The organism is Paracoccus sp. SSK6 (genome assembly GCF_039770665.1).
Classification (GTDB): domain Bacteria; phylum Pseudomonadota; class Alphaproteobacteria; order Rhodobacterales; family Rhodobacteraceae; genus Paracoccus.
The window spans coordinates 1-53,950 of the sequence record NZ_JBDPNJ010000015.1 but is presented as its reverse complement, the minus strand read 5'-3'; the positions used below and the strand labels follow the sequence as shown (position 1 = coordinate 53,950).

The 53,950-nt window shown below is 65.6% G+C and carries 57 protein-coding genes and 1 pseudogene (1 of these 58 cut by a window edge); 29 read left to right on the top strand and 29 right to left on the bottom strand.

What is annotated here, in order from left to right:
- Positions 1-78, bottom strand: the start of a protein-coding gene (pth, locus tag AAIL68_RS11540) for an aminoacyl-tRNA hydrolase (RefSeq protein WP_347139922.1). The gene continues 621 nt to the left of window position 1, outside the view; the window shows 78 of its 699 coding nt (coding positions 1-78); its start codon is at positions 76-78; its stop codon lies off the left edge, out of view.
- 154 nt (positions 79-232) lie between these two features.
- On the opposite strand from pth, the gene AAIL68_RS11535 reads away from it, so the two are divergent.
- The 5 genes from AAIL68_RS11535 (at position 233) to AAIL68_RS11515 (ending at position 3,575) form a co-directional block, all read left to right on the top strand.
- Positions 233-865, top strand: a complete 633-nt coding sequence (locus AAIL68_RS11535) for an ATP-dependent Clp protease proteolytic subunit (RefSeq protein WP_347139921.1) — start codon at positions 233-235, stop codon at positions 863-865.
- Between the two features lie 152 nt (positions 866-1,017).
- Complete coding sequence (clpX, locus tag AAIL68_RS11530; protein ID WP_347139920.1) at positions 1,018-2,283, top strand: ATP-dependent Clp protease ATP-binding subunit ClpX; 1,266 nt, start codon at positions 1,018-1,020, stop codon at positions 2,281-2,283.
- A gap of 102 nt (positions 2,284-2,385) precedes the next feature.
- Entirely contained in the window at positions 2,386-2,760 is a 375-nt protein-coding gene (locus AAIL68_RS11525; protein WP_347139919.1) for an NADH:ubiquinone oxidoreductase subunit NDUFA12, read from the top strand.
- Positions 2,761-3,228, top strand: coding sequence for an outer membrane lipid asymmetry maintenance protein MlaD (gene mlaD / locus AAIL68_RS11520; RefSeq protein ID WP_347139918.1), 468 nt, complete (start codon positions 2,761-2,763; stop codon positions 3,226-3,228).
- Complete coding sequence (locus tag AAIL68_RS11515) at positions 3,225-3,575, top strand: DUF2155 domain-containing protein (RefSeq protein WP_347139917.1); 351 nt, start codon at positions 3,225-3,227, stop codon at positions 3,573-3,575. Before mlaD ends, AAIL68_RS11515 begins: the two co-directional genes overlap by 4 nt.
- Here AAIL68_RS11515 and aat read toward each other — a convergent pair.
- The 5 genes from aat to hisF all read right to left on the bottom strand — a co-directional run bounded on the left by aat (position 3,542) and on the right by hisF (position 7,219).
- Entirely contained in the window at positions 3,542-4,171 is a 630-nt protein-coding gene (gene aat / locus AAIL68_RS11510; RefSeq protein ID WP_347139916.1) for a leucyl/phenylalanyl-tRNA--protein transferase, read from the bottom strand. The genes AAIL68_RS11515 and aat overlap by 34 nt on opposite strands.
- A gap of 8 nt (positions 4,172-4,179) precedes the next feature.
- The gene (gene accC, locus AAIL68_RS11505; protein ID WP_347139915.1) at positions 4,180-5,526 is read right to left on the bottom strand and encodes an acetyl-CoA carboxylase biotin carboxylase subunit; all 1,347 of its coding nucleotides are present in this window, start codon (positions 5,524-5,526) and stop codon (positions 4,180-4,182) included.
- A gap of 7 nt (positions 5,527-5,533) precedes the next feature.
- Positions 5,534-6,040, bottom strand: coding sequence for an acetyl-CoA carboxylase biotin carboxyl carrier protein (accB, locus tag AAIL68_RS11500; RefSeq protein WP_347139914.1), 507 nt, complete (start codon positions 6,038-6,040; stop codon positions 5,534-5,536).
- A 106-nt stretch (positions 6,041-6,146) separates the two neighbouring features.
- Positions 6,147-6,461, bottom strand: coding sequence for a phosphoribosyl-ATP diphosphatase (locus AAIL68_RS11495; RefSeq protein WP_347139913.1), 315 nt, complete (start codon positions 6,459-6,461; stop codon positions 6,147-6,149).
- Positions 6,458-7,219, bottom strand: coding sequence for an imidazole glycerol phosphate synthase subunit HisF (hisF, locus tag AAIL68_RS11490; RefSeq protein ID WP_347139912.1), 762 nt, complete (start codon positions 7,217-7,219; stop codon positions 6,458-6,460). The genes AAIL68_RS11495 and hisF overlap by 4 nt, the downstream gene beginning before the upstream one ends.
- 98 nt (positions 7,220-7,317) lie before the next feature.
- Here hisF and selD point away from each other — a divergent pair, with 98 nt between their 5' ends.
- The 3 genes from selD to AAIL68_RS11475 all read left to right on the top strand — a co-directional run bounded on the left by selD (position 7,318) and on the right by AAIL68_RS11475 (position 11,049).
- The gene (gene selD, locus AAIL68_RS11485; protein WP_347139911.1) at positions 7,318-8,373 is read left to right on the top strand and encodes a selenide, water dikinase SelD; all 1,056 of its coding nucleotides are present in this window, start codon (positions 7,318-7,320) and stop codon (positions 8,371-8,373) included.
- Between the two features lie 175 nt (positions 8,374-8,548).
- Positions 8,549-9,193: a TRAP transporter small permease subunit gene (locus tag AAIL68_RS11480; RefSeq protein WP_347139910.1), complete on the top strand. Its 645-nt coding sequence runs from the start codon at positions 8,549-8,551 to the stop codon at positions 9,191-9,193.
- Positions 9,190-11,049 carry a TRAP transporter large permease subunit gene (locus AAIL68_RS11475; protein ID WP_347139909.1) on the top strand — a complete coding sequence of 620 codons (1,860 nt, stop codon included), beginning with the start codon at positions 9,190-9,192 and terminating at the stop codon, positions 11,047-11,049. The genes AAIL68_RS11480 and AAIL68_RS11475 overlap by 4 nt, the downstream gene beginning before the upstream one ends.
- Before the next feature lie 55 nt (positions 11,050-11,104).
- Here AAIL68_RS11475 and AAIL68_RS11470 read toward each other — a convergent pair whose 3' ends face one another.
- The 5 genes and pseudogenes from AAIL68_RS11470 to AAIL68_RS11450 all read right to left on the bottom strand — a co-directional run bounded on the left by AAIL68_RS11470 (position 11,105) and on the right by AAIL68_RS11450 (position 16,711).
- Entirely contained in the window at positions 11,105-12,226 is a 1,122-nt protein-coding gene (locus AAIL68_RS11470) for a TRAP transporter substrate-binding protein (RefSeq protein WP_347139934.1), read from the bottom strand.
- Positions 12,227-12,429: 203 nt separating this feature from the next.
- Entirely contained in the window at positions 12,430-13,704 is a 1,275-nt protein-coding gene (gene eno, locus AAIL68_RS11465) for a phosphopyruvate hydratase (RefSeq protein ID WP_347139908.1), read from the bottom strand.
- Positions 13,705-13,772: 68 nt separating this feature from the next.
- Positions 13,773-14,450 (bottom strand): endonuclease/exonuclease/phosphatase family protein, encoded by a 678-nt coding sequence (locus AAIL68_RS11460; protein WP_347139907.1) that lies wholly within the window; start codon positions 14,448-14,450, stop codon positions 13,773-13,775.
- 99 nt (positions 14,451-14,549) lie between these two features.
- On the bottom strand, positions 14,550-15,950 hold the full coding sequence (locus tag AAIL68_RS11455; RefSeq protein WP_347139906.1) for a protein adenylyltransferase SelO: 1,401 nt from the start codon (positions 15,948-15,950) through the stop codon (positions 14,550-14,552).
- Between the two features lie 60 nt (positions 15,951-16,010).
- A pseudogene (locus AAIL68_RS11450) lies at positions 16,011-16,711 on the bottom strand (aquaporin).
- 142 nt (positions 16,712-16,853) lie between these two features.
- Here AAIL68_RS11450 and obgE point away from each other — a divergent pair.
- Entirely contained in the window at positions 16,854-17,885 is a 1,032-nt protein-coding gene (gene obgE, locus AAIL68_RS11445) for a GTPase ObgE (RefSeq protein WP_347139905.1), read from the top strand.
- Positions 17,873-18,985: a glutamate 5-kinase gene (gene proB / locus AAIL68_RS11440; RefSeq protein WP_347139904.1), complete on the top strand. Its 1,113-nt coding sequence runs from the start codon at positions 17,873-17,875 to the stop codon at positions 18,983-18,985. Before obgE ends, proB begins: the two co-directional genes overlap by 13 nt.
- Positions 18,986-19,020: 35 nt before the next feature.
- On the opposite strand, the gene AAIL68_RS11435 is transcribed toward proB, so the two are convergent.
- The 7 genes from AAIL68_RS11435 to AAIL68_RS11405 all read right to left on the bottom strand — a co-directional run bounded on the left by AAIL68_RS11435 (position 19,021) and on the right by AAIL68_RS11405 (position 26,472).
- Positions 19,021-21,204, bottom strand: coding sequence for a 3-hydroxyacyl-CoA dehydrogenase NAD-binding domain-containing protein (locus tag AAIL68_RS11435; protein WP_347139903.1), 2,184 nt, complete (start codon positions 21,202-21,204; stop codon positions 19,021-19,023).
- Complete coding sequence (locus AAIL68_RS11430) at positions 21,201-21,668, bottom strand: cupin domain-containing protein (RefSeq protein ID WP_347139902.1); 468 nt, start codon at positions 21,666-21,668, stop codon at positions 21,201-21,203. Before AAIL68_RS11430 ends, AAIL68_RS11435 begins: the two co-directional genes overlap by 4 nt.
- Positions 21,668-22,879, bottom strand: coding sequence for an acetyl-CoA C-acetyltransferase (locus AAIL68_RS11425; RefSeq protein ID WP_347139901.1), 1,212 nt, complete (start codon positions 22,877-22,879; stop codon positions 21,668-21,670). The genes AAIL68_RS11430 and AAIL68_RS11425 overlap by 1 nt, the downstream gene beginning before the upstream one ends.
- Positions 22,876-23,517, bottom strand: coding sequence for a glutathione S-transferase family protein (locus tag AAIL68_RS11420; protein WP_347139900.1), 642 nt, complete (start codon positions 23,515-23,517; stop codon positions 22,876-22,878). The genes AAIL68_RS11425 and AAIL68_RS11420 overlap by 4 nt, the downstream gene beginning before the upstream one ends.
- A 276-nt stretch (positions 23,518-23,793) precedes the next feature.
- Positions 23,794-25,566: an acyl-CoA dehydrogenase C-terminal domain-containing protein gene (locus AAIL68_RS11415; RefSeq protein WP_347139899.1), complete on the bottom strand. Its 1,773-nt coding sequence runs from the start codon at positions 25,564-25,566 to the stop codon at positions 23,794-23,796.
- A gap of 4 nt (positions 25,567-25,570) precedes the next feature.
- On the bottom strand, positions 25,571-25,969 hold the full coding sequence (locus tag AAIL68_RS11410) for a MerR family DNA-binding transcriptional regulator (protein WP_347139898.1): 399 nt from the start codon (positions 25,967-25,969) through the stop codon (positions 25,571-25,573).
- Between the two features lie 122 nt (positions 25,970-26,091).
- Positions 26,092-26,472, bottom strand: a complete 381-nt coding sequence (locus AAIL68_RS11405) for a MerR family DNA-binding transcriptional regulator (protein ID WP_347139897.1) — start codon at positions 26,470-26,472, stop codon at positions 26,092-26,094.
- Between the two features lie 156 nt (positions 26,473-26,628).
- On the opposite strand from AAIL68_RS11405, the gene AAIL68_RS11400 reads away from it, so the two are divergent.
- Genes AAIL68_RS11400 through AAIL68_RS11390 form a run of 3 tightly spaced genes read left to right on the top strand, consistent with a single transcriptional unit; the run spans position 26,629 to position 28,867 of the window.
- A complete protein-coding gene (locus AAIL68_RS11400) occupies positions 26,629-27,048 on the top strand; it encodes a PaaI family thioesterase (RefSeq protein WP_347139933.1) in 420 nt (139 codons plus the stop codon).
- Positions 27,048-27,551: a PaaI family thioesterase gene (locus AAIL68_RS11395; protein ID WP_347139896.1), complete on the top strand. Its 504-nt coding sequence runs from the start codon at positions 27,048-27,050 to the stop codon at positions 27,549-27,551. The genes AAIL68_RS11400 and AAIL68_RS11395 overlap by 1 nt, the downstream gene beginning before the upstream one ends.
- Positions 27,552-27,562: 11 nt before the next feature.
- Positions 27,563-28,867, top strand: coding sequence for an MATE family efflux transporter (locus AAIL68_RS11390; protein WP_347139895.1), 1,305 nt, complete (start codon positions 27,563-27,565; stop codon positions 28,865-28,867).
- Positions 28,868-28,897: 30 nt separating this feature from the next.
- On the opposite strand, the gene AAIL68_RS11385 is transcribed toward AAIL68_RS11390, so the two are convergent.
- The gene (locus tag AAIL68_RS11385) at positions 28,898-29,215 is read right to left on the bottom strand and encodes a DUF1476 domain-containing protein (protein WP_347139932.1); all 318 of its coding nucleotides are present in this window, start codon (positions 29,213-29,215) and stop codon (positions 28,898-28,900) included.
- A 130-nt stretch (positions 29,216-29,345) separates the two neighbouring features.
- Here AAIL68_RS11385 and purC point away from each other — a divergent pair, with 130 nt between their 5' ends.
- The 7 genes from purC to AAIL68_RS11350 all read left to right on the top strand — a co-directional run bounded on the left by purC (position 29,346) and on the right by AAIL68_RS11350 (position 35,057).
- The gene (gene purC / locus AAIL68_RS11380; RefSeq protein WP_268941687.1) at positions 29,346-30,107 is read left to right on the top strand and encodes a phosphoribosylaminoimidazolesuccinocarboxamide synthase; all 762 of its coding nucleotides are present in this window, start codon (positions 29,346-29,348) and stop codon (positions 30,105-30,107) included.
- An 11-nt stretch (positions 30,108-30,118) separates the two neighbouring features.
- Positions 30,119-30,370, top strand: a complete 252-nt coding sequence (gene purS / locus AAIL68_RS11375) for a phosphoribosylformylglycinamidine synthase subunit PurS (protein ID WP_347139894.1) — start codon at positions 30,119-30,121, stop codon at positions 30,368-30,370.
- An 84-nt stretch (positions 30,371-30,454) separates the two neighbouring features.
- Positions 30,455-31,246, top strand: a complete 792-nt coding sequence (locus tag AAIL68_RS11370; RefSeq protein WP_347139931.1) for an ATP-binding cassette domain-containing protein — start codon at positions 30,455-30,457, stop codon at positions 31,244-31,246.
- 27 nt (positions 31,247-31,273) lie between these two features.
- Positions 31,274-31,996 (top strand): transporter substrate-binding domain-containing protein, encoded by a 723-nt coding sequence (locus AAIL68_RS11365; RefSeq protein ID WP_347139893.1) that lies wholly within the window; start codon positions 31,274-31,276, stop codon positions 31,994-31,996.
- 23 nt (positions 31,997-32,019) lie between these two features.
- A complete protein-coding gene (locus tag AAIL68_RS11360) occupies positions 32,020-32,901 on the top strand; it encodes an ABC transporter permease subunit (protein WP_347139892.1) in 882 nt (293 codons plus the stop codon).
- Positions 32,898-33,722: an ABC transporter permease subunit gene (locus AAIL68_RS11355; protein WP_347139891.1), complete on the top strand. Its 825-nt coding sequence runs from the start codon at positions 32,898-32,900 to the stop codon at positions 33,720-33,722. The genes AAIL68_RS11360 and AAIL68_RS11355 overlap by 4 nt, the downstream gene beginning before the upstream one ends.
- Before the next feature lie 3 nt (positions 33,723-33,725).
- Positions 33,726-35,057: a glutamine synthetase family protein gene (locus tag AAIL68_RS11350; RefSeq protein ID WP_347139890.1), complete on the top strand. Its 1,332-nt coding sequence runs from the start codon at positions 33,726-33,728 to the stop codon at positions 35,055-35,057.
- A gap of 30 nt (positions 35,058-35,087) precedes the next feature.
- Here AAIL68_RS11350 and AAIL68_RS11345 read toward each other — a convergent pair whose 3' ends face one another.
- From AAIL68_RS11345 to surE, 4 genes are all read right to left on the bottom strand, one after another.
- Entirely contained in the window at positions 35,088-35,384 is a 297-nt protein-coding gene (locus tag AAIL68_RS11345) for a PRC-barrel domain-containing protein (RefSeq protein WP_347139889.1), read from the bottom strand.
- A gap of 64 nt (positions 35,385-35,448) precedes the next feature.
- Entirely contained in the window at positions 35,449-36,573 is a 1,125-nt protein-coding gene (locus AAIL68_RS11340) for a LysM peptidoglycan-binding domain-containing protein (protein WP_347139888.1), read from the bottom strand.
- 40 nt (positions 36,574-36,613) lie between these two features.
- Positions 36,614-37,276, bottom strand: coding sequence for a protein-L-isoaspartate(D-aspartate) O-methyltransferase (locus AAIL68_RS11335; protein ID WP_347139887.1), 663 nt, complete (start codon positions 37,274-37,276; stop codon positions 36,614-36,616).
- Positions 37,273-38,088: a 5'/3'-nucleotidase SurE gene (gene surE, locus AAIL68_RS11330; protein WP_347139886.1), complete on the bottom strand. Its 816-nt coding sequence runs from the start codon at positions 38,086-38,088 to the stop codon at positions 37,273-37,275. Before surE ends, AAIL68_RS11335 begins: the two co-directional genes overlap by 4 nt.
- A 174-nt stretch (positions 38,089-38,262) precedes the next feature.
- On the opposite strand from surE, the gene AAIL68_RS11325 reads away from it, so the two are divergent.
- The 3 genes from AAIL68_RS11325 to AAIL68_RS11315 are packed head-to-tail and all read left to right on the top strand — an operon-like array spanning position 38,263 to position 40,595.
- Positions 38,263-39,177 carry a sulfite exporter TauE/SafE family protein gene (locus AAIL68_RS11325; protein ID WP_347139885.1) on the top strand — a complete coding sequence of 305 codons (915 nt, stop codon included), beginning with the start codon at positions 38,263-38,265 and terminating at the stop codon, positions 39,175-39,177.
- A complete protein-coding gene (locus AAIL68_RS11320; RefSeq protein ID WP_347139884.1) occupies positions 39,177-40,016 on the top strand; it encodes a TIGR02186 family protein in 840 nt (279 codons plus the stop codon). The genes AAIL68_RS11325 and AAIL68_RS11320 overlap by 1 nt, the downstream gene beginning before the upstream one ends.
- 15 nt (positions 40,017-40,031) lie before the next feature.
- Entirely contained in the window at positions 40,032-40,595 is a 564-nt protein-coding gene (locus AAIL68_RS11315; RefSeq protein ID WP_347139883.1) for a DUF2585 domain-containing protein, read from the top strand.
- A gap of 12 nt (positions 40,596-40,607) precedes the next feature.
- On the opposite strand, the gene AAIL68_RS11310 is transcribed toward AAIL68_RS11315, so the two are convergent.
- Complete coding sequence (locus tag AAIL68_RS11310; protein ID WP_347139882.1) at positions 40,608-41,564, bottom strand: L-malyl-CoA/beta-methylmalyl-CoA lyase; 957 nt, start codon at positions 41,562-41,564, stop codon at positions 40,608-40,610.
- A 152-nt stretch (positions 41,565-41,716) separates the two neighbouring features.
- Between AAIL68_RS11310 and AAIL68_RS11305 the strand changes: the two genes are divergently transcribed.
- Positions 41,717-42,577 (top strand): D-amino-acid transaminase, encoded by an 861-nt coding sequence (locus AAIL68_RS11305; RefSeq protein WP_347139881.1) that lies wholly within the window; start codon positions 41,717-41,719, stop codon positions 42,575-42,577.
- Here the strand turns inward: AAIL68_RS11305 and AAIL68_RS11300 are convergent.
- Together AAIL68_RS11300 and pepN are read right to left on the bottom strand one after the other, a co-directional pair.
- Positions 42,574-43,482 carry a 1-acyl-sn-glycerol-3-phosphate acyltransferase gene (locus AAIL68_RS11300; RefSeq protein WP_347139880.1) on the bottom strand — a complete coding sequence of 303 codons (909 nt, stop codon included), beginning with the start codon at positions 43,480-43,482 and terminating at the stop codon, positions 42,574-42,576. The genes AAIL68_RS11305 and AAIL68_RS11300 overlap by 4 nt on opposite strands.
- 41 nt (positions 43,483-43,523) lie before the next feature.
- Positions 43,524-46,115 carry an aminopeptidase N gene (pepN, locus tag AAIL68_RS11295; RefSeq protein WP_347139879.1) on the bottom strand — a complete coding sequence of 864 codons (2,592 nt, stop codon included), beginning with the start codon at positions 46,113-46,115 and terminating at the stop codon, positions 43,524-43,526.
- 192 nt (positions 46,116-46,307) lie between these two features.
- Here pepN and AAIL68_RS11290 point away from each other — a divergent pair, with 192 nt between their 5' ends.
- The 5 genes from AAIL68_RS11290 (at position 46,308) to AAIL68_RS11270 (ending at position 52,021) form a co-directional block, all read left to right on the top strand.
- Positions 46,308-46,940, top strand: a complete 633-nt coding sequence (locus tag AAIL68_RS11290) for a hypothetical protein (RefSeq protein ID WP_347139878.1) — start codon at positions 46,308-46,310, stop codon at positions 46,938-46,940.
- A gap of 177 nt (positions 46,941-47,117) precedes the next feature.
- A complete protein-coding gene (locus AAIL68_RS11285) occupies positions 47,118-48,692 on the top strand; it encodes a Re/Si-specific NAD(P)(+) transhydrogenase subunit alpha (protein ID WP_347139877.1) in 1,575 nt (524 codons plus the stop codon).
- A gap of 10 nt (positions 48,693-48,702) precedes the next feature.
- Positions 48,703-50,145, top strand: coding sequence for an NAD(P)(+) transhydrogenase (Re/Si-specific) subunit beta (locus tag AAIL68_RS11280; protein WP_347139876.1), 1,443 nt, complete (start codon positions 48,703-48,705; stop codon positions 50,143-50,145).
- Positions 50,146-50,235: 90 nt separating this feature from the next.
- Positions 50,236-51,543, top strand: coding sequence for a DUF3422 domain-containing protein (locus AAIL68_RS11275; RefSeq protein ID WP_347139930.1), 1,308 nt, complete (start codon positions 50,236-50,238; stop codon positions 51,541-51,543).
- 133 nt (positions 51,544-51,676) lie between these two features.
- Positions 51,677-52,021, top strand: coding sequence for an ArsC/Spx/MgsR family protein (locus AAIL68_RS11270; protein WP_347139875.1), 345 nt, complete (start codon positions 51,677-51,679; stop codon positions 52,019-52,021).
- Here the strand turns inward: AAIL68_RS11270 and AAIL68_RS11265 are convergent.
- The 3 genes from AAIL68_RS11265 to AAIL68_RS11255 form a co-directional block, all read right to left on the bottom strand.
- Complete coding sequence (locus AAIL68_RS11265; RefSeq protein ID WP_347139874.1) at positions 52,018-52,488, bottom strand: TIGR01244 family sulfur transferase; 471 nt, start codon at positions 52,486-52,488, stop codon at positions 52,018-52,020. The genes AAIL68_RS11270 and AAIL68_RS11265 overlap by 4 nt on opposite strands.
- A gap of 109 nt (positions 52,489-52,597) precedes the next feature.
- Entirely contained in the window at positions 52,598-53,278 is a 681-nt protein-coding gene (gene gph / locus AAIL68_RS11260) for a phosphoglycolate phosphatase (protein WP_347139873.1), read from the bottom strand.
- The gene (locus AAIL68_RS11255) at positions 53,275-53,829 is read right to left on the bottom strand and encodes a thioredoxin family protein (protein WP_347139872.1); all 555 of its coding nucleotides are present in this window, start codon (positions 53,827-53,829) and stop codon (positions 53,275-53,277) included. Before AAIL68_RS11255 ends, gph begins: the two co-directional genes overlap by 4 nt.
- Positions 53,830-53,950: the final 121 nt, after the last annotated feature.

Genomic DNA, 53,950 nt, shown 5'->3' with positions numbered 1-53,950 from the left:
CACGGCCATGAAGCCGATATTGTGGCGGTTCGCCGCATATTTCGAGCCGGGATTGCCCAGACCGACGATCAGCTTCACCTCTGCCTCCTGCTGCCCGATGGGGCAAGTTTCGTTCCATGCCTTGCGGCGGACCTTGCCCGTTACTAAGACTCTGTCAACCTTTCGCGGCTAACAGATGGGACAAGCGCCCTGACGAATCGCGGGAACAGGGAACACAAGGCAAGGACAGACGATGAGCGATCCGGCAGAATTCTACATGAACACCCTCGTTCCCATGGTGGTCGAACAGACCTCTCGCGGGGAACGGGCCTATGACATCTTCTCGCGGCTGCTCAAGGAACGGATCATCTTCGTCTCGGGGCCGGTCCATGACGGCATGTCCACGCTGATCTGCGCGCAACTGCTGTTCCTGGAAGCGGAAAACCCGTCCAAGGACATCAGCATGTATATCAACAGCCCCGGCGGCGTCGTGACCTCGGGCCTGTCGATCTATGACACCATGCAGTATATCCGCCCGCGCGTGTCCACGCTGGTCGTGGGGCAGGCCGCGTCCATGGGGTCGCTGCTGCTGGCGGCGGGCGAACCGGGGCTGCGCTATTCCTTGCCCAACAGTCGGGTGATGGTCCACCAGCCGTCCGGCGGTTTCCAGGGCCAGGCCACCGACATCCTGATCCACGCGCGCGAGACGGAAAAGCTGAAGCGCCGGTTGAACGAGATCTATGTGACCCACACGGGCCGCAGCCTTGAGGAGGTCGAGGAGGCGCTGGAGCGCGACCGCTTCATGTCGCCCGAGGAAGCCAGGGAATGGGGCCTGATCGACGAGGTCGTGGCCCCGCGCGGCAAGGCGGAACCCGAAAAGAAATAGACCTGTTGGGGATTGTGACGGGCGCGCGTCAACCCTAACATAAAGGACAGACGCCGTGGCGGTCCGCTCGCCACGGTCAATTCAGATGCGGCGCGGGGAAACCGGTGTCGTTCGCGGGTCGGCAGACCGGCGGCAATCAAGGAACGTGGACGATGGCGAACCAGTCCGGCAGTGACAGCAAGAACACGCTTTATTGCAGCTTTTGCGGCAAGAGCCAGCATGAGGTGCGCAAGCTGATCGCGGGCCCGACCGTGTTCATCTGCGACGAATGCGTCGAGCTGTGCATGGACATCATCCGCGAGGAAACCAAGTCCTCGGGTCTGAAATCGGGTGACGGGGTGCCGACGCCCAAGGAAATCTGCGCGGTCCTGGACGATTACGTGATCGGCCAGGAACATGCCAAGCGGGTGCTGTCGGTGGCGGTCCACAACCACTACAAGCGGCTGAACCATGGCGCCAAGGGCGATATCGAGCTTGCCAAGTCCAACATCCTGCTGATCGGCCCGACCGGCTGCGGCAAGACGCTGCTGGCGCAGACCCTGGCCCGTATCCTCGACGTGCCCTTCACCATGGCGGATGCCACCACGCTGACCGAAGCCGGTTATGTGGGCGAGGATGTCGAGAACATCATCCTGAAGCTGCTGCAGGCCTCGGAATACAATGTCGAGCGCGCGCAGCGCGGCATCGTCTATATCGATGAAGTGGACAAGATCACCCGCAAGTCCGACAACCCCTCGATCACCCGCGACGTGTCGGGCGAGGGCGTGCAGCAGGCCCTGCTGAAGATCATGGAAGGCACGGTCGCCAGCGTTCCCCCGCAGGGCGGGCGCAAGCATCCGCAGCAGGAATTCCTGCAGGTGGACACGACCAACATCCTGTTCATCTGCGGCGGCGCCTTCGCGGGCCTCGACCGGATCATCGCGCAGCGCAACAAGGGCACGGCGATGGGCTTCGGCGCCTCGGTCAAGGAAAACGACGACCGCGGCGTGGGCGAGCTGTTCAAGGAACTTGAGCCCGAGGATCTGCTGAAATTCGGTCTGATCCCGGAATTCGTGGGCCGTCTGCCGGTCATCGCGACGCTGACCGACCTGGACGAGGAAGCGCTGATCATCATCCTGACCAAGCCGAAGAACGCCTTGGTCAAGCAGTATCAGCGCCTGTTCGACCTGGAAGGCGTGCAGCTGACCTTCACGGACGATGCGCTGCAGGCCATCGCCCGGCGCGCGATCAAGCGCAAGACCGGCGCGCGCGGGCTGCGGTCGATCATGGAGGACATCCTGCTGGACACCATGTTCGAACTGCCCGGCATGGACAGCGTCGAGGAGGTCGTGGTGAACGAGGAGGCCGTGGACAACACCGCGACCAAGCCCTTGCTGATCCACGCCGATCCGAAAAAGGAAACGGCCTCGGCAGGCTGACGGCAGGGGCCGCAAGGCCCCTGACGCGATGCGCGGGCAGGCTGGATCTTCGCCGCGCTTTGCGCCATACCTGCGCCAGCCACGACCAAGAGGTTTCCGTCCATGTCCTTCCTGCTTCGCGTCCTGACCTGGTGGAACAGCCAGACGATCAACACCCAGTTCTGGACCTGGCGGAACGGCATCAAGGTGGGCGAGGATGCCGAGGGCAACGTCTTCTACCAGAACAAGGACGGTTCGCGCCGCTGGGTGATCTATAATGGCGAATCCCAGGCCAGCCGCGTCAGCCCCGAATGGCATGGCTGGCTGCACCACACCTGGAACGAACCGCCCACCAAGGCGCCCCTGCAGCACAAGCCCTGGGAAAAGCCGCATCGGGAAAACCAGACCGGGACGCCCGGCGCCTATTACCCCGAGGGTTCGCTGTATCATGCGGACCAGCCCAAGCGGCGCGACTATGATGCGTGGCAGCCTGAATAAATGACGCCTGCGGTCGAGCATCGGGCCGAGCTTCTGGCCGGTGCCGCCGTGCTGGCGGTTGCCGCCGGGTTCCTGATCTGGGGCTTTGGCGAAAGCTTCGCGCGCGAGTCCGGCTACGAGATCAGGGCATCCTTTCCCGACGTGGACGGGGTTGCCGTGGGAACCGAGGTTCGCCTTGCCGGAGTTCGTGTCGGCCGCGTGTCGGATGTCCAGTTGAACCCCCAGACCTATATGGCCGATGCGCGGCTGACGATCCCGAACGGGATCGCCTTGCCCTCCGACAGCGCGGCGCTGATCCAGACGGACGGGCTGCTGGGCGGGGCCTATATCCAGATCCAGCCGGGCGGCAGCCCCGAGAACCTTGCCCCCGGCGACGAGATCGAGGACGTGCAGGGCGCCGTGAGCCTGCTGTCGCTGATGATGAAATTCGTGGACAGCCAGGCCCAGGACGAAGGGGACCAGCGGTGATCCGGGCTGCCCTGTTGATGGCGGCGCTGGCAACCCCGGTTGCCGCGCAACAGGTCGCGCGGGCCGATGGCGCTCTGCTGCGCGGGCTGGACAAGATTTCCGGTCGAACCACCGACCTGCCCATCCAGGTCGGGCAGGCCGTCCGCTATGGCCGGCTGGAGGTTCGGTTGGGTGAATGCCGCTATCCGGCGGGCGATCCCAGTTCTGACGCCTATGCGCAACTGACCATCACCGACACCGCGCAGAACGTCACGTTGTTCAGCGGCTGGATGATCGCGTCATCGCCCGCGCTGTCCGCATTGGACGACACCCGCTACGATGTCTGGGTGATTTCCTGCCAAAGCTGATCGGCTGACGGCAAGGGATGCGCTGACAGGCTGGCTCGTCGGGACAAGGCCTCGGCCAGCAGCAGGTGGTAATCCTCTCTCGGGATTTCCTGGCCGCCCATCCGCGCCAGATGGGGCGTCAGGAACTGCGTGTCGAACAGGGTGAAGCCGCAGCGCGCCAGATGGCTGGACATCCACAGAAGCGCCATCTTGGACCCGTTAGGCCGGGCCGACACCATGGATTCTCCGAAGAACGCCGCCCCCAGGGTCACGCCGAAGATGCCGCCTGCAAAGACGCCCTCATGCCGGATTTCCAGGGCATGGGCGTGACCTGCCCGATAAAGCTGATGGTAGAGCCGCACCAGCGGCGCGTTGATCCAGGTCGTTTCGCGATCCGCGCAGGCCGTCACCACGGCATCGAAATCGCCGTCCAGATGCGCCGACCAGCCGCCCCGACGCAGATCCCGCAGCAGGGAGCGAGAGGCATGGACCCCGCCCACCGGCAGGATCCCCCGAAGCGGCGGGTCGTACCAGAAAAGGCGCGGATCATGCGCGCTTTCGGCCATGGGAAAGACCCCGCGCGCATAGCCTTGCAGCAGTCGCGCGGCGGTCAGCATGGCGGCGTTCAGCCGAACTTCTGATCCAGCCAGCGTTCCAGCCAGTGGATCGAATAGTTGCCCGCCAGGATGTCGGGTTCCTGCAGCAGCGCGGTGAACAGCGGCACGGTGGTGTCGATGCCGTCCACGATCAGCTCTCCCAGCGCGCGGTCCAGCCGGGCCAGGGCCTCGGCCCGGTCGCGACCGTGGACGATCAGCTTGCCGATCAGGCTGTCGTAATAGGGCGGGATCGAATAGCCGTCATAAAGCGCCGAGTCGATCCGCACGCCCAGGCCACCCGGCGCATGATATTGCGTGATCCGGCCGGGGCAGGGCGAGAAGCCGGGCACCTTCTCGGCGTTGATCCGCACCTCGATCGAATGGCCGCGAATCGACAGGTCTTCCTGGCGGAACTCCATCTCGGCGCCCGAGGCGACCAGGATCTGCTGGCGGACAAGGTCCACGCCGAAGATCGCCTCGGTCACGGGATGTTCGACCTGAAGGCGGGTGTTCATCTCGATGAAATAGAACTTGCCGTCCTCATACAGGAACTCGATGGTGCCGGCGCCGGCATAGCCGATCCGGGCCACGGCGTCGGCGCAGATCTTGCCGATGCGGGCGCGTTCTTCCGGCGTTATGACGGGGCCGGGGGCTTCCTCCAGAACCTTCTGGTGGCGGCGTTGCAGCGAACAGTCGCGTTCGCCCAGATGGACCGCGCGGCCCTTGCCGTCGCCGAAGACCTGGATCTCGATGTGGCGCGGCTTCTGCAGGTATTTTTCGATATAGACATCGGGGTTGCCGAAGGCGGCCTTGGCTTCCGCCCGCGCGGTGCGGAAGGCGACCTCAAGCCCCGCGCCGTCATGGGCGACCTTCATGCCGCGCCCGCCGCCGCCTGCCGTGGCCTTGATGATGACCGGATAGCCGATCTCGGCCGCGACCTTGCGCGCGGTGTCCACGTCATCGACGCCGCCGTCGCTGCCGGGCACGCAGGGCACGCCCAGGTTCTTCATCGTGTCCTTGGCGGTGATCTTGTCGCCCATGATGCGGATATGTTCCGCGCGCGGGCCGATGAAGGTGATGCCGTGGTCTTCCACCATCTGCACGAAGGCGGCGTTTTCCGACAGGAAGCCATAGCCCGGATGGATCGCCTGCGCGCCCGTGATCTCGCAGGCCGAGATGATGGCGGGCATGGACAGATAGCTGGCCGATGACGGCGCGGGGCCGATGCAGACGGATTCGTCGGCCATGCGGACATGCATGGCATCCGCATCGGCGGTGGAATGAACCGCGACCGATGCGATGCCCATTTCACGACAGGCGCGAATCACGCGCAGCGCGATCTCGCCCCGGTTGGCGATCAGGATCTTGTCGAACATGCCCGCCTCACTCGACGACCATCAGGGGCGCGCCGAATTCGACCGGGGTGCCGTCGTCGATCAGGATGCGCTTGACCACGCCCGCGCGGGGGGCGGGGATGTGGTTCATGGTCTTCATCGCCTCGACGATCAGCAGCGTGTCGCCTTCGGCCACGGCCTGACCGATCTGGACAAAGGGCGCGGCACCCGGTTCGGGCGAAAGATAGGCGGTGCCGACCATGGGAGAGGTCACGGCGCCGGGCAGGTTTGCCGGGTCTTCGCTGACCGCAGGCAGTTGGGCTGCGGGGGCGGCAGCGGGGGCAGCCGCCATCGCGGGGGCGGCCAACGGGGCAGGTGCGGAATAGGTCACCTGCTTGCCATGCTTGGACAGGCTGACCGTCAGGCGGTCGTGTTCGCCGTATTCGCGCTTGACCGACAGTTCCGACAGATCACTTGAATTGAGCAGTTCCGCCAGTGACTGGATGAAAGCCACGTCGCCTTCGTGATGCTTGCCGTTCTGGGAATCGTTGCTCATGCGGTCCTCTGCCATGTTTATTCGGTCGCGGCCCGGCCGCAACAATTTGCCCGCTTATAGACCCCAAGCCCGGTCAAGGAAAAGGGTTTGAGGCACCGTGTTGACCTTAGGGCAACCGGGCCGCCTTTTCCGCCAGGCCCGACATGCCTGCGCGCCGGTCCAGTTCCGCTTCCACATCGGCCAGCGTCACGTCGCGGGCGGCCAGCATCACCAGCAGATGGAAGACCACATCGGCGGCCTCGGATGTCAGGCGGGCGCGGTCGCCCTTGACGGCCTCGATAATGGCCTCGACCGCTTCCTCGCCGAACTTCTCGGCGCATTTCTCGGGGCCTTTCGCCAGCAGCCTGGCCGTCCAACTGCTGTCGGGATCGGCGGATTTGCGGGCGGCGATGGTGGCGGCAAGGTCGTGGAGCGCGCTCATGTCAGCCTCATGGGGATGCCGGATGCGGCCATGTGGGCCTTGGCTTCGGCGATGGTGAAGGTGCCAAAGTGGAAGATGGACGCCGCCAGCACCGCGCTGGCATGGCCTTCCGTCACGCCCTCGGCCAGGTGGTCCAGCGTGCCCACGCCGCCAGATGCGATCACGGGAATGTTCACCGCGTCCGCGATGGCGCGGGTCAGGGGGATGTTGAAGCCCGCCCGCGTGCCGTCGCGGTCCATGCTGGTCAGCAGGATCTCTCCCGCGCCCTTGGCCTCGACCTGCCGGGCGAACTCGACGGCATCGATTCCGGTGGGCTTGCGGCCGCCATGGGTAAAGATCTCCCACCGGCCGTCCGCGACGGTCTTGGCGTCGATGGCCACGACGATGCACTGGCTGCCGAAGCGGTCGGCGGCCTGGGCCACCACATCGGGGTTCGCCACGGCGGCGGAATTGAAGCTGACCTTGTCGGCCCCCGCCAGCAGCAGCGCCCGCACGTCCTCATGCGTCCGCACGCCCCCGCCCACGGTCAGCGGGACGAAGCATTGTTCCGCCGTCCGCGTCACCAGGTCGAACATCGTGCCCCGGTTTTCATGGGTGGCGTGGATGTCCAGGAAGCAGATCTCGTCGGCGCCGGCGGCGTCGTAGGCGCGCGCGGCCTCGACCGGGTCGCCTGCGTCGATCAGGTCCACGAAGTTGACGCCCTTGACGACGCGGCCATCGGCCACGTCCAGGCAGGGGATGATGCGGGTTTTCAGCATGGGCCTTCTCCTTGCAGGACTGTCCTATGCGCAAACCGCCCTTCGTTGAAGATGCGATTTGCCGGTGATACCGTGGCTGCCAACCAATGGAGGCCCCGATGGACGACCAGCAAATGACCGAACCCCGCCTGACCTCATTGTCCCATGGCGGCGGTTGCGGCTGCAAGATCGCGCCGGGGGTGCTGACGGGACTGTTGCGCGGCACCGCGATGCTGCCGGTTCCCGAGGCGCTGCTGGTCGGCATCGAGACCTCGGACGACGCGGCGGTCTATCTGCTGAACGACCGGCAGGCCCTGGTGGCCACGACCGATTTCTTCATGCCCATCGTGGACGATCCGCTGGATTTCGGCCGCATCGCCGCAACCAACGCGATCAGCGATGTCTATGCCATGGGCGGCACGCCGATCATGGCGCTGTCGCTGGTGGGAATGCCGATCAACACCCTCTCGGGCGAAACCATCGCCCGCATCCTGGAAGGTGGCGCGACCGCCTGCCGCGACGCAGGGATCCCCATCGGCGGCGGCCACACCATCGATTCGGTCGAGGCGATCTATGGCCTTGTGGCCCTGGGCCTTGTCGATCCGGCGCATGTGAAACGCAACAGCGGCGCGCGTCCCGGCGATGTTCTGATCCTGGGCAAGCCGCTGGGCGTGGGCGTCATGTCGGCCGCGCTGAAGAAAGAGGCGCTGTCCGCCGATGGATATGCCGCGATGATCGCGGCCACGACGAAGCTGAACACCCCTGGCCCCGATCTGGCGCGGCTGCCGGGCGTCCACGCGATGACCGACGTGACGGGTTTCGGCCTTGCGGGTCACGCCTTGGAGATGGCGCGCGGGTCGGGCTGCGAACTGCGATTGGACTGGGCCGCCGTACCGTTGCTGGCAGGCGCGCGCGACCTGGCGGGGCAGGGCTTCGTCACCGGAGCCTCGGGCCGCAACTGGGCCAGCTATGGGGCCGAGGTCGCGCTGCCCGACGGGTTTGCCGATACCGACCGCGCCCTGCTGACCGATCCCCAGACCAGCGGCGGGTTGCTGGTCGCCTGCGCCGAGGCCGAGGCGGACGCGGCCCTGCAGATCTTCCGCGAACACGGCTTTGCCGAGGCCGCGGTGATCGGACGCGCCATGCAGGGTCAGGGGCGGCTTGTCGTCGCCTGATCGGGCAACGTTTCACGGCCCTGCCGTCAGTTGCGAAACGGCCCTGCCGTCTGTCCGGCGATCCTGACGAAACGTCCAACTTGCGGAAATTCTTGACCGGTTTTTGGCCTTCGCGCATACCGCGAAGGCACAAGAAGCTGGCCGGATCAGGAAGGCCAACCACAAGGGGGTTTCAATGGGTGGCCTTTTGGCCCTGTCGCGCGGCATCGACCGCGTCAATACCGTGATCGGCAGGAACGTATCCTGGCTGATCCTTCTGGCGATATTCGTCAGCGCCATAAACGCCATCATCCGCAAGGCCTTCAGCGTGTCATCCAACGCCTGGCTGGAATTGCAGTGGTATCTTTACGGCGCGGCCTTCCTGCTGGCTGCGGCCTATACGCTGCTGGAAAACGAACATATCCGCATCGACATCGTCTTTGCCACATGGTCGCGCCGGGTTCAGCACTGGATCGAGCTTCTGGGCCATATCTTCTTCCTGATGCCCTTCGTCCTGCTGACCCTGTGGCTGACCTGGCCCTGGCTGGCGCGGTCCTTCCGCACGGGCGAAATGTCGATGAACGCGGGCGGGCTGATCCTGTGGCCCGCCAAGGCGCTGCTGTTCGCGGGCTTCGTGCTGCTGCTGCTGCAGGGCATATCCGAGATCATCAAGAAGATCGCCGTGATGCGCGGGATCATCCCTGACTTTCACGCGCCCACTGGGCATCACGCCCCCCTGGATCTGGACGAGGAACTGTTGCAGCAGGCCGGGTTCGTCGATCCCGACCACCCGATGACCGATCTGCCTGTGGACAAGACGCGCGAGGACATCCGCAAATGATGGAGCTTATCGCGCAGAACATGGCGCCGATCATGTTCGTTTCGCTGATCGTGTTCCTGCTGATCGGCTATCCCGTGGCCTTTGCCCTGGCTGCCAACGGATTGCTGTTCTTCGTCATAGGGGTGGAGCTTGCGCCGCTGTCGGGCGGCTCGATCAACCTTTCCTGGCCGCTTCTGGGCGCGCTGCCCGACCGCTTCTTCGGAGGGGTCGTCGCCAACGAGACATTGCTGGCCATCCCCTTCTTCACCTTCATGGGCATCGTGCTGGAAAAATCCGGCATGGCCGAGGATCTGCTGGACACGATCGGCCAGTTGTTCGGCCCGATCCGGGGCGGGCTTGCCTATGCGGTCATCATCGTCGGCGCGCTGCTGGCGGCGACCACCGGGGTCGTCGCGGCATCGGTGATCGCCATGGGCCTGATCTCTCTGCCGATCATGCTGCGCTATGGCTATGACCGGCGGATCGCCTCGGGCACCATCGCGGCGTCGGGCACGCTGGCGCAGATCATCCCGCCCTCGCTGGTGCTGATCGTGCTGGCCGACCAGCTGGGCCGGTCGGTGGGCGACATGTACAAGGGCGCGCTGATCCCCGGCCTGGTGCTGACGGGCTTCTACATGGCCTATATCTTCGTGGTGTCGATCATCCGCCCGCATTACCTGCCCGCCCTTCCGAAAGAGGCGCGGACGCTGGGCTCGGGCGTGACCTCGCTGGCCGTGGCCCTCGCCGTGGCGGCAGGCATCTTCTGGCTGACGGCGCGCTGGCTGGGGCCGACCCACGCCGCCGATGCCCCGATCTGGGGCTTGGTGATCGCGGTCACGGTGATCTATGTCGTGGCGCTGATCGACAAGACCTCGGGCCTCAACATGATGTCGCGGCTGGCCCAGCAGGTCATCATCGTGCTGATCCCGCCGCTGGCGCTGATCTTTCTGGTGCTGGGCACGATCTTCCTGGGCATCGCCACCCCGACGGAAGGCGGTGCCATGGGGGCCGTGGGCGCGCTGTTCATGGCCGGCATCAAGCGCCGGCTGACCATGGACGTGGTCCGGCAGGCGCTTTACGCGACGACCCGGCTGTCGGCCTTCGTGATGTTCATCCTGATCGGGGCGCGCGTCTTTTCGCTGACCTTCTATGGCGTGAACGGCCACCTGTGGGTCGAACATCTGCTGACATCGCTGCCGGGGGGCGAATACGGTTTCCTGATCGTCGTGTCGATCCTGGTGTTCTTCCTGGCCTTCTTCCTGGATTTCTTCGAACTGGCCTTCATCATCGTGCCGCTGCTGGCCCCCGCGGCCGAGGCTCTGGGCATCGACCTGATCTGGTTCGGCGTGATCCTGGGCGTGAACATGCAGACGGCCTTCATGCACCCGCCCTTCGGATTCGCGCTGTTCTACCTGCGGTCGGTCGCGCCCAGGACCGAATATATCGACAAGGTCACGAAGAAGCGCATGGCCCCGGTGAAGAGCAGCCAGATCTATTGGGGCGCGGTGCCGTTCGTCGTCATCCAGATCGTGATGATCGGCGTCGTGATCGCCTTCCCAGGCCTGGTCATGCACTACAAGGGCGCCCCGGTCGATACCTCGAACGTCCGGCTGGAGATCCCGGCGGGCGGCCTGGGCGGATCGGGCGGCACCGGGGGCTTCGGATCCCTGGGCGGCCTGGGATCGCCCTTCGGACAGCAGGCTCCGGCGGGTGGCGGTACGGCGGCTCCATCGGGTGGCCTTGGCGGCACGCCGCCGGGCCTGGGCTCGCCCCCGCCGGGGCTTGGCGCGCCTGCGCCAGCCGCGCCGCAGCCCGCACCGTCATCAGGCGGGCTTGGCCTGGGCGGGCCGCCGCCAGGACTGGGCGGCAGCAACTGACACAAGAAAAAGGCCGGGCAAATGCCCGGCCTTTCTGCTGTTGCGGATGATCGGGTCAGCCCTGCTCGGGGGCCAGCTTGCCGTTGCGCTGCTGGATCATCATGAAGGTGTCGAAGGTGTATTCCGCCGTCTGGTTGTACAGGTACCAGTCGTCGCGGAACTGCAGCTGCGCCTCGTACTGCCGCTTGAAATGTTCGTTTTCCGCCGACAGTTCGGCATAAACCTCGTTCGCGGCCTCGAAGGCGGCATTCATGATCTCTTCGCTGAACGACCGCAACTGCGCGCCCGACGCGGCCAGTTCCTTCAGCGCGGTCGGGTTCTTGAAGTCGTATTTCGCCAGCATGTTCTGGTCGGCCGCTTGGCAGCAGGTGCGCAGCAGCGCCTTGTAGCTGTCGGGCAGTTCGTCATACTTCGCCTTGTTGACGAAGAAGCTGACCGTCGGCCCGCCTTCCCAGAAACCGGGGTAATAGTAATAGGGCGCGACCTTCTGGAAGCCCAGCTTGTTGTCGTCATAGGGGCCGACCCATTCGGCCGCGTCGATGGTGCCCTTTTCCAGCGACGGATAGATGTCGCCGCCCGCGATCTGCTGCGGAACCACGCCAAGCTTTTCGACGACGCGCCCGGCCAGGCCGGAGATGCGCATCTTCAGGCCCTGCATGTCGGCAAGGGTGTTCACTTCCTTGCGGTACCAGCCGCCCATCTGGACGCCGGTGTTTCCGGCGGGGAAAGCCACCAGATTGACCGTTTCCAGGAACTGGTTGAACTGGTCGATCCCGCCGCCGTGATAGTTATAGGCCGCCTTCGCCCGCGCGCTGAAGGTGAAGGGCAGGTCGGCGCCGCAGGCGAAGGCCGGATCCTTGCCCCAGTTGTAGTAACCGACCGAATGGGCGCATTCCACCGTGCCGTCGCCTGCGGCGTTGATGGCGTCCAGACCCGGAACGATCTCGCCCGCCGCAAAGACCTGGATGTTGAACTTGCCGTCGGATGCTTCCTTCAGGCGCTGCGCAATCTCCTCGCCGCCGCCATAGATCGTGTCGAGCGATTTCGGAAAGGACGAGGCCACCCGCCAGTTGATGGTGGGCGCTTCCTGCGCGATGGCAGGGGCCGCCAGCGTGGCGCCCGCTGCGGCGGCGACGCCGCCGACCGATGCCGTGGTCAGAAACGACCTGCGATGCAGGGTCTTGGAATCTTTCATGAACTCTCCTCCGGTCAGGGCAATCGGGATCGCTGCCCAACGGGGTCTTTGCCCCGAATGGGTGCAGTTTACCCCGCGATTGCCGCCTGTCGAGTGGCGAGCGTACAGGAGCCGGAAAAAACAAAGCCGCCCCCCGCATTTGCGCGGGGGCGGCCCTTTCTTGCGGCGGTCAGGCGGTCAGGCGGTCAGCGCAGGATGCTGCGGCCTGCGTATTCCGCCGTGGCGCCCAGCATCTCCTCGATGCGGATCAGCTGGTTGTATTTCGCCAGCCGGTCGGACCGGGCGAGGCTGCCGGTCTTGATCTGGCCGCAGTTGGTGGCGACCGCCAGATCGGCGATGGTGGCGTCCTCGGTCTCGCCCGAGCGGTGGGACATGACGCTGGTATAGCCCGCGCGATCCGCCATCCGCACCGCGTCGAGCGTCTCCGACAGGGTGCCGATCTGGTTGACCTTGACCAGCAGGCTGTTGCCGCAGCCCTTGGCGATGCCTTCGGCCAGACGTGCGGGGTTGGTCACGAACAGGTCGTCGCCGACCAGCTGCACCGACGCGCCCAGGCGGTCGGTCAGCAGCTTCCAGCCTTCCCAGTCGTCTTCGGCGCAGCCATCCTCGATCGACAGGATCGGGTAGTCGGCGCAAAGGGCTGCCAGGTAGTCCACGTTCTCGGCGGAGGAGAGCGACTTGCCCTCGCCCTTCATCTCGTAGCGGCCGCCCTTGAAGTATTCGGTCGAGGCGCAATCCAGCGCCAGCATGATGTCGTCGCCGGGCTTGTAGCCGGCCTTCTCGACCGCGCGCAGGATGAAGTCCAGGGCGTCGCGGGTGGAGGACAGGTTCGGGGCAAAGCCGCCCTCGTCGCCCACGCCGGTGGCGAGGCCCGCCGCCGACAGCTCCTTCTTCAGCGTGTGGAAGACTTCCGAGCCCATGCGCACGGCATCGCGGATGTTTTCCGCGCTGACCGGCATGATCATGAATTCCTGGATGTCGATGGGGTTGTCGGCATGTTCGCCGCCATTGATGATGTTCATCATCGGCACCGGCAGGATCCGCGCGCTCGTGCCGCCGACATAGCGATACAGCGGCTGCTGGCAGGCATCCGCCGCCGCCTTGGCCACGGCCAGCGACACGCCCAGGATGGCGTTGGCGCCCAGCCGGCCCTTGTTCGGGGTGCCGTCCAGTTCGCACATCATCGCGTCGATGGCGCGCTGTTCGGTCGCGTCCTCGCCGATCAGGGCCTCGGCGATCTCGCCGTTCACGGCGGCCACGGCCTCCAGCACGCCCTTGCCCATGTAGCGCGCCTTGTCGCCGTCGCGCTTTTCCACCGCTTCATGCGCGCCCGTGGACGCCCCCGAGGGCACCGCCGCCCGGCCCAGCGTGCCGTCCTCCAGCGTCACATCGACCTCGACCGTCGGGTTGCCCCGGCTGTCCAGGATCTCGCGTGCATAAATGTCGATGATGGCGGTCATGAGTGCCCCCTGATGTTTCGTGTCGGCGCCTTCTTAGCTGCCGCAAGGGCAGGCCGGAAGCTGAAACTTCAGGGCTGCTCGATCTCGGCCCAGATCGGCAGGTGATCGGAGGCGTCGCGGGCCTGAGCGCCCCTAAAGACGCCGCAGTCCAGCAGGTTCAGGTGTTGTGACATGGCGATCCGGTCAAAGCGCAGCCGTGGCATCGGCGCCGGATAGGAGGGGCCGGGCGCGACGACCCGGAACCCGGCAAGGGATTCCAGGCCCCGGCTGTCATGCCATTCGTTGAAATCGCCCATCATGACGATGTTGTCATCCGCGATCCGCGCCGCCTGCGCCGTGATCCGCGCCAGTTGCGCCCGGCGCGAGGACCGGGCAAGGCCCAAATGGACGCCGATCACCGTCAGGCGCGGCAGCCGCAACACGACCGCCCCGCGTGGCTCCAGCCCCGGCAGGGGCAGGCGGCGCAGCACCGCCTGTTCGGCCAGATCCGGCCGCATCAGGATCGTCTGCCCGTGCCAGCCCAGAGAGTTTTCGCCGGTGGTCGTCATGTCCGCCGGAACCAGTCCCGTCGCGTCGCGGATCAGGCGGCGGGGCAGGGCCTCGGGGCGGGCGCCAAGGCGGAAATCGACCTCTTGCAGGGCGATGATGTCGGGCTTCAAGGCGGCGATGACCGCAAGATTGCGTTCAGGTGCGTGCGGACCCGTCAGCCCGCGACATTTGTGAAGATTGTAACTTGCCAGTCTCAACAACGAGATATTGCCCTTGGGTGCCGGTCGCAGGATAGCCGGCGGCCGGGGCGCTGCAAGCGGATCGCGCGCGCCCGCCATTCCTTGCCTGCGTTTTAATCAGGTGCCGCAGAAGGTCTGGTGAACGATCTGTTCGGACCGGGGCGCATCGGCCAGGTCGTTCCAGTCGGCGCGTCCCTCTCGGGGATGCGTCACGGCATCGAACAACCGCCGGAAGGGGCCAAGGTCGCCTGTCACGGCGGCGGCAATCGCCTCCTCGATCCGGTGGTTGCGCGGGATGCGGAGGGGGTTTGCGTGGCGCAACAGGTCGGGATCGGGGTTTTGGGCCTGCCAGTCCCTGGCCCAGGCGTCGAAGACATCGCGGTCGATGAATTCATCCCGCGCGCTGCCATCGGAAAGCCCGGCAAAGACGCGGGTGAAGTCGGCCCGCTGCTGCGCCATCATGGTCAGCAGGCGTTCGGTCAGGGGCTGCACGTCGGCAGCTTCGGTCAGGCCCAGCTTTTCGCCGAAACGCCGCCGCCATGCGGCCTGATAAAGGGGCGCGAAGGCGTGGACGGATTTCGTTGCGGCCTCGATGGCGGCGTCACGCTCGCCCATCAGCGGGATCAGGCAGGTGGCAAGCTGCGCCAGGTTCCAGACCGCGATCTGCGGCTGCTGCGCCCAGGCATAGCGCCCGCCCCGGTCGATGGACGAAAACACCGTATCGGGGTGATAGGCGTCCATGAAGGCGCAGGGGCCATAGTCGATGGTCTCGCCCGACACCGCCATGTTGTCGGTGTTCATCACCCCATGGATGAAGCCAAGAGCCATCCAATGCGCGATGGTTTCGGCCTGACGCGCGATGACATGATCCAGCAGCGACAGGGGGCCGTTCGCGGTCGGATAATGGCGGGCAATGACGTGGTCGGTCAGCGCGGCCAAGGCGTCCTCCTGCCCCCGGACGGCGAAATACTGGAAGGTGCCGACGCGGATATGGCTGGAGGCCACGCGGGTCAGGACTGCGCCCGGCAGCCCCTGTTCGCGCCAAACGGTTTCGCCGGTTGCGACAGCCGCCAGGGCGCGGGTGGTGGGCACGCCCATCGCGTGCATGAATTCGCTGACGATGTATTCGCGCAGCACCGGCCCCACCCAGGCCCGCCCGTCGCCGCGCCGGGAAAAGGGCGTCGGTCCGCTGCCCTTCAACTGGATGTCGAAGCGCGCGCCATCGGGGGCCACGACCTCGCCCAGCAGGACCGCGCGCCCGTCGCCAAGCTGAGGCACGAAGCCGCCGAACTGGTGGCCCGCATAGGCCTGGGCAATCGGCTCGGCCCCCTGCGGGACGGCATTTCCCGCCAGCATCGCCACGCCTTCCGGGCCGGACAGCCAGGCCGCATCCAGGCCCAGCCGGTGCGCCAGCCCTTCGTTCAGCGCCAGCAGGCGGGGCTCGGCCACGGGGGTAGGCGCGACGCGGGCAAAAAAGCCCTGCGGCAGGCGGGCATAGCTGTTGTCGAAATGGATCATCGGGGCCTCCTGTCCCTTTCATCTAGGGGCAGGAGGCTTGCGGAAAAAGGGGCGGGGCCGTCAGCCGCGCGGCTTCACATGCGGCGACCGGGTGATGCCCGCGCTATGCAGCGCGCCCGCAACGGCTCCGCCAGCAAGCGGCGCCAGGATGAACAGCCACAGTTGCGACAGCGCCTGGCCGCCCACGAAGACCGCCGGCCCGATGGAGCGCGCGGGGTTTACCGACACGCCCGTCACGTCGATGCTCACCAGGTGGATCCCGGCCAGCGTCAACCCGATGGCCAGGCCGCCAAAGCCTGCGGGCGCGTCGGTCTGCGTGGCGCCCAAGATGACGGTCACGAACAGGAAGGTCGCCACGAATTCGAACACCAGGGCCGAAAGCATCGTATAGCCGCCGTTATAGCCGGTGCCCCAGCCGTTCTGGCCCAGGCCGTTCTGCGCGATGGAATAATCCGCCTTGCCCGAGGCAATGACATAGACAACCGCCGCAGCCGCCAGCGCCCCCAGGATCTGCGCGATGCAATAGGCGACGAAATCGCCCCCGCCCATCCGGCCCGAGGTCAGGAAGCCCAGCGACACCGCCGATTCAACTGCGCGCCCGAAATCGCGCCCAGGCCATAGGCCGCGGCGACGATGGACAGGCCGAAAGCCATGGCGATGCCGTGGAAACCGATATGGGCGCCCATCAGGACCGCCGAACCGACGCCGAAAAACACAAGGATGAAGGTGCCGATGAATTCGGCCAATGCTTTGCTTGACATGATTACTCTCCACACAGAAGCGGGTCCATTCGGGATCCCCAGATTCAATGACGGAGTCGTGAGTTAATTTGCAAGACGCTTGCGCCTCTTGAACGCGCAGGCGCGGGCGCGTATCGCATTCCCTTGAACAGGAGCCTGCGCCATGAAATTCCTCGATCTTGCCAAGGTCTATATCCGCTCGGGCGGGGGCGGCGCGGGCTGCGTGTCCTTCCGGCGCGAGAAGTTCATCGAATATGGCGGGCCCGATGGCGGCGACGGCGGCAATGGCGGCGATGTCTGGGCCGAGGCGGTGGACGGGCTGAACACCCTGATTGATTTCCGCTATCAGCAGCATTTCTTCGCCAAATCCGGCCAGCACGGCATGGGCAGCCAGATGACCGGCAAGTCGGGCGAGGACATCACCCTGAAGGTGCCGGTCGGGACCGAGATCCTGGAGGAGGATGAGGAAACCGTCATCGCCGACCTGACCGAACCCGGCCAGCGGGTGCTGCTGGCGCGTGGCGGCAATGGCGGCTGGGGGAACCTGCATTTCAAGACCTCGACCAACCGCAGCCCGCGCAATGCCAATCCGGGCCAGCCGGGGGTCGAACGCACGATCTGGCTGCGGCTGAAGCTGATCGCGGATGCGGGGCTGGTGGGGCTGCCCAATGCCGGGAAATCGACCTTTCTGGCCGCCGTGTCGAACGCCCGGCCCAAGATCGCGGATTACCCCTTCACCACGCTGCACCCGAACCTGGGCGTGGTCGGCATCGACGGATACGAGTTCGTCATGGCCGACATCCCCGGCCTGATCGAGGGCGCCAGCGAGGGCAGGGGCCTGGGCGACCAGTTCCTGGGCCATGTCGAACGCAGCAACGTGCTGCTGCATCTGGTCGATGGCACCTCCGAGAATGTGGCGACGGATGCCCGCACCATCCTGACCGAGCTTGAGGCCTATTCCCCCGTCCTGATGCAGAAGCCGCGCGTGACGGCGCTGAACAAGATCGACGCGCTTGACGATGAGACGATTGCCGAACGCAAGGCCGCGCTGGAGGCCGAGATCGGCGGTCCCGTCCTGTTGATGTCGGGCGTGGCCAAGCTGGGCGTGACCGAGGTTCTGCGCGCGCTCTGGTCGCAGATCGAACCGACCCGCCGCGCCGCCAAGTCCGAACCCGAGGCGCCATGGCAGCCGTAAGCCCGACGTTGACGCAGGCGCGGCGGCTGGTCGTCAAGGTCGGTTCGGCGCTGCTGGTGGATGAAAACGGCTTGCGCGGCGACTGGCTGCGGGCCTTGTGCGACGACGTTGCCGAATGGCGGATGCGCGGCTGCGATGTGGTGCTGGTGTCGTCCGGGTCCATCGCCCTTGGACGTCGGGTGCTGGGTTTGCCCGGCGGTGCCCTGCCGCTGGAACAGGCGCAGGCCGCAGCCGCCGTGGGCCAGATCCGGCTGGCGCGCGCCTATGAGGAGGCGCTGGCCCCCCATGGCGTGAGCACCGCGCAGGTGCTGCTGACGCTGGAGGACAGCGCGGACCGCCGCCGTTACCTCAACAGCCGCGCGACCATGCAGACGCTGCTGTCGCTGGGCGTCGTGCCCATCGTCAACGAAAACGACACGGTGGCGACCGACGAGATCCGCTTCGGCGACAACGACCGGCTGGCCGCCCAGATCGCCGTGACCTGCGGGGCGGACCAGTTGCTGCTGCTGTCGGACGTGGACGGGCTTTACACCGCCAATCCCAAGACCGACCCGACCGCTCGCCACCTTCCAGTGATCGAGCAACTGACCCCGGAAATCGAGGCCATGGGCGGCGATCCGGTGTCTGGCCTGTCCAAGGGCGGGATGAAGACCAAGCTGATGGCCGCGCGCACGGCGATTGCCGGGGGTTGCGCCATGGCGATTGCCGAAGGGTCGGTCATGCGGCCCCTGTCGGCGGTGGCGAACGGGGCGCGTTGCAGCTGGTTCCTGCCCGAAAGCGATCCGCAGGTTGCGCGCAAACGCTGGATCGCTGCAATGAAGCCGAAGGGCGCGCTGGTGGTTGACCAAGGCGCGGTCGAGGCATTGGGTCGTGGCAAGTCGCTGCTGCCCGCAGGGGTGCGTACGGTCGTGGGCGAGTTCGGCCGGGGCGACCCGGTGGCGATCACCGGCCCCTCGGGCGAGACGCTGGCGACCGGCCTGACCCGCTATACCGCCGATGAGGCGCGGCGTATCGCGGGCCACCGTTCCGACCGGATCGAGGAACTTCTGGGATATACCGGTCGCGCCGCCCTGGTCCATCGCGACGACATGGCCCTGTAGCAAGACGCCCCGGCCCTGCACCGGGGCGCCAAGGATCAGGCAGCCTTCTTGCCGCTGCCGTAACGGTCATAGAAGCCCCGCCCGCTGTCCACCATGTCGCGCAGCATCTGCGGCGCGGCGAAGCGGTCGCCGTAAGCGGCAGTCAGCCGGTCGCAGATTTCGACCGCGCGGGTCGCGCCCAGCATGTCCAGCCAGGCGAAGGGCCCACCCGTCCAAGGTGCAAATCCCCAGCCGAGAATCGCGCCCACGTCGCCTTCGCGGATGTCCTCCAGCACGCCCTGTTCAAGGGCGCGCACGGCCTCCAGCGTCTGCGCGAACATCAGGCGGTGCTGCACGGTGGTCAGGCCCGGCTGGTCGTCCGACTGCGGATACTGCGCCGCCAGCCCATCCCACAGTCCCTGCCGCTTGCCATCCGCGTCATAGGCATAGAAGCCCGCGTTCGACTTGCGCCCCAGGCGGCCCTGATCGGCCATCCAGAACAGCACCTCGTCCACCGCGCTGTCGGGATAGGCGTCACCCATGGCCGCGCGGGTGGCCTTGGCGATCTTCACGCCCAGGTCGATGCTGGTTTCATCGACCAGTTGCAGCGGGCCAAGCGGCATCCCCATCATCTTGGCGGCATTTTCCACCAGGACCGGATTCACCCCCTCGGCCACCATGCGGATGCCTTCGTTGATATAGGGAATGATGCAGCGGTTGGCATAGAAGAAACGCGCATCGTTCACCACGATCGGCGTCTTGCGGATCTGGCGCACGAAATCCAGCGCCTTGGCAACCGCCACGGGGCCGGTTTCGCGCCCCTTGATGATCTCGACCAGCATCATCTTGTCCACGGGGCTGAAGAAATGGATGCCGATGAACTGGTCGGGACGGGCGCTGGCCTTCGCCAGGTCGCTGATCGGCAGGGTCGAGGTATTGGTGGCGAAGATCGCGCCTTCGGGGATCACAGCCTCGGCCTTCTTCGTGACCTCGGCCTTGACCTGCGGATCCTCGAATACCGCTTCCACGATCAGGTCGCAGCCTTCAAGCGCGGCGTAATCGGTGGTGGCGGTGATGCGGGCCAGCACCTCGGCCTTCTTGTCCTCGGTCGATTTCTTGCGGCTGATGGCCTTGTCCAGCAGCCCTTCGGAATAGGACTTGCCCTTGTCGGCGGCTTCCTGTTTCGCGTCGATCAGCACCACCTGGATCCCCGCCATGGCGCTGACATAGGCGATGCCCGCCCCCATCATGCCCGCGCCCAGAATGCCGACCTTCTTCACCGACTGGTCCGGCGCTTCGGGGCGGTTCGCGCCCTTCTCCAGCGCCTCCTTGTTGATGAACAGGCTGCGGATCATCGCGGTCGATGAGGGGTTCATCAGCACATTGGTGAACCAGCGCGCCTCGACCTTCAGCGCCGTGTCAAAGGGCACCTGCGCGCCTTCATAGACGGCCGATAGCAGCGCTTTGGCGGCGGGATAGACGCCCATGGTCTTGGCGTTGACCATGGCGGATGCGCCCACGAAGGTCATGAAGCCCGCAGGGTGATAGGGCTCTCCCCCCGGCATCTTGTAGCCCTTCTGGTCCCAAGGCTTGACCAGATCGGTGTCCTTCGCGTTCAGCACCCACTCGCGCGCGGCGGCAACCGGATCGTCCACCACCTCGTCGATCAGCCCGGCGGCCTTGGCCTTCTTCGGCTCAGACAGCTTGCCTTCCAGCAGGAAGGGCGCTGCGGCCATGGCACCCAGCTTGCGCGACAGGCGGATGGTGCCGCCACCACCGGGGAAGATGCCGACCATGATCTCGGGCAGGCCGATCTTGGCCTTCGGGTTGTCGGCGGCAAAGATGCGGTGCGTGGCCAGCGGTAGTTCAAGCCCGATGCCAAGCGCCGTGCCGGGCAGTGCGGTGGCGATGGGCTTGCCGCCCTTGAGCGTTTTCGGGTCCATGCCCGCCCGCTCTATCTTGCGCAGGACGTGGTGCAGCGACATGATCCCGTCGAACACCGCCTGCGCGCCGCCCTTCTTCATGCCCGCGATGACGTTCAGGTCCATCCCGGCGGCAAAGTCCTTCTTGCCGCTGGTGATGACGATGCCCTTGACGGCCTGATCGGCCAGGGCATCGTCGATCAGCGCGTTCAGTTCGGACGCGCCCTCCAGCGACAGCACGTTCATCGACTTGCCGGGCACGTCCCAGGTGATGACGGCGACGCCATCGGCGTCCTTCTGCATGGTGAAATCGGTCATTCGTTCTCTCCCTTGGTCGAGTAGGGGGTGCCGTCCAGATGCGTGTACCCTCGTGGCGTCGCGATCATGTCGAGGCCCGGATAATGCGTGATGTTGTTCGGGTTTCGGCTGCCCGCGATCAGATAGACGGCAGGCTTGCCGGTATGGTTCTGCAGCGTATGAGCGACCGGAGTGCCCGCCTTCCAGCAGCAGGCATCGCCGGGATGGATGACGACAGGCACGCCGTCCTCGATCACGGTCAGTTCGCCTTCCAGCATGTAGAGGAACTCGTCCTCATGCTGTTCCCAATGCGGTTGGCTTGACTGCTTGCCCGGATGCAGCGTTTCCAAGGCGATGCCGAACTGGGTCAGCCCACCCGCCTCGGTCAGGTGGCGATAGGACAGGAAGCTGCGACCGAGATTGTAGGGTTCGGGATAGCCCGAAACCGCCTCGGTCAAGGGCACGCTGTCCTTGCGCAGGATCATCACACGCGCTCGATGATGGTGGCCGCGCCCATCCCTGACGCGATGCACAAGGTTGCAAGGCCGACGTTCTTGTCCTGCCGTTCCAGCTCATCCAGCAGAGTGCCGATGATGATCGCGCCGGTCGCTCCCAGGGGGTGGCCCATGGCCATCGCGCCGCCGTTCACGTTGACCTTGCCGGGATCGACCTGGAAGGCCTGCATGAAGCGCAGGACCACGGCGGCGAAGGCCTCGTTCACCTCGAACAGGTCGATGTCACTGATGGACATGCCGCTGTCGGACAGGATCTTTTCGGTCACGGGAACCGGGCCGGTCAGCATGATCGTGGGATCGGTGCCGATCTTGGCGGTGGCGCGGATGCGGGCGCGGGGCTTCAAGCCATGCGCCTTGCCAAAGTCTTCGTTCCCGATCAGCACGGCGGCGGCGCCGTCCACGATGCCGCTGCTGTTCCCGGCATGGTGAATGTGGTCGATATGATCCAGATGCGGGTATTTCAGCATCGCGACCTTGTCGAAGCCGGGCATCACCTCGCCCATGTCCTTGAAGGCGGGCTTCAGCTTGGCCAGATCTTCCATGGTCGTGCCGGGGCGCATGTATTCGTCGCGGTCAAGGATGGTCAGGCCGTTCTGGTCCCGGACCGGCACGATGGAGCGGGCAAAGCGACCTTCCTCCCATGCGCGCGCGGCGCGGTTCTGGCTTTCCACGGCCAGCTTGTCGGCCTCCTCGCGGGTGAAGCCGTATTCGGTGGCGATGATGTCGGCGCTGATGCCCTGGGGCACGAAATAGGTCTTCATCGCCAAGGACGGATCGACGGCGATGGCCGCCCCGTCGCTGCCCATGGGCACCCGGCTCATCATCTCGACGCCCCCGGCGATATAGCCGTTGCCTGCGCCTGCCTTGACCTGGTTGGCGGCCAGGTTCACGGCCTCCATGCCGCTGGCGCAGAAGCGGTTGATCGACAGGCCGGGAATGCGTTCGTCCAGGTCCGAGGCCAGCACGGCGGACCGCGCCAGGCAGCCGCCCTGTTCCTTGACCTGGGTGACATTGCCCCAGATCACATCCTCGACCGCGTTGCCTTCCAGGTTGTTGCGTTCCTTGACGGCGTTCAGCAGTCGGGCCGACAGGGCCAGCGAGGTCACTTCGTGCAGGCTGCCGTCGGAACGGCCCTTGCCGCGCGGCGTGCGGGCGGCGTCATAGATAAAGGCGTCGGTCATGCGTCCTCCTTCGGCGCCCGGTCCGATGGATTGCCGGGCATCAGATCATAGGGGTGTTTCCAGCCGGGCAGGGCTTTGAGCCCGTCCAGCCAGCGGTCGATATGGGGCCAGTCCGTGCGGTCGAAGCCGAAGGGCTCGGGGTAGAACAGGTATCCGCAGCAAGCGAAGTCGGCAATGGTGGGGGTGCTGTCGGCGACCCATTCGCGGGTGGACAGGTGGTCGTTCAGCACTTTGTAGGCTGCCTTTAATCGGCCCTGCAGGTATTCCGCCGCGCCTGCCGGGCGCTTGCCTTCGGGCAGGAAGTTCAGCAGGAACCGCGCGGGTCCGGCCTGGCCCGACAGCTTGTGATTGTCGAACATCAACCAGCGCAGGGTTTCGTTCCGGTCGCGGCCCAGGAACCTGCCGGTCCGTTCGGCGATGTGAAGCTGGATCACGGCGGATTGCGTCAGGGTCAGGTCGCCTTCGCGGAAAACCGGAACCTCGCCCATGGCGTTGATGGCACGGAAGGCGGGGCTGCGCGCCTCGCCGTTGAAGAAATCGACATAGAAGGGCGTCCAGTCATAGCCCGCCAGTTCCATCGTCAGCGCCGCCTTGTAGGCGTTGCCGGATTCGCCAAAGCACCAGAGTTGCGCGGTCATTCTTATCCTCCACCGCCGGGGGCTTCGCGCCCCCGGACCCCCGCGGGGGTATTTTCACAAAGAAGAAGCGGCCGAGTTAATCCTTTCTCAAGGTTTCTGGGCTAATCCTGACGACGCGGTACAGGCTGGGGAGCCGATGACCGCCAAAGGAGAAGCCGCCCCGGTTCCTGGCTGAGACATGCCGAGCCTGCCGGAAGGCAGGAGGGGCCGGGGCGCACCAGCTTCGTGCTTCTTCTTTGCACAAATACCCACGCGACCTCTCCACACGCGATCCCGTCAGAACGCCTCCGCCTCCAGTTCCATCACCGGCTCCGCCCCCGACTGGATACGCGCCAGATGCGTGGCGGTCATGGGCAACTGCCGCTTCATGTAATAGCGCCCGGTCGCCAGTTTGGTCTTCAGGAACGCCGCGTCGCCCGTGCCCGCGACCAGGGTTGTCTGCGCCGCGACCGCCATCTGTCCCCACATCAGCCCAAGCACGACATGGCCGAACAGGTGCATGAAGTCATAGCTGCCTGACAGGGCGTCGTTGGGGTTCTTCATGCCGCGTTCCATGAAGAACATGGCGGCGGTCTGCAGATCCTTCGACGCGGCCTTCAGGGGCGCGATGAAATCGGCGGCAATGGCGCTGTCGCCATGCTGCCTGCAGAAGGCCTTGACCAGTTCGAAGAAAGCCATGACATGCTTGCCGCCGTCCTGCGCCAGCTTGCGCCCGACCAGATCCAGGGCCTGCACGCCGTTCGCGCCTTCATAGATCATGGTGATCCGGGCATCGCGGACGAACTGCGACATGCCTGATTCCTCGATATAGCCGTGGCCACCGAAGACCTGCTGGGCCAGAACGGCCGTCTCGAACCCCTTGTCGGTCAGGAAGCCCTTGATGACAGGGGTCAGCAGCGATACCAGCCCTTCGGCATCCACGTCCCCCTGATGCGCCTTGTCGATCAGGTGCGCGCCCCACAGGACCAGCATCCGCGCGCCTTCCAGAAAAGACTTCTGGTCCATCAGGCTGCGGCGGATGTCTGGATGGACGATCAGCGGGTCGGCCGGTCCCTGCGGATTGGCAGCCCCCGTCACCGCGCGGCCCTGCAGGCGATCCCTGGCATAGGCGACGGCGTTCTGATAGGCGGGCACGGCGCAGGCATAGCCTTGCAGGCCGACGCCAAGGCGGGCTTCGTTCATCATCGTGAACATGGCCCGCATCCCCTTGTGCAGATCGCCCAGCAGCCACCCCTTGGCACCGTCATAGTTCATGACGCAGGTCGCATTGCCGTGGATGCCCATCTTCTCCTCGATCTTGCCGACCGAGACGGGGTTGCGCGCGCCCAGAGATCCGTCCTCGTTCACCAGAAACTTCGGAACGATGAACAGGCTGATGCCCTTGGTGCCCTCGCCCCCGCCGGGCGCCTTGGCCAGAACCAGGTGGATGACGTTTTCCGCCAGGTCGTGATCGCCCGCCGAGATGAAGATCTTCTGGCCCGTGATCAGGTAGCTGCCATCGGCCTGCGGTTCCGCCTTGGTGCGCAGGATGCCCAGATCGGTGCCGCTATGCGGCTCGGTCAGGTTCATGGTACCGGTCCAGTCGCAGGACACCATCTTCGGTAGATAGGTCCGCTTCTGTTCCTCGGTCCCGTGGACGTGGATCGCGGAATAGGCGCCGTGGGTCAGGCCCTGGTACATGTTGAAGGCCATGTTGGCCGACACGAACATCTCTCCGGTCGCCACGCCCATGACATAGGGCATCCCCTGGCCGCCATATTCGGGATCGCAGTCAAGCGCCGTCCAGCCGCCGTCCTTCATCGCCTGGAAGGCCTTGTCGAAACCGTCGGGCGTGCGCACCACGCCATTCTCAAGGCGGCAACCCTGCCGGTCGCCCACCGCGTTCAGCGGCGCCAGAACCTCGGCCGCCAGCTTGCCGGCGGCGTCCAGGATCGCCTCGGTGAAGTCGGGATCCAGATCGGCGTGGCCGGGCAGGCCGGATTGCGACAGCTTCAGAACGTCATGCAGCGCAAACTGCATGTCGCGGATCGGCGGGTTGTAGATGGTCATGGCGCTACCCTGTGCTTTTGGCTTTGGACGCGGCGTTCAGGCGGGTTTCTGCATCGGAAAGCTGAGTCTTGAGTTCGACGATCGCCTCGCTCAGTTCAGCATACTGGCGCTCCATGTCCGCAAGGCGCTGCCGTCCGACCGCGATGGTCGCGGCGATCTGCGTCTTGTTCGTGCCGCCGGGCTCGTAAAGCTCCAGCAACTGGCGGATTTCCTCCAAGCTGAAGCCGAACCGCTTGCCGCGCAGGATCAGCGTCAGCCGCGCCCTGTCCCGGCGGTCATACAGGCGATGCTGCCCGCGACGTTCGGGAAAGATCAGCTCGCGCGCCTCATAAAAGCGCAGCGTGCGGGGGGTGACGCCGAACGCATCGCACATCTGGCGAATCGTCATCAGCTCGTCGGACATGGATCGCGGTTCCTCCTCATTCACCGTCTGCCGTCCTTGACCGCAGATATAGGGCCAAGTTGACGCGAACGTAAGCAAGACGCCGCGTCACAGGTGAAGTCAAGGCGAAGCGTGACGCCGGGTCAACCCATCTTGCTCAACTCTTGCGCGGCCGTTTCGCGCAGGGCCTGCAGATCGGCGCGGGCAGCGTTCAGCTCGGCGATCTGGCCGTCCAGAACCTTCAGCTGGCGGTCCGCCAGATCCAGCCAGACCTGGTACTGTTCGCGCGATCCCTTTTGTTCATAGATCAGCAGCCACTGCCGGATTTCCTCGAGCGAGAAGCCAAAGCGGCGGCCGCGCAGGATCAGCGTCATGCGGGCGACTTCGCGGGGACCGTAAAAGCGCGCGCGGCCTTCCTTCCGGGGGCTGAGAAGTTCGATATATTCGTAATAGCGCAGCGTGCGGGGGGTTACGTCGAAGCGCGCGCACATGTCCTTGAAGCTGATCGTCTGCTCGCCCGGCATCCGCCCCTCCTGGTTCCGATTTTCGGGAAGGCTAGCTTGTCGCAAGGCGCTTCTCAACCTATGCGCAAGTCTTTGTCTGCGGGCTTGAGCAAGAAAGCCTGTCGGGCATAGCGTGGCACGAACAGGAAGGCGGCAATCGTGGAAGATGGCAAGACCGTGAACATCGACCAGACGCGAATCGCGCAGCAGTTCATCGAGGCGATTCCCCATGCGCGCGCCCTGGGGATGCGGGTCGATGCGCTCGGCGCGGGGACGGCGGTCATCAGCATGCCCTGGGCCGAACATCTGGTCGGCGACCCGCGCAGCGGGGTGGTGCATGGCGGCGTGGTGTCGGCGCTGATGGATACCTGCTGCGGGGCGGCGGTGATGTCCCATCCCTCGGGGCCGGGCTCCACGGCGACCATCGACCTGCGCATCGACTACATGCGGTCCGCGACCAAGGGGCAGCGGATCACGGCGCGGGCCGAATGCTATCACCTGACGCGCAGCGTGGCCTTTGTCCGCGCCGTGGCCCTGGACGAGGATGAAGCCAACCCCGTCGCCGCCGCCACCGGCACCTTCACGGTCGAAAGGTGATGGCCATGGACCGCCGCGAACCGCTGGACCAGATCAAGTCGCGCCGCGATTCGGCCCTGTCCGCCCTTGTATCGGGCGTGCCCTACCTGACCTGGCTGGGCATCCGCTTCGACCGGCGCGGGGACGAACTGACCGCCACCCTGCCTTACGATGAAAAGCTGATCGGCAACCCGTTGCTGCCCGCGCTGCATGGCGGGGTGACGGCGGCCTTCCTGGAAACCACGGCGATCATCGAACTGGCTTGGGCCGCCATGTGGGAGGATATGGAGTCTGGCCGCATCGTCCCCGACGCCGCCGTCGGCGCCAGCCTGCCGCGCCTGCCGAAGACCATCGACTTCACGGTGGATTATCTGCGCAGCGGATTGCCGCGCGATGCCTATGCCCGCGCCAGGGTGGTGCGGTCGGGGCGGCGCTATGCAAGCGTCCAGGTCGAGGCCTGGCAGGACAACCGTTCGCGGCTGCTGGCGCAGGCCACGGGGCATTTCCTGATGCCGCAGGGCTGAGCAGCGCGGACATGGACAGGCTGACCCACCGGCGGGTGCTGGCGATTGCCCTCCCCATCGTTCTGTCGAATGCCACGGTTCCGCTGCTGGGGCTGGTGGACACCGGCGTGATCGGGCAGCTTGGCCAGCCCCAGGCCATCGGCGCCGTCGCCATCGGGTCGGTGATCCTGACCTCGATCTACTGGATCTTCGGGTTTCTTCGGATGGGCACCTCGGGCCTCGTGGCGCAGGCGCAAGGCGCGGGCGACAGGGCCGAGGCGGGCGCGCATCTGCTGCGCGCGCTTGCCATTGCGGGGTCTGTGGGGGCTTTCTTCATCCTGTGCCAGGGCGCGATCTTCTGGGCTGCCTTCCAGCTGGCGCCAACCTCGGCGGCGGTCGAGGCGCTGGCGCGGGGCTATCTGACGATCCGCATCTGGGGGGCGCCCGCCACCATCGCGCTTTACGCCATCACCGGCTGGCTGATCGCGGTCGAGCGGGCCAGGTCGGTCCTGCTGCTGCAACTGGTGCAGAACGGACTGAACGCAGTCCTGTCGGTCTGGCTCGTGTTGGGGCTGGGGCTTGGCGTGCCGGGAGTTGCCGCAGCCACGCTGCTGTCCGAATGGTGCGGGCTGCTGCTGGGGTTGTGGATGACCCGCGGGGCCATGGCGCAGGGGCTGGCTGCGGCGGGCCTGTTCGCGCGGGACAAGCTGAACCGCCTGGCGCGCGTGAACAGCGACATCATGATCCGGTCGGTGCTGCTGCAGGCCAGCTTTACCAGCTTCGTGTTCCTGGCGGCCGGGCAGGGGGACGTGACGCTGGCCGCGAACCAGGTGCTGCTGCAATTCCTGTCGATTACCGCCTATGCCCTGGACGGCTTTGCCTTTGCCGCCGAAAGCCTGGTGGGGCAGGCCGTCGGCGCCCGCAGGCCGGGCGGTGTCCGGCTGGCCTCGGCCCTGACCTCGGCCTGGGGCGCCGGCGGGGCGGCGGTCCTGGCTCTGGCCTTCTGGCTGGGCGGCGGGGCGATCATCGACCTGCTGACGACCTCGCCAGAAGTGCGGGCCGAGGCGCGCCTTTACCTGCCCTGGCTGGGGCTTGCGCCGCTGGTCGGCGTGGGGGCCTGGATGCTGGACGGCATCTTCATCGGTGCGACGCTGACGCGCGACATGCGCGTGGCGATGATCTGGTCGGCCCTTGTCTTCCTGGCCGCCGTCCTGCTGCTGCCGCCCGTTTGGGGCAACCATGGACTTTGGGCCGCGCTGATGGCGCTGAACCTGTCGCGCGGCATCACCATGGCGCTGCGCTACCCTCGCGCCGAGGCTGCGGCGATGCCGGCGTGACGAAGGAAGGGGCCGGACGGCCCCTGCCGGTCATTCGCTTTCGTCGATGACCTGCCTGCGGGCAACGTCCATCAGTTCGGCCATCTTGGCGCGGATATCGGCCTCATCCGCCCGGCCCTCCAGATCGGCGGCCAGCTTGCGGCTGACATCATGCGTTCCCGCCCCCTCGAAGTCCGAGGTGACGACGGTCAGGGCATAGCGGTGCGCCTCGTCGCCCTGCATCCCCATGAGGCTTGCCGCCCATTCGCCCAGCAGGCGGTTGCGCCGCGCCTCGGCCTTGAAGCGCAGTTCGGCATCATGGGCGAACTTCGTCTCGTAGGCGCGTTCCCGGTCGTCGAAGGTGGTCATCATGGCCTCCATGTTGCCTTGAACACGGATCTTAGCCCGGCTGCGAAGGCTTGCAAGCCTCTCGTATTGCCCCCGGTGCCGCTTGTAAGGTAAGGCGCGGGGACAAGGGATATGCGAAAGGACGCCCGCCATGGCACCGCGCCGCAAGAAGATCTACGAAGGCAAGGCGAAGATCCTGTACGAGGGCACTGAACCCGGCACGCTTGTCCAGTATTTCAAGGACGACGCGACCGCCTTCAACGCGCAGAAAAAGGCCGTGATCGAAGGCAAGGGCGTCCTGAACAACCGTTTGTCCGAATTCTTCATGAACGGGCTGACGAATATCGGCGTCCCCAACCACTTCATCCGCCGCATCAACATGCGCGAGCAATTGATCCGCCAAGTCGAGATCGTGCCGCTGGAGGTGATCGTGCGCAACTTCGCCGCCGGATCGCTGTCCAAGCGCCTGGGGCTTGAGGAAGGCACGCTGCTGCCGCGCCCCATCGTCGAATACAGCTTCAAGAACGACGAACTGGGCGATCCGATGGTGTCCGAGGAATACATCATCGCCTTCGGCTGGGCGACCCAGCAGGATCTGGACGACATCGTGTCGCTGGCGCTGCGCGTCAACGACTTCCTGTCGGGCGTCTTCTATGGCGTCGGCATCAAGCTGATCGACTTCAAGATCGAGATCGGCCGCGTCTGGGACAACGACTTCATGCGCCTGATCGTCGCGGACGAGATCAGCCCCGACAGTTGCCGGTTGTGGGACATGAAGACCGGGCAGAAGCTGGACAAGGACGTGTTCCGCCGCGACCTGGGCAACCTGACCGATGCCTATACCGAGGTCGCGCGTCGTCTTGGCCTGATGCCCGCCAACACCACCAGCCTGAAACCGACTGCGATCAACTGAAGGAAGACGCCATGAAAGCCCCCCTAAAAGCCCGGGTCACGATCATGCTGAAGGATGGCGTTCTGGATCCGCAGGGCGAGGCGATCCGCCACGCGCTTGGCGGCCTGGGCCACCGGGGCGTCGCGGGCGTCCGACAGGGCAAGCTGATCGAGCTGGACCTGGAGGCGACCGACGCGGCGCAGGCCAAGGCCGAAGTCGAGAAGATGTGCGAAGGGCTTCTGGCCAATACCGTGATCGAGAAATACTCGGTCGAGATTGTCTGACGCAGCGGCAACCTGCGTTTATCGTCAGGTTGCCCCGCAGACCCCGTTGCAAATGCGCCGGGATTATCGCCCAATGCGCCGATGATGAACGATAAAGCCGTCCCGACCGATGCCGCGCCCGTGATCCATATCCAGGGGCTTCACAAGGCCTATGGCTCGGTCGAGGTTCTGAAGGGCGTCAGCATGACGGCCCCGCGCGGGCATGTGGTCAGCCTGATCGGATCGTCGGGGTCGGGCAAGTCCACGCTGCTGCGCTGCTGCAACCTGCTGGAAAACAGCCAGGCGGGCGAGATCGCCTTTGAAGGGGAATCCGTCCGCTGGAAAGGGCAGGGCGCGGCGCGCGTGCCCGCCGACCGCGCGCAGGTGATGCGGTTCCGCACCAACCTGTCGATGGTCTTCCAGCAGTTCAACCTGTGGTCCCACATGACGATCCTGCAGAACGTCATGGAGGCCCCGGTGACCGTTCTGGGAGAGGACCGCGCCCAGGTCGAGGCGCGCGCCCGCGCGCTGCTGGACAAGGTCGGTATCGGCAACAAATGCGACGCCTGGCCCGCGCAACTGTCAGGGGGCCAGCAGCAGCGCGCAGCCATCGCCCGCGCGCTTTGCATGCAGCCCAAGGCGCTGCTGTTCGACGAACCGACAAGCGCGCTGGATCCCGAATTGCAGCAGGAGGTCGTCCGCGTCATCAAGGATCTGGCGGGCGAACACCGCACCATGATCATTGTGACGCACGACATGCGGCTGGCCGCCGATGTCAGCGACCATGTGGTTTTCCTCCACCAGGGCCTGATCGCCGAGGAAGGCCCGCCCGAACAGCTTTTCGGCGCGCCGCAGACGGATCGGCTGCGCCAGTTCCTCAGTGCCTCGACGCACTGACAAGACGTACCAACAGGAGACAACAGAATGAAGAAACTGCTGATTGCCGCGACTGCCCTGGCGCTGACCGCAGGCATGGGCCTGGCCCAGACCGTCCGCATGGGGACCGAGGGCGCCTATCCTCCGTACAACTTCATCGACGACAATGGCGAGGTCGCGGGGTTCGAGCGGGAACTGGGCGACGAGCTGTGCAAGCGCGCGCAACTGGACTGCACCTGGGTCAAGAACGACTGGGATTCGATCATCCCCAACCTGGTGTCGTCGAACTATGACACGATCATGGCCGCGATGAGCATCAACGAGGAACGTAAGGCCGTCATCGACTTCACCCAGGATTACCTGCCGCCCGCGCCGTCGTCCTATGTCGCGTTGAACGATGGGGTGGATCTGGAGGGCGGCGTGATCGCGGTCCAGACCGGCACCGTGCAGGCCTCCCATATCGCGGAAACCGGCGCGACGATGCTGGAGTTCCCGAACATCGACCAGGTTCTGGCCGCCATCCGCAACGGAGAGGCGGATGCGGGCTTTGGCGACCACGAGGTGATGCGCCCCTTTGTCGAGGACAGCAACGACCTGGTCTTCGTAGGCGAGCAGGTCAAGCTGGACGAGGGCATCGGCGTGGGCCTGCGCAAGTCCGACACCGAATTGCGCGAGAAACTGGACGCGGCCATCACCTCGATGAAGGAAGACGGCAGCCTGAACGCGCTGATCAAGAAGCATTTTGGCGACGAGGCGCAGACCTACGAATGACCTGAGGCGCCACGGGGCGAGTGATGTTTTCCTATTGCAGCGACCCATCGGTGCTGGAAGAGCTTGCCTGGTTGTCATGTTATCTGACGACCGGCACGCACCTGCTGTTCTATGCCAGCTTCGCCGTGGTGCTGTTGCTTCTGGCGATCACCGCCCCGGTCGCGCTGCTGTTCGGATATGGCGGCGCGATGGCGTCCCGGTCCCGCATCGCGCCGGTCCGCTGGTTCGGGCGGATCTATACGGCGATGGTGCGGGGCGTGCCTGACATCATCTTCTTCCTGTTCGTGCCGATCGCCTTGGACCAAGGCCTGGAATGGCTGCGCCACAAGGCCTTGTGCGACAGCGACGCGCCGGTGCGGCAAGGCAACGATTTCGTCGTCTGCGCGGCGGCGAAGCTGCCCTTGTCCACCAGCCCCGAATGGGTCCATGACATCTATGCCATGGTTCTGGCGGTCATCGCCTTTTCCATCGTCTTCGGCGCCTTCGCGGCCAATGTGCTGTATGGCGCCATGCAGGCCGTCCCCCGCGCGCAACTGGAAACGGCCGAGGCCTACGGCATGACCCCCCGGCAGGTTACGCGCCGCATCCTGGTGCCGCAGATGTGGACCTATGCGCTGCCGGGCCTGTCGAACTTGTGGATGATCCTCATCAAGGCCACGCCCCTGCTGTTCCTGCTGGGGATCGAGGATATCGTTTACTGGGCCCGCGAACTGGGCGGGGCCAAGACGCGGTCCTTCGCCTATCCGCATCCCGACTGGCGGCTGTATTACTTCCTGGTCGTGCTGGCCTTCTATTTGCTGATGACCTGGGTGTCGGAAAAGGTGCTGGACCGGATGACCGCCCGCCTGACCAGGGGCCAGGCCACCATGGCGGGCGAGGCGCAGCGCAAGGCGGGCGCGCTATGACCTGCGCGCAGACGATCCTTGACTATGGGCTGCGGTCGCTGGGCTTTGGCGAACGGCTGCTGCCGCGCAGCGACTTCACGCTGTGCCAGCAGTTCACGTTGATCGGCTCGGGCCTGATCTGGAACCTGTATTTCGCCTTCTTCGCGCTGCTGTTCGGGTTCTTCCTGGCGACCGGGCTGGCGCTGGCCAAGACCAGCACCAATCCCCTGCTGCGCAAGCCCGCCGAGGCCTTCATCTTCGTCTTTCGCGGCAGTCCGCTGTTCATCCAGTTCTTCCTGGCCTACGAGGCTCTGGTGCTGCTGCCCCGCGCCGGCGTCGAAATCTTCGGCCTGACAGTGGCGACAAGCTGGCTGGCCAAGGCCTGGGCCGGGGCGCTGATCGTGCTGACGCTGAACACCGCCGCCTATTCCGCGCAGATCTTTTACGGTGCGCTGATGGCAGTGCCCAAGGGCGACATCGAGGCCGCCGAAGCCTATGGCATGACCGGCTGGACCAAGTTCCGCCGCGTGTTGTGGCCCACCATGCTGCGCCTGGCTTGGCCGTCCTATACGAACGAGGCGATCTTCCTGTTCCACGCGACCACGCTGGTGTTCTTTTCCGGCTTCCCGGCCTTCCAGCAGCGGGGCGACAGCCTGTATTACGCCAGCTATTTCGCGGGCCAGACCTTCAACCCCTTCGTCGCTTATCCCATCGTGGCGGGTTATTTCATTCTTTGCACGCTGACGCTGATCGGGCTGTTCGGCATCGTGAACCGGCGCCTGAACCGCCATCTGCCCGGCGCCGCCCGACGCATCAGATACCGCCCGCAAATCTTCCGGTGAGACATGGACTGGCTGAAAGAACACCCCGAGGTCAAGACGATCCGCGTGGCCGCAGCGGACCTGAACGGGGTCGCGCGCGGCAAGCGCATCCCGGCCCGCTATGCCGGAAAGGTTCTGGACGAAGGCACGAAGTTCCCGTTCTCGGTCCTGAACCTGGACATCTGGGGCGAGGATGTCGAGGACAGCCCGCTGGTCTTCCAGATCGGCGATCCCGACGGGCTGCTGCTGCCGACCGAACGGGGCTTCCTGCCGATGCCCTGGCTGGACGCGCCGACAGCCCTGCTGCCCTTGTGGATGTTCCATCCCGATGGCCGTCCCTATGAAGGCGATCCGCGCCAGGCCCTGGCCCGCGTGGTCGAACGCTACAAAGAGGCCGGGCTGACCCCGGTCGTCGCGACCGAGCTGGAGTTCTTCCTGATCGACGATTCCGGCCGCCAGCTTCGCGTTCCGCCAAGCCCGCGTTCCGGCAAGCGCCGCACAGGTGGCGAGGTGCTGAGCCTCAAGGCCCTGGACGCTTTCGACCAGTTCTTCACAAGGCTTTACGACGCCTGCGAGGCGATGGACATTCCCGCCGACACCGCGATCTCGGAAGCCGGGCCGGGGCAGTTCGAGATCAACCTGATGCACCAGCCCGACCCGCTGAAAGCGGCGGACGATGCCTGGCTGTTCAAGATGCTGGTCAAGGGGATCGCCCGCCAATACGGTTTTGCCGGCAGCTTCATGGCCAAGCCCTATGAAACGTTTTCGGGAAACGGGATGCACATGCATTTCTCGATCCTCGACAAGTCGGGGCGCAACATTTTCGACAATGGCGGCGAGGAAGGGACCGAGGCGCTGCGTCAGGCGGTCGCCGGATGCCTGCGCGCGATGCCGGGATCGACGCTGCTGTTTGCGCCGCACGAAAACAGCTATGACCGGCTGGTGCCGAATGCCCACGCGCCGACCGGCATCGGCTGGGCCTATGAGAACCGGACGGCGGCGATCCGCATCCCGTCGTCGGGGCCGAAGGCGCGGCGGATCGAACATCGCGTGGCGGGGGGCGACGTGAACCCCTATCTGACGGTGGCGGCGATCCTGGGGGCGGCGCTGAACGGCATCCAAGACAAGCTGGAGGCGCCCGAGCCCTTCAAGGGCAACGCCTATGACCAGAGGCTGGACCAGTTGCCCGGCACTTGGGGCGAGGCCATCAACGCCTTCGACACCAGCCCCGAGATGCGGCGCATCTTCCCCGCCCACCTGATCGAGAACTTCGTGATGACCAAGCGGCAGGAACTGCACTACATGGCCGAACTGTCGGACGAGGAAACGGTGGAGCTTTATCTCGACACCGTGTGAGGGGCGGCGAGCCAGCCGCCGCCCCGTCGGTCAGTCGGTATGTTCGGGCAGGGCCTTCAGGTCTTCCTTGCTCCACCGCGACACGCCATGGACGACGCCGTCACCGTCGCGCATCAGGTCCAGGTCGGATACCGGCACCAGCACCGGCTTGGACCCGATCCCCAGGAAACCGCCCACGTCGATCACCACCTGCGCGCTGCTGCCCGATCCATGCACATGGGACACGGTGCCCACGCTGTCGTCGCCGGGGCCATAGATCGTGGCACCGGTCAGCACCGCGTCGGTCAGTTCATCCGGCAGAAGCCGGGGATGTTCGGAATGGTCCATGCCTGTCCTCCCTTGGCTTGGTCATCGCAGGCCAACGTCCGGCGGGGGCAGGCGTTCCGTCCGGTCAGTTCAGGTACTTCTCGGGGTCCACGCTGTCGAAGCCCTGACGCACCTCGAAATGGACAAAGCCGCCCCGGCCCGCCTTGCCGATGGCTTGGCCCGCCGAGACGCTGTCCCCCTTGGCAACGTCCAGGCCGTCCAATCCGGTATAGACCGTCATCAGGTTGCCGTCATGCCGCACCACGACGATGGGGGTGCCGCCGGTGTCCTTGGTGACTGCCGCCACGGTGCCCCGGCCAGCCGCCTTCACCGCCGTTCCGGCCGTGGCCGAGATGTCGATGCCGTCGTTCCTGCCCTTTTCATAGACGCGGATGATCGACCCCGACACGGGCATCTGGAAGCGCCCTCCGGCCGAGGCTGCCGTCCGCGTCGCGCCCAGATCGGTTTCGGGCGCCTTGGGGCCGGGCGCGGCGGCGGGGGCGGTCTTTTCGGACGGCAAGGGCTCTGCCGCCGAAGGGGGGCGGGGCGTCGGGCTGCCGCTGCCGGGCATGGTGGTCACGGCCACGGGTTTCGGCGGCTTCTTGCCCGCCACGGGGATCACCAGCCGCTGGCCCACCCGCAGCGACATGCTGGTGGGAAGCCCGTTCCAGACGGCCAGATCCTGCACGGCGACATCGTATTTCCGCGCGATGGACCATGCCGTCTCGCCCGCGGCGACGACATGCTGGGCGGGGTCGGCCGATGTGGCGGGGGCGGGGCTTGCAGCCGGTGCGGCCGTTCCCTGTTTAGGCGCGGGCTGCCCTGCGAAGGGATCCCGGACGACCGCACCGCCGCCGGCGACTGTCGCACCGACCCGTTGCGGCAGGACAAGCGTCTGGCCCGCAGCCAGCGGGGCGCCTGGGGGCAAGGCGTTGTGCTGCGCCAGACGCGCGGCGTCGATGCCAAGGCCCCGGGCGATGGCTGCGGGGGTGTCGCCGCTCTGCGCGACCACGACCTGATAGTTCGGAAAGCTGATGATGCCCCGGCTGTCGGGCTGCGGGCGCGGCGCGGCGCGGGCGGCGGCATCCGCCGTGTTCAGGGCGCCGGGCATCCAGCCGCGCAGATCGGGATCGAAGCCGGTCGCCCCGCAAGATGCCAGAAGAAGCGCCGCCGTCCCGGCCCTGGCAGCCGATCTGAAAGTCCTGCTCATCGTTCTTGTCGTCCTTAGTCTGCCGCGCCGCAGATCGGGGTCATTGTGGTCCCAACCCTTCGACCAGCGGAACAAACCGCACCTGCCGCAATTCGTCGTAATCGAAGCCGGCTTCGGTCCGGGTGACGCGGATCAGGGTCTGGACCGCGTCGGACTGTCCCACCGGCACGACCATGATACCGCCGATCTTGAGTTGTGCCAACAAGGGGCCGGGCGGATCCTCGGCGGCAGCGGTGACAAGGATGCGATCAAAGGGCGCCTGGTCCGGCAACCCGCGCGATCCGTCGGCCACCTGCGCGGTGATGTTGGACAGCTTCAGGTGGCGGAAGATCGCCTCGGCTTCCTGCACAAGGCGGCGGTGGCGATCCACGGTATAGACCCGGCGGCACAGCCCCGACAGGATCGCCGCCTGATAGCCCGATCCGGTCCCGATCTCCAGCATGGTATCGCGCGGGCCGGGGTTCAGCGACTGCGTCATCAGCCCCACGACCGAGGGCTGGCTGATCGTCTGCCCGCAGGGGATAGGCAGGGGCGTGTCCTCGTATGCGCGGTCGGCAAACTGGCCGCGCACGAACAGGCCGCGGTCGATCCTTTCCATCGCCGCCAGCACGCGCGGGTCGGTCACTCCGCGCGAGCGCAACTGGAACAGAAAGCGCATCTTGCGCTCGGCAGGGTCATCGTCGTCGTCGTGATCGACGGTCATGGGCTCTCTGCCCCCAAAGTGTCGTCATCGAACAGGTTTGCCATCTCGTGCAGCGAGGCATGGCAGGTCAGATCCGCCCGCATCGGCGTGACCGAGATGAAACCCTCCATGTTGACCGCGACATCGGTGCCGGGCCGGGCAGGGGCGTTCTGCGCGCCCCCCGCCGCCCACATGAAGCGGCGCCCGTTCGGTGCGGTATGGGGAACGACGCTGAAGTTGGTGCCCTGCCGCCGCCCTTGCGGGACCACGCGGGTGCCGCGCACCCCTGCCGCCGGAACGGGCGGGAAGTTGATGTTGTAGAACAGCCGGAAATCCGCGTCCGAAGTCCAGTCACTATGGTCCAGCAGGCGCCGGATGATCGCCGCGCCATGATGGCGCGCGCCTTCGAACGGATCGGCCAGACCCGATGTCTGCGGCCCCAGATATTGCGACAGCGCGATCGCGGGCAGCCCTTGCAGCGCGGCTTCCATCGCGCCGCCGATGGTGCCCGAATACATCGCGTTTTCGCCGGAATTGTTGCCTCGGTTCACGCCCGACAGCACCAGGTCCGGCGGCGCGTCCGTCATGATGTCGCAGACGGCGGCCAGCACGCAGTCGGCCGGGCTGCCCTCGGTCGCGTAACGGCGTTCGTCCAGGCGCGCGACCATGGTCGGATGGGCATAGCTGATGCAGTGACCCACGCCCGACTGCTCGAAGGCGGGGGCCACGGTCCAGACCTCTCCTTTTGGGCCGGCAAGGGTCGCGGCGATCTCCTCCAGCACCTGAAGGCCGGGGGCGTTGATGCCGTCGTCATTGGTGATCAAGATGCGCATTGTCCGGCCCGCTGGTCTTGCGCCGAAAGCAGCGCCCGTTCACGTCTTCGTTCCTGATTAGCGGGGTGGCCTTCGCGCTTCAAGCGCCTGCTGGCCCGCAGCGGCGGAAAGCGGTTTGACCTGAGTGCCCGGCCGTTGCATCCTGCCGCCTTGACGCAGGCGGCGCGCGGTTTCATGCAGATCTTTCTTCCCATAGCAGAGGTATCGGTCAACGCCTTCGTGCTTGTCGGGCTTGGCGGGCTTGTGGGCCTGATGAGCGGGCTTTTCGGCGTCGGCGGCGGCTTCCTGATTACGCCGCTTCTGTTCTTCATCGGCATCCCGCCCGCCATCGCGGTGGCGACCGGCGCGAACCAGGTCGTGGCATCCTCGGTGTCGGGCGTCCTGGCGCATGTCAAGCGCAAGAGCGTGGATTTCCGCATGGGCGGCGTCCTGCTGGCCGGGGGCCTGGTCGGATCCTGGATGGGGGTCTGGGTCTTCACGATCCTGCAGCAGGTGGGCCAGGTCGATCTGGTGGTGCAGCTGTGCTATGTCGTCTTCCTGGGCCTGATCGGGGCTATGATGCTGCAGGAAAGCATCCGCGCGCTGCGCCGGTCGTCCAAGCCCGGCTATCGCAAGCGGCTGCACCAGCACAACTGGGTCCACCGCTGGCCGCTGAAGGTCAAGTTCCGCGCATCCGGCCTGTATATCAGCGTCTTTCCCCCGCTGCTGGTGGGGCTGGCCGTGGGCGTGCTGGCCGCGATCATGGGGGTGGGCGGCGGTTTCATCATGGTGCCCGCGATGATCTATCTGCTGGGGATGCCCACGAAGGTCGTCGTCGGCACGTCCCTGTTCCAGATCACCTTCGTCACCGCCTTCACGACGCTGATGCATGCCGTCAGCTACAACACGGTGGACATGATGCTGGCGGTGCTGCTGATCATCGGCGGCGTCGTCGGCGCGCAGATCGGCACCACGCTGGGGGCAAAGCTGCGGGCCGAACAGTTGCGCATCCTGCTGGCGCTCCTGGTGCTGGCGGTCTGCGGCAAGCTGGCGCTGGATCTGTTCCTGACGCCCGACGATCTTTATGTCGTCCAGCAGGGGATCGGCTGATGCGGGCGGGGATCGCCGGGCTGATGCTGCTGGCCCTGTCCTGCGCGGCAGGCGCGCAATCGCTGGTCCCGCAGACCGATGCGGAAGCCCTGCCCATCGAGGCCACGCCGACCGCCGACACCCCGCCCGAGGAAACGGTCGTGGCGGGCCTGTCCAGCGATTCCGTCGCGATCACCGCCAGCTTCAACGGGTCCGAGATTCTGATCTATGGTGCGATCAAGCGCGAGACGCCGATCCCCGAAGGCTCGCCCTTGCAGGTCATCGTTACGGTCGAGGCGCCCTCCAGCAGCGTCACCGTCTGGCGCAAGGAACGCAAGGCCGGGATCTGGATCAATGCCGAGGCCGTCAGGATCGGCGCGGCGCCGGGCTTCTATGCCGTCGCGACCTCGGCCAAGCTGGACGACATCCTGCTGCCGGAATGGGACAGCCGCTATCGCATATCCTTGTCCCATGCCATGCGCGCCTTCGCGGGACAGGTGGCGGTGGAAAGCGCCGTGCCCTTTACCGAAGCCCTGATCCGCATCCGTCAGAACGAGGGTCTTTACCGCCTGGACGAAGGCAGCGTGTCGCTGATCGATCAGACGCTGTTCCGCGCCGATGTCAGCCTGCCCGCGAACCTGGTGGAAGGCGCCTACAAGACCCGCATCTTCCTGCTGCGGAACGGAGAGGTGATCGACGTCTTCGTGGCGCCGATCAACGTGCGCAAGGTCGGCGTGGAACGCTGGCTGTATCGCCTGGCCTTTGACGAGCCGTTTCTTTACGGCCTGATGTCGCTGGGGGTCGCCGTTTTCGCCGGATGGGGCGCGTCGGCAGCCTTCAGGAAGCTGAGACGGCCGTAAGAAATCAGGCGCAAGATGTTCACAAAGAAGGCTTTTCCGTACTGGTGCGTGGTTGCCGTGATCGCGGGTGCCGCGATGGTCCTGCTGGCGGCGGGGCGGGTGCCGATCTGCGAATGCGGCTATGTCAAGCTGTGGCACGGGCAGACGGTCAGTTCGGAAAACTCGCAGCATCTGTCCGATTGGTACACGCCCTCGCATCTGATCCACGGCATCATCTTCTATGCCGCGCTGTGGCTGGTGGCGCGGCGGGTGCCGCTGGGCTGGCGCCTGCTGGCCGCCACCCTGGTCGAGGCCGCGTGGGAGATCGTCGAGAATTCGGATGCCGTGATCGAACGCTATCGCGCCGTCACCATCGCCCTGGATTATTACGGCGACAGCGTGGTCAACTCGGTCGCCGACATTCTGGCGATGGTGGCGGGTTTTTATCTTGCGCGATGGCTGCCGGTCTGGCTGTCCATCGCCATCGTCGTCGGGTTCGAGGCGCTGACCATCTGGCTGATCCGGGACGGATTGGCGCTGAACGTGCTGATGCTGCTGTGGCCGATGGACAGCGTGCGCGCCTGGCAAGCGGGGGCCTAAGCCCCCGCCCGGTCACCCTGCGATCAGTTCCGCCTGGCGCACGATCACCTCGGCCTGCTTGATCGAGGCGATATCGACCAGGCGCCCCTTGTAAACCGTGGCGCCCGCGCCTTCGGCCTTGGCCTTTTCCATCGCGGCCAGGATCTCGCGCGCCTCGGTCACGGCGGAGTCGCTGGGGGAAAAGACCTCATTCGCAAGCGCCACCTGGCTGGGATGGATCGCCCATTTCCCGACCATGCCCAGCGTGGCCGACCGGCGGGCCTGCGCGATGAAGCCGTCGCTGTCGCTGAAGTCGCCGAAGGGCCCATCGACCGGCAGCAGACCATGCGTGCGGCAGGCGGCGACGATGGCGGTCTGCGCCCAGTGCCAGGGATCAGGCCAGTATTTCTGGCCTTCGCGGATCATGTAATAGTTTTCCTGCGTCCCGCCGATGCCCGTGGTCGCCATGCCCATCGACGCCGCGAAATCAGCCGCACCCAGGCTGATCGCCTGCATCCGGGGGGATGAGGCCGCGATCTCCTCGACATGGCAGATGCCCGCCGCGCTTTCGATGATGACCTCGAAGTTGATGCGCTTGGTGCGGCCCTTGGCGCGTTCCACCGCCGTGACTAGGGCGTCCACGGCATAGATGTCGCTGGCGCATCCCGCCTTGGGGATCATGATCTGGTCCAACCGCTCCCCCGCCTGCTCCAGCAGGTCCACCACGTCGCGATACCAGAAGGGCGTGTCCAGCCCGTTGATGCGGACCGACAACGTCTTGTCGCCCCAGTCGATGTCGCCGATGGCTTGGATGATGTTTGCCCGTGCGCGGTCCTTGTCACCGGGGGCGACCGAATCCTCAAGATCTAGGTTGATCACGTCGGCGGCGGATTTCGCCATCTTCTCGAACAGGCTGTCCCGAGAGCCAGGGCCGAACAACTGGCAGCGGTTCAGGCGGGAAGGCGGCAGGGGTTGAGTGCGAAAGCTCATGGGCATGTTCCGAAAAGATTTGCGTCCCGACCAGCAATAATCTTTCGCAGCCGCAGCATCAAGGCTGCAGTGCAGCAACCTTGGTCCGTCTTGACGATCCCGCGCTTTGGGCGCAGGACCACGCCGACGCACGCTGGAAGCAAGGACACATCATGACGCGCACGGTCTATGTAAATGGCGACTACCTGCCCGAGGATCAGGCCACGATCTCGATCTTCGACCGGGGCTTTCTGATGGCCGATGGCGTCTACGAAGTCGTCAGCGTCCTGGACGGCAAGCTGCTGGATTTCGACGGCCATCTGGTCCGGCTGAAGCGGTCGCTGAACGAGTTGGCGATGGACAACCCGCTGTCCGACAACGGCTATCTGACGGCGTTCCGTGCCCTGGTCGAAAAGAATGCCATCACCGACGGGTTGGTCTATCTGCAGGTGACGCGCGGCAATCCGGGCGACCGGGACTTTGCCTATCCGGCGGCGGGCACGCGCCCGACCGTAGTGATGTTCACGCAGTCGAAGCCCGGCCTTGCCGACAACCCGGCGGCGAAGACCGGCTGGAAGGTCATCAGCATCGAGGACCAGCGGTGGGCGCGCCGCGACATCAAGACGGTGCAGCTGCTCTATCCGTCGATGGCCAAGATGGAGGCCAAGGCGCGCGGCGTGGACGACGCCTGGATGGTCGAGGATGGCGTGGTCACGGAAGGCACGAGCAACAACGCCTATATCGTCAAGAACGGCACCATCGTCACCCGCGCGCTGTCGAACGATATCCTGCACGGCATCACCCGCGCCGCTGTTTTGCGTTTCGCGTCCGAGGCGCAGATGCAGGTCGAGGAACGCAGCTTCACCATCGACGAAGCGCAGGCGGCGGACGAGGCCTTCATCACCTCGGCCTCGGCTTTCGTGATGCCGGTGGTGGAAATCGACGGCGCGGCCATCGGCACGGGGCAGGTGGGTCCGGTGGCGACGCGCCTGCGCGAGATCTATCTGGAGGAAAGCCGCAAGGCGGCGGTCTAGGCCAGCCCCTCGGACCCGCGCACCAGCCGCGCCCTGCCGCGATCCTGCGTCAGGCGCGCGGCATCCGGGCCGGGCGCGGGCAGGGCCAGGACGCGGTCGCGCAAAACATTGATCGCATCCTCGCCCTTGGGCAGGGCCGCCGGGTCAATGGGGGCGCCCACGGTGATGCGATAGGCTTGCCGCCGCTTGTTCAGCACTTCGTTGAACAAAGTCACGTCGCGTAGCGTGGGGTGGATCGCGTCCAGCAGATAGAACAACGATGAATTCCGGGCACGGATGTTCATGGGGATGACCGGCACCCCGAACTTGCGCGCGATCATCGCGGCGCTGGCCATCCAGGGGCGTTCGTGCAGCGTCAGGCCACGGCGCTTTGCCAGCCGGCCCGAGGGGAAGATCAGCCCGATCCGGCCCGCCGCCAAGGCTTCGCGGGTATAATCCATCGTGGCCTTGGTCTTGGCATGGCTGCGCTTTTCCATGCGCCATTCCACGCCCGCGATCAGGTCCGCCGTCTGCGGCAGCACGCGGATCATGTCGTGGTTGGCATAGATGAACAGGTCGTCGCGCAACTGCGACATCAGCGCATGGACCACGATCCCGTCCGCGATCCCGGTCGGGTGGTTGGCGACGATCAGCGCGGCGCCGGTGGCGGGGATATGCTCCATCCCCTCGACCCGGACATCGCGGACGATCAGGTCGGTCATGCGGCGCATGATCTCGGCCGTGGGAACGTCGCGGAACTCGGCGCCCAAGCGGATGGTGGTGGGATAGCGCAGCAAGCCCATCATCGCCCATTTCGCCAGCCGGTGATGGGGTTTTCCGGAATAGAGCCAGGGCGCCCGCTCGGCGATCAGGGGGTCCAGGCGGGCCTGCATCTCGGCCCTTGCATCGGCGTAACGGTCAGTCATTCCGGCCTTTCTGGCGCGCAGTGTCGAGGGCGCAAACCGCATCAGCGACCTGCGGCGATCATCCGCGACACCATCTCGCGGGTGTTCTTGCTCAAACCGTCATGGGCAGCGATTCGTTCCAGGGCCGCCAGCGCCTTGGCACGGCGCCCCGCGTCATACCGGGTCCAGGTCTCGAAGGCGGTGGACATGCGCGCGGCGATCTGGGGGTTCACCGGATCCATGCGCAGCAGCCAGTCGGCCGTGAAGTCATAGCCCGACCCGTCCGCCGCATGGAAACCGGCGTGGTTGGCCGACAACCCGCCCAGCAGCGCGCGGAAGCGGTTGGGATTCTTCCAGTCGAAATCCTTGCGTTGCGACAGCGTGCGGGCGATGGCTGCGGCCTGCGCGGGGGGCGCGGCCATGGGCTGGACCGCGAACCACTTGTCCATGACCAGCCGGTTGTCGGCGAATTCCTCCTGCAGCGCAGCCAGTTCGGCCTGCCCGCGCCCACGGCGCAGCAGGGCGGTCAGCGCCGCCATGCGTTCGGTCATGTTGCCCGCGATGCCGAACAGGATTTCGGCCCGTTCGCCGCCGTCGATGCGCGAAAGCAGCGCCAGCACAGCATTGCGCAGCGACCGGCGCGCTGCGTCCGCGGCATCGGGGCGATAGGGACCGGATACCGTCATGCCGTCATAAAGGCGCGACAGCAGGTCCAGATGCGCTTCGGCGATCTGGCGGGCAAGGGCTTCGCGCGTGGCGTGGATCGCGTCGGGGTCGGGCGTGATCCCCTGCGCGGACAGGCGGGTGGCGATCTCCTCCTCTCCCGGCAGGTTGAGGCACAGGGCGCGGAAGGCGGGATCGGCGTTGTCATCGGCAATCAGGCGGCCGATGGCTTCGACATAATCGCCGTTTGTGGCCTGACCCTGCGAGGCTGCGGTCAGCGCGGAGAGCGCCAGGTCGCGCCCGGCTTCCCACCGGGCGAAGGGGTCGGTGTCATGGGCCAGCAGGAAGGCGCGTGTGGCGTCGTCCAGGTCGCGCGACAGCATCACGGGTGCCGAGAAGCCGCGAAGGGCCGACACGACCGGGCGGGCGCCCAGGCCGCCGAAGGTAAAGGACTGGATGGTCTCGGTCATCTCCAGCACCTGCGTGGGCGCGATCTCATCGCCATTGGGACCGATCAGGCCCACGGCAATCGGGATCACGCGCGGCAGCTTTTCCGGCTGGCCGGGCGTCGGCGGAGTTTCCTGCGTGAAGCGCAGAGTCAGCGTGCCGCCAGCCTCGGATCCTTGCCAATCCTCGGCCATGGTCAGGCGCGGGGTTCCAGCGTCGGTGTACCACCGCTTGAACTGCGTCAGGTCGCGGCCCGTCGCGTCCTCGAAGACCTTCAGCCAGTCCTCGATGGTGGCGGCATGGCCATCGTGGCGGTCGAAATACAGGTCTAGCGCGCGGCGATAGCCGTCGTCGCCCACAAGGCGCTTCAGCATCCCGATGACCTCGGCGCCCTTTTCATAGACGGTCGCGGTGTAGAAGTTGTTGATCTCCTCATAGCGGTCGGGGCGCGGGGGATGGGCCAGCGGGCCCTGATCCTCGCGGAACTGGCGGGCGCGCAGGGCCTGCACATCCTCGATCCGCTTGACGGCGGCAGAGCGCATGTCGCTGGTGAACTGCTGGTCGCGGAAGACCGTCAGCCCTTCCTTGAGGCACAATTGGAACCAGTCGCGGCAGGTGATCCGGTTGCCGGTCCAGTTGTGGAAATATTCATGGGCGATCACCGCCTCGATGCGTTCGTAATCGGTATCGGTCGCGGTTTCCGGGCTGGCCAAGACCAGTTTCGAGTTGAAGATGTTCAACCCCTTGTTTTCCATGGCCCCCATGTTGAAGTCATCGACCGCGACGATGTTGAAGACATCCAGGTCGTATTCGCGGCCATAGACATCCTCGTCCCATTTCATCGACTTGATCAGCGATTCCATTGCAAAGCCCGCGCGGTCCTGATCGCCGGGCCGGACCCAGACGTTCAGCGCGACCCTGCGGCCCGACCGCGTGGTGAAGCTGTCGCTGACGGCAACCAGGTCGCCCGCGACAAGCGCGAACAGATAGGACGGCTTGGGCCAGGGATCGTGCCATTCCGCGCGCCCCTGCGATTGGCCAACCGGGTTGCCGTTCGACAGCAGCACGGGCAAATCGCTATCGATGGTGACATGGAAGGTCGCCATCACGTCCGGTCGATCGGGATAGAAGGTGATGTGGCGGAAGCCCTCGGCCTCGCACTGGGTGCAGAACATGCCGTTCGACATATACAGCCCCTCGAAGGCGGTATTGGCCGAAGGGTCGATCTGGACGGCGGTTTCCAGCAGGAAGGGATGCGGGGGCAGGGCGGCGGCCGCGATGGTCAGCGTCTCGTCCCGGCGCTGCACATGGGCAGGATCGGGCGCCTGGCCGTCGATGGTCAGGGACAGAAGCTCCACCCCCTTGCCGCCGTCGAGGATCAAATCCTGCGGCGTGTCGGGGTTGCGAGGCGCCATCGACAAGGCGGTGCGGACCTGCGTGGCCTGTGGCTGCAGGTCGAAATGCATCCGCGTGGCGGTCAGGACAAAGGAATAAGGCCGGTAATCGGCAAGATTGTGCGCATTCTGCCCTTGGGTCTGGGTCATCGCATCCTCGGCTGAAGAAAGCTGCTCCGCCCGGCGGAACCTGATCTTGTCCAATGTGTTAGTCGCATGAAGGCCGGGTCGCAAGTCGGCTGGTTTCCCCTACGCAGCCTGGGCTCAAGCCCCGGACCGCAGGAGAACCGCATCCTTGGCGACAATGAACCGGTTTCCCAACCTAGTACCTGGAGGCCAGCAATGACCTATGACCCGAACGATCCGAACCGCACCCGCCCGGCGGATCCCGCGCGTCCCGCCGACCCGCTTGTCCGCAACGAAACCTATGTCGAGCCGGTCGAGCGCCGGTCATCGCCGCTGCCGCTGATCATCGGCGTCCTTCTGGCGCTTGCCCTGGCGTATTTCGTGCTGCAGCGCTTTACCGGCGATGACACCGTGGCGGTGGACGGCGACACCACGACCGTGACCACCACCGACGGCGCGGCGACGGGTGCCGCCAGCGATGCCGCCTCTGACGCCGAAGCGGCCGCCGCCAGTGCCGAGGCAGCCGCCGACAGCGCCGCCACCGCGACCGAAAACGCCGTCGACAATGCAGCCGCGGCGACGGAAGGCGCGGCCGACGATGCGGCCGATGCTGCCGAGAATGCGGCGGAAAGCGCGGCCTCGGCTGCCGACAATGCCGCCGATGCCGCAGGCTCTGCCGCGCAGGATGCCGCGAATGCGGCCAGCGATGCGGCTGACAGCGCCGCCGAGTCCGCCGCCCAGTCGGCCAGTGAGGCGGGCGAGGCCGTGGACGACGCCGTCACGGTGGATGAAGCCCCGGCGACCACCACCACGACGCCTGCCCCCGCTACTCCGGCCCCTGCGAACTAAGCAGCGCCGCGCCTTTTTTCAGCGCCCGAGGTTTCGCGACGTCGGGCGTTTTCTTTTGTCGCAAGGCCGACCCCAGACATTCGTCCCGTAAGGTCAATTCGCGGACTTGTGAACAAATCTTTCGCGATGCTATCTGTCACCCCAACCGAAATGGAACGAGCGGGGGACAACAGGGCCATGAAGATTGGCGCGTTGAAGGAAGGTTTCGAGGGTGAGGCGCGGGTCGCGATCACGCCCTCCTCTGCCGGGCATCTGATGAAGCTGGGGCACGAGGTCTTTGTCGAAAGCGGTGCGGGCGCGCGGGCCGGGTTCTCGGACGACAGCTATCGCGCCGCTGGCGTGACGGTGGTGCCGACGGCTGCGGATCTGATCCGGTCGGTCGATGTGGTGGCCAAGGTGCGCCAGCCGGACGAGGACGAGATCCGGCAGATGCAGTCGGGGCAGACGCTGATCAGCTTCTTCTATCCCGCGCAGAATGGCGATCTGCTGGCCTTGGCCAAGGAGCAGGGCGTCACCGCCATTGCCATGGACATGGTGCCCCGGATCAGCCGCGCGCAGAAGATGGACGCGCTGTCGTCGATGGCCAACATCGCGGGCTATCGCGCGGTGATCGAGGCCGCGAACAACTTTGGCCGCTTCTTCACGGGGCAGGTCACGGCGGCGGGCAAGGTTCCTCCGGCCAAGGTTCTGGTTGTGGGCGCAGGCGTGGCGGGCCTTGCCGCGATCGGCACCGCCGTGTCCCTGGGCGCGCAGGTCTATGCCTTCGACGTGCGCCCGGAGGTGGCCGAGCAGATCGAGTCCATGGGCGCCGAGTTCGTGTTCCTGGATTTCGAGGAGCAGGCGCAGGACGGCGCGGCGACCGGCGGCTATGCCGCGCCCTCGTCCCCCGAGTTCCGCGAGAAGCAGCTTGCGAAGTTCCGAGAGCTTGCGCCGCAGATGGACGTGGTGATCACCACGGCCCTGATCCCCGGCCGCGACGCGCCGAAGCTGTGGACCCGCGACATGGTCGAGGCGATGAAGCCGGGCAGCGTGATCGTGGACCTTGCGGCCGAACGCGGCGGCAACTGCGAGTTGACCATTCCCGACGAACGCCATGTGACGGAAAACGGCGTGACGATCATCGGCTATACCGATTTCCCGTCGCGCATGGGCGCGCAGGCCTCCGAGCTTTACGGCAACAACATCCGCCACTTCATGGCCGATCTGACGCCCAAGAAGGACGGCGTGATCGAGCACAACATGGAGGACGACGTGATCCGGGGCGCGACCGTGACCCGCGACCACGACGTGACCTGGCCGCCGCCGCCGCCCAAGATCGCGGCCATCGCGGCGCAGAAGCCCAAGGAAAAGCCGAAGGCCCTGACGGTCGAGGAACGCCGCGCGGCCGAGGTCGCCGCCTTCCGGGCCGAAACGAAGTCGCAGGTCACGCTGCTGGTGGCGGGCGCGCTTGTGCTGCTGCTGATCGGGGCGATCGCGCCCTTCAGCTTCATGCAGCACTTCATCGTCTTCGTGCTGGCCTGCTTCATCGGCTTCCGCGTGATCTGGAACGTCGCCCATTCGCTGCACACGCCGCTGATGGCGATCACCAACGCGATCAGTTCCATCATCATCCTGGGCGCGCTGATGCAGATCGGGTCCGGGTCGTGGTGGGTCGTCCTGCTGGGCGCGCTTGCCGTGCTGATGGCGGGCGTCAACATCTTTGGCGGCTTCCTGGTCACGCGCCGGATGCTTGCCATGTTCCAGAAGTCGTAAGGGGACAGCAATGGAATACGGATTCACCACCGCGGCCTATGTGGTCGCAGCCGTGCTGTTCATCCTCTCGCTGGGGGGATTGTCGGGCCAGGAAAGCGCCAAGCGCGCGATCTGGTATGGCATCGTCGGCATGGCCCTGGCCGTTCTGGCCACGCTGTTCGGCCCCGGCGCGGGCAACTGGTTGCTGTCGATCGTCATGATCGCCATCGGCGGGGCCATCGGCTGGGTCGTCGCCAAGCGCGTGCAGATGACCGAGATGCCGCAGCTTGTCGCCGCCATGCATTCGCTGGTGGGCCTTGCGGCGGTCTTCGTCGGCTTCAACGCCCAAATCGAACTGGCCCGCGTCCTGCGCGCCAAGGCCGAGGGCGGCGTGCAGGTCTTCCACGGCTTTGCCGCCGTGCTGGCCCACAAGACCCCGGCCGAGATCGCCATGCTGAAGATCGAGGTATTCCTGGGCATCTTCATCGGCGCCGTGACCTTCACCGGATCGGTGGTGGCCTTCGGCAAGCTGGCGGGCCGCATCGACGGCAAGCCGAAGAAGCTGCCGGGCGGGCACATGCTGAACGCGGGCGCGCTGGCGCTGTCGGTGCTGCTGGGCATCCTGTATTGCGCGGGCGTCGGCCCGGCGATCTTCTGGCTGATCCTGATCACGGCTCTCGCCTTCTTCATCGGCTATCACCTGATCATGGGCATCGGCGGGGCCGACATGCCCGTGGTGGTGTCGATGCTGAACAGCTATTCCGGCTGGGCGGCGGCGATGATCGGCTTCACCCTGTCCAACGACCTGCTGATCGTGACGGGCGCCCTGGTGGGTTCGTCGGGTGCGATCCTGTCCTATATCATGTGCAAGGCGATGAACCGAAACTTCGTCAGCGTGATCCTGGGCGGCTTCGGCGGCGAGACCGGCCCTGCGGCCGAGATCGAGGGCGAACAGATCGCTATCGACGCCGAGGGCGTGGCCGCCGCGCTGAACGAGGCCGACAGCGTCATCATCGTGCCGGGCTATGGAATGGCGGTAGCGCAGGCGCAGGGCGCCGTCAGCGAACTGACCCGCAAGCTGCGGGCTGCGGGCAAGGAGGTGCGCTTTGCCATCCACCCGGTCGCGGGACGCCTGCCGGGCCACATGAACGTGCTGCTGGCCGAGGCGAAGGTTCCCTATGACATCGTGCTGGAGATGGACGAGATCAACGAGGACTTCCCCTCGACCGACGTGGTGATCGTGATCGGCTCGAACGACATCGTGAACCCGGCGGCCCAGGACGACCCGAACAGCCCCATCGCCGGGATGCCGGTGCTGGAGGTCTGGAAGGCCAAGCAGGTGTTCGTCAGCAAGCGCGGGCAGGGCACCGGCTATTCGGGGATTGAGAACCCGCTGTTCTTCAAGGAAAACACCCGGATGTTCTATGGCGATGCCAAGGACAGCCTGAACAAGCTGCTGCCGATGATCGACTGATCGGCACGAAGAACCAGGGCAGGGGGCGCGGCAATCGCGCCCCTTTGCGCATCAGGCACGCCGGCGCGACCGGCCATGAAGGAAGCGACCGTGGGGCCGGAAATCGAACATCCGCTGCGATACGACCTTGTCAACGAACTGCACGCCCGGCCCTCGCCTCGCCTGTCCGCCCCGGCCACCTGCGTCTTTGTTGCCTTCAAGGAACCGCTGGACGCCGCCAACCGCGACCGGGCGCGGGATCTGGCGCATCTGACGCAACTGACCAGCCGCCATGGCGGGCCACGCCCGGATCCCAGCGAAAGCCATTACCAGGGACGGCTTGGCCGGTATGACCTCAAGTGGGAAAGCCATACCGAGTTCGTGACCTACATGGCCCTGACACCGGGCCTGCCGATCCGTCCCTTCGATCCAAGCGCGGCTGCGATCTTTCCGCAGGAGTGGCAGCAGGCGGCGCCCGGCAAGCGCGTGGCTGCCGTGATGGTCCAGATCGACCTGCTGCCGGACGATCCCCAAGAGGTGCTGGACCGCACCGGCACCTGGTTTGCCCGCGACAGCCTGACGGCCGTCTGGGTGCTGGAGGAAGCGGCCCTGATCGTGGGCGATTTCAGGATCGACGCGGACGGCTGGATGCGGTTCGCGCTGTTCGTGAAGCCCGGCGTGGGCGAGGGCCGCATCGGCCGGATCGTGCATCGCCTGGCCGAACTGGAAACCTATCGTGCGATGTCCATGCTGGGCCTTGGGCGGGCCAGGGGACTCAGCAACCGCTTGAACGAACTTGAGCCGCGCCTGTCGGCCATTGTCGATGGCATGACGGACGAGGCGCGGCCAGCCGAAACGGTCCTGCACGAGTTGCTGGCGGTCTCGGCCGAGCTTGAGGCGCAGGCGGTCCAGCATTCCTTCCGCTTCGGCGCGACCAAGGCCTATGAGGCCATCGTGACGGACCGGATCACGGCGCTGCGCGAGACCCGTTTCAGGGACCGCCAGATGCTGACCGAATTCATGCGCCGCCGCTATCAGCCTGCCATGCGGACCACGGCCTCGGCCGAGACGCGGCTGAAGACGATGCTGGAACGTGCCGCGCGGGCGGGCGAATTGCTGCGCACGCGGGTCGATGTCGAACGGTCGGCGCAGAACCAACTGCTGCTAGAGCGCATGGACCGCCGCGCCGACCTGCAACTGCGCCTGCAGCACACGGTCGAGGGGCTGTCGGTCGTGGCCATCAGCTATTATGCCGTGGGTCTGCTGTCCTATGCGCTGTATCCCGTCGCGGCCAGGCTGCATGTGGACAAGGCTTATCTGATCGCGGGCCTGACCCCGCTTGCCGTGCTGGTTGTCTGGTGGGCCATGCGGCAGGTTCGCCGCAGCCTGCACAAGCACGGGCCTGCGGGCGATTTGTGACTTGAAGGCGCGGGGCAGGGTGCCGATAAGATGGCGAGGCCTTCAATGATGGATCCGACATGAAGCTGTTTCTTGCCCTTGCCGCCCTTCTGGCCCTGTCCGCCTGTGGCGTTCCGCTGGTGCCGTTCGTCTGATGACGCAGGATCTGACCCTCTACGGACTTGCGCATTGTTCGACCTGCCAGAAGGCGCAGGCCGATCTGGAACGGCATGGCTGGACCGTGAACTTCCGCGACGTTCAGAAGCAACCGCTGGCGGACGATGAGCGCGCAGCCATGGTTGCGGATTTCGGCGCCAAGATCGTCAACCGCGCCAGCCTGACATGGCGCGCCATGTCCGAGGAAGAGCGCGCCGCCGATCCCGTTACCATGATGGGTGCAAAGCCCAGCGTCATGAAGCGCCCGGCCATCGTCGCAGGCGACCTGCGCCTGCTTGGATGGACCGCGAATGTGAAGCGCGCCTTGGGCGTTCCCGCCTAGCCGTTGCTGCCGGACAGGGACCGCATCAGCGGCACGATCCCGGTCAGGTCGTAACCGGCAGCGGCGGCAGTGGACAGCAGTTCGGCTTCGGACTGCTTGCCCGACTGGCTCAGCGCCCACAGCACAGTGGATCGGTTGCCCGACCGGCAATAGGCGATGGCGGGCTTTTCCCCCTCCAGCGCAGCGGCAAAGCCTTGGATCAGGTCGGACGTGATCTGCCCCTGCGTGAAGGGCAGGTAATGGTATTCCATTCCCGCTTCCGACGCCGCGCGGGCCATGGCCTGATGGTCGATGGCGCCAGCCTCTTCATCGGGGCGGTTGTTGATAAGCGTCTTGAAGCCGGAACTGGCCAGCAGCGGCACATCCTCGATGGTGATCTGCGGCGAGACCGCAAGGTTTGGCGTAAGCTGGCGCAGGTCCATGACAAGCCCTTCCGTGGCATAGAGGCCCCGATTGGCGCAAAGCATTGGCGAATGTCAAGCATGTGCAAGGATCGTGGGCAGGGGCCGGGCCAACTGTCCTTGATTGCGATACAATCGGCGGCGGGCAGGCCCAGGCGTTGCAGGACAAGTCTGATCAGGCAACCGGCTGTATTTCGATCAGGTTCGCCAATTGGGCGAAGTTGTCGAAGGAGGCGGCATGCGGCAGTTCATCGACAGGGGTTTGGCGATAGCCTTGGGTATAGATCAGAAACGGAACCGGAACCGCCGCGGCACAGGCCGCGTCAAATTCGCTGTCCCCGACATAGAAGGCCTTGGGGCGCGCGGGATCAGCGCCAAGACCCTGCAGCGCTGCGCGCAGGGGCGCCGGATGCGGCTTGCGTTCGGGAACGGAATCCCCGCCGATGACGCAGCCGAACAGGCGCGAGATTCCGAAATGCTCAAGGATAGCCCGCGTCACGGCCAGCGGCTTGTTGGTGCAAATGCCGAGGGGATGGCCACGGTCGGCCAGAGTCTCCAAGGCATCCTCGACCCCCGGAAAAAGCCGGGTCAACTGTGTCGCATCCTGGTAGCAAACCATGAAGGCCGAAATATAATCCGGCTTTCTCGCGTCCTCCAACTCTCTTGCGGCGATGATCTTTTGCCACAGCACATCCACGCCGCCGCCGACGAAGCTGCGCACCTGATCCAGCGTCAGAAGGGGCGTTCCATGCCGTTCCAGGACCGCATTGACGCAGGCGTGGATATCGGGTGCGCTGTCGATCAGCGTGCCGTCAAGGTCGAAGACGATCGGGCAGGGTGCAAGGCAAACGTTCATGCGGTTTTCCATTTTATCGAACAACCCATTGAAGGAACTTGGTTTTCAGGCCCTTTGCCGGTTTCGGCGATCTGGAGCATGGCTTCCAGCAGTTCACGCCTGGCATCGGTTGGTCCGGGCGTGCGCGCCGAGGCGTCGAAGCGCCCGCGATACTGCAGTTCGCCTTGGGCATTGTAGCCGAAAAAATCAGGCGTGCATTCGGCACCATAGGCCCGCGCAACATCCTGGGCTTCATCGAAAAGGTAGGGAAAACTGAAGCCATGCCTTTCGGCAAAGGCTTTCATGTATTCGGGACCGTCCTGCGGATATTCCCGGACATCGTTCGCCGAGATCGCGACCACACCTATTCCCGCAGCTTGCATCTGCCTGACATCACGGACAATCCGGTCGATGATCGACTGCACGTAAGGGCAATGGTTGCAGATGAACATGACAAGCGTTCCACGCGGACCAGACACGTCGGTCAGGCTATAAATGCAGCCGTTAGCACCAGGCAGGCTGAACTCATGCCAAGGCGCACCGAAATCGCAAACTGGGGTCGAGACAGCCATGAGACCTCCGAAAGGGATTGGGGTGAGTGTTACGATTATGCAGGTTGGAGCAAGCCGGGCAATGGTCGCAGATGGAATTTATGATACATAATACAGATTATTTTTGGAACCATCACCTCTG

Excerpts from the sequence above, each read along its gene's own strand:
- AAIL68_RS11285 (WP_347139877.1), top strand. The coding sequence starts at position 47,118 with ATGAAGATTGGCGCGTTGAAGGAAGGTTTCGAGGGTGAGGCGCGGGTC.
- clpX (WP_347139920.1), top strand. The coding sequence starts at position 1,018 with ATGGCGAACCAGTCCGGCAGTGACAGCAAGAACACGCTTTATTGCAGC.
- proB (WP_347139904.1), top strand. The coding sequence starts at position 17,873 with ATGGCAGCCGTAAGCCCGACGTTGACGCAGGCGCGGCGGCTGGTCGTC.
- AAIL68_RS11420 (WP_347139900.1), bottom strand. The coding sequence starts at position 23,517 with ATGACCGCGCAACTCTGGTGCTTTGGCGAATCCGGCAACGCCTACAAG.
- AAIL68_RS11390 (WP_347139895.1), top strand. The coding sequence starts at position 27,563 with ATGGACAGGCTGACCCACCGGCGGGTGCTGGCGATTGCCCTCCCCATC.
- AAIL68_RS11430 (WP_347139902.1), bottom strand. The coding sequence starts at position 21,668 with ATGATCCTGCGCAAGGACAGCGTGCCCTTGACCGAGGCGGTTTCGGGC.
- AAIL68_RS11405 (WP_347139897.1), bottom strand. The coding sequence starts at position 26,472 with ATGCCGGGCGAGCAGACGATCAGCTTCAAGGACATGTGCGCGCGCTTC.
- accC (WP_347139915.1), bottom strand. The coding sequence starts at position 5,526 with ATGTTCGACAAGATCCTGATCGCCAACCGGGGCGAGATCGCGCTGCGC.
- aat (WP_347139916.1), bottom strand. The coding sequence starts at position 4,171 with ATGCTGACCGCCGCGCGACTGCTGCAAGGCTATGCGCGCGGGGTCTTT.
- selD (WP_347139911.1), top strand. The coding sequence starts at position 7,318 with ATGGACGACCAGCAAATGACCGAACCCCGCCTGACCTCATTGTCCCAT.
- AAIL68_RS11340 (WP_347139888.1), bottom strand. The coding sequence starts at position 36,573 with ATGAGCAGGACTTTCAGATCGGCTGCCAGGGCCGGGACGGCGGCGCTT.
- purS (WP_347139894.1), top strand. The coding sequence starts at position 30,119 with ATGAAAGCCCCCCTAAAAGCCCGGGTCACGATCATGCTGAAGGATGGC.
- AAIL68_RS11355 (WP_347139891.1), top strand. The coding sequence starts at position 32,898 with ATGACCTGCGCGCAGACGATCCTTGACTATGGGCTGCGGTCGCTGGGC.
- accB (WP_347139914.1), bottom strand. The coding sequence starts at position 6,040 with ATGAGCAACGATTCCCAGAACGGCAAGCATCACGAAGGCGACGTGGCT.
- AAIL68_RS11315 (WP_347139883.1), top strand. The coding sequence starts at position 40,032 with ATGTTCACAAAGAAGGCTTTTCCGTACTGGTGCGTGGTTGCCGTGATC.
- AAIL68_RS11320 (WP_347139884.1), top strand. The coding sequence starts at position 39,177 with ATGCGGGCGGGGATCGCCGGGCTGATGCTGCTGGCCCTGTCCTGCGCG.
- AAIL68_RS11345 (WP_347139889.1), bottom strand. The coding sequence starts at position 35,384 with ATGGACCATTCCGAACATCCCCGGCTTCTGCCGGATGAACTGACCGAC.
- AAIL68_RS11270 (WP_347139875.1), top strand. The coding sequence starts at position 51,677 with ATGACGCAGGATCTGACCCTCTACGGACTTGCGCATTGTTCGACCTGC.
- AAIL68_RS11300 (WP_347139880.1), bottom strand. The coding sequence starts at position 43,482 with ATGACTGACCGTTACGCCGATGCAAGGGCCGAGATGCAGGCCCGCCTG.
- AAIL68_RS11495 (WP_347139913.1), bottom strand. The coding sequence starts at position 6,461 with ATGAGCGCGCTCCACGACCTTGCCGCCACCATCGCCGCCCGCAAATCC.
- obgE (WP_347139905.1), top strand. The coding sequence starts at position 16,854 with ATGAAATTCCTCGATCTTGCCAAGGTCTATATCCGCTCGGGCGGGGGC.
- AAIL68_RS11305 (WP_347139881.1), top strand. The coding sequence starts at position 41,717 with ATGACGCGCACGGTCTATGTAAATGGCGACTACCTGCCCGAGGATCAG.
- gph (WP_347139873.1), bottom strand. The coding sequence starts at position 53,278 with ATGAACGTTTGCCTTGCACCCTGCCCGATCGTCTTCGACCTTGACGGC.
- AAIL68_RS11435 (WP_347139903.1), bottom strand. The coding sequence starts at position 21,204 with ATGACCGATTTCACCATGCAGAAGGACGCCGATGGCGTCGCCGTCATC.
- surE (WP_347139886.1), bottom strand. The coding sequence starts at position 38,088 with ATGCGCATCTTGATCACCAATGACGACGGCATCAACGCCCCCGGCCTT.
- purC (WP_268941687.1), top strand. The coding sequence starts at position 29,346 with ATGGCACCGCGCCGCAAGAAGATCTACGAAGGCAAGGCGAAGATCCTG.
- AAIL68_RS11535 (WP_347139921.1), top strand. The coding sequence starts at position 233 with ATGAGCGATCCGGCAGAATTCTACATGAACACCCTCGTTCCCATGGTG.
- AAIL68_RS11255 (WP_347139872.1), bottom strand. The coding sequence starts at position 53,829 with ATGGCTGTCTCGACCCCAGTTTGCGATTTCGGTGCGCCTTGGCATGAG.
- AAIL68_RS11335 (WP_347139887.1), bottom strand. The coding sequence starts at position 37,276 with ATGACCGTCGATCACGACGACGACGATGACCCTGCCGAGCGCAAGATG.
- AAIL68_RS11475 (WP_347139909.1), top strand. The coding sequence starts at position 9,190 with ATGATGGAGCTTATCGCGCAGAACATGGCGCCGATCATGTTCGTTTCG.
- AAIL68_RS11350 (WP_347139890.1), top strand. The coding sequence starts at position 33,726 with ATGGACTGGCTGAAAGAACACCCCGAGGTCAAGACGATCCGCGTGGCC.
- AAIL68_RS11385 (WP_347139932.1), bottom strand. The coding sequence starts at position 29,215 with ATGACCACCTTCGACGACCGGGAACGCGCCTACGAGACGAAGTTCGCC.
- AAIL68_RS11325 (WP_347139885.1), top strand. The coding sequence starts at position 38,263 with ATGCAGATCTTTCTTCCCATAGCAGAGGTATCGGTCAACGCCTTCGTG.
- AAIL68_RS11365 (WP_347139893.1), top strand. The coding sequence starts at position 31,274 with ATGAAGAAACTGCTGATTGCCGCGACTGCCCTGGCGCTGACCGCAGGC.
- AAIL68_RS11310 (WP_347139882.1), bottom strand. The coding sequence starts at position 41,564 with ATGAGCTTTCGCACTCAACCCCTGCCGCCTTCCCGCCTGAACCGCTGC.
- AAIL68_RS11415 (WP_347139899.1), bottom strand. The coding sequence starts at position 25,566 with ATGACCATCTACAACCCGCCGATCCGCGACATGCAGTTTGCGCTGCAT.
- pepN (WP_347139879.1), bottom strand. The coding sequence starts at position 46,115 with ATGACCCAGACCCAAGGGCAGAATGCGCACAATCTTGCCGATTACCGG.
- eno (WP_347139908.1), bottom strand. The coding sequence starts at position 13,704 with ATGACCGCCATCATCGACATTTATGCACGCGAGATCCTGGACAGCCGG.
- AAIL68_RS11480 (WP_347139910.1), top strand. The coding sequence starts at position 8,549 with ATGGGTGGCCTTTTGGCCCTGTCGCGCGGCATCGACCGCGTCAATACC.
- AAIL68_RS11360 (WP_347139892.1), top strand. The coding sequence starts at position 32,020 with ATGTTTTCCTATTGCAGCGACCCATCGGTGCTGGAAGAGCTTGCCTGG.
- AAIL68_RS11290 (WP_347139878.1), top strand. The coding sequence starts at position 46,308 with ATGACCTATGACCCGAACGATCCGAACCGCACCCGCCCGGCGGATCCC.
- AAIL68_RS11455 (WP_347139906.1), bottom strand. The coding sequence starts at position 15,950 with ATGATCCATTTCGACAACAGCTATGCCCGCCTGCCGCAGGGCTTTTTT.
- mlaD (WP_347139918.1), top strand. The coding sequence starts at position 2,761 with ATGACGCCTGCGGTCGAGCATCGGGCCGAGCTTCTGGCCGGTGCCGCC.
- AAIL68_RS11395 (WP_347139896.1), top strand. The coding sequence starts at position 27,048 with ATGGCCATGGACCGCCGCGAACCGCTGGACCAGATCAAGTCGCGCCGC.
- AAIL68_RS11410 (WP_347139898.1), bottom strand. The coding sequence starts at position 25,969 with ATGTCCGACGAGCTGATGACGATTCGCCAGATGTGCGATGCGTTCGGC.
- hisF (WP_347139912.1), bottom strand. The coding sequence starts at position 7,219 with ATGCTGAAAACCCGCATCATCCCCTGCCTGGACGTGGCCGATGGCCGC.
- AAIL68_RS11265 (WP_347139874.1), bottom strand. The coding sequence starts at position 52,488 with ATGCTTTGCGCCAATCGGGGCCTCTATGCCACGGAAGGGCTTGTCATG.
- AAIL68_RS11525 (WP_347139919.1), top strand. The coding sequence starts at position 2,386 with ATGTCCTTCCTGCTTCGCGTCCTGACCTGGTGGAACAGCCAGACGATC.
- AAIL68_RS11425 (WP_347139901.1), bottom strand. The coding sequence starts at position 22,879 with ATGACCGACGCCTTTATCTATGACGCCGCCCGCACGCCGCGCGGCAAG.
- AAIL68_RS11370 (WP_347139931.1), top strand. The coding sequence starts at position 30,455 with ATGAACGATAAAGCCGTCCCGACCGATGCCGCGCCCGTGATCCATATC.
- AAIL68_RS11280 (WP_347139876.1), top strand. The coding sequence starts at position 48,703 with ATGGAATACGGATTCACCACCGCGGCCTATGTGGTCGCAGCCGTGCTG.